General features: G+C 69.5%; 51 protein-coding genes and 1 riboswitch (1 of these 52 running past the window's edge). Of the genes, 23 read left to right on the top strand and 28 right to left on the bottom strand.

All coding sequences use genetic code 11. The features are described 5' to 3' along the window. Nucleotides 1-12: 12 nt before the first annotated feature. Nucleotides 13-390 carry a hypothetical protein gene (locus tag J2739_RS06015; RefSeq protein WP_309899533.1) on the bottom strand — a complete coding sequence of 126 codons (378 nt, stop codon included), beginning with the start codon at nt 388-390 and terminating at the stop codon, nt 13-15. Between the two features lie 170 nt (nt 391-560). Here J2739_RS06015 and ompR point away from each other — a divergent pair, with 170 nt between their 5' ends. Further along, entirely contained in the window at nt 561-1292 is a 732-nt protein-coding gene (ompR, locus tag J2739_RS06010; protein WP_028250078.1) for an osmolarity response regulator transcription factor OmpR, read from the top strand. A gap of 83 nt (nt 1293-1375) precedes the next feature. After that, entirely contained in the window at nt 1376-2797 is a 1422-nt protein-coding gene (locus J2739_RS06005) for a sensor histidine kinase (protein ID WP_309899963.1), read from the top strand. A 6-nt stretch (nt 2798-2803) separates the two neighbouring features. On the opposite strand, the gene ispF is transcribed toward J2739_RS06005, so the two are convergent. Both ispF and ispD read right to left on the bottom strand, forming a co-directional pair. Then, nucleotides 2804-3289: a 2-C-methyl-D-erythritol 2,4-cyclodiphosphate synthase gene (gene ispF / locus J2739_RS06000; RefSeq protein WP_309899531.1), complete on the bottom strand. Its 486-nt coding sequence runs from the start codon at nt 3287-3289 to the stop codon at nt 2804-2806. After that, on the bottom strand, nt 3286-4002 hold the full coding sequence (gene ispD / locus J2739_RS05995) for a 2-C-methyl-D-erythritol 4-phosphate cytidylyltransferase (RefSeq protein WP_309899530.1): 717 nt from the start codon (nt 4000-4002) through the stop codon (nt 3286-3288). Before ispD ends, ispF begins: the two co-directional genes overlap by 4 nt. Before the next feature lie 121 nt (nt 4003-4123). On the opposite strand from ispD, the gene mfd reads away from it, so the two are divergent. The 6 genes from mfd to J2739_RS05965 all read left to right on the top strand — a co-directional run bounded on the left by mfd (nt 4124) and on the right by J2739_RS05965 (nt 12540). Next, nucleotides 4124-7606 carry a transcription-repair coupling factor gene (mfd, locus tag J2739_RS05990; RefSeq protein WP_309899527.1) on the top strand — a complete coding sequence of 1161 codons (3483 nt, stop codon included), beginning with the start codon at nt 4124-4126 and terminating at the stop codon, nt 7604-7606. Nucleotides 7607-7668: 62 nt separating this feature from the next. Further along, nucleotides 7669-8382 (top strand): phosphoserine phosphatase SerB, encoded by a 714-nt coding sequence (gene serB, locus J2739_RS05985; protein ID WP_309899525.1) that lies wholly within the window; start codon nt 7669-7671, stop codon nt 8380-8382. 123 nt (nt 8383-8505) lie between these two features. Then, complete coding sequence (locus J2739_RS05980) at nt 8506-9477, top strand: tripartite tricarboxylate transporter substrate binding protein (protein WP_309899523.1); 972 nt, start codon at nt 8506-8508, stop codon at nt 9475-9477. Nucleotides 9478-9480: 3 nt separating this feature from the next. Further along, nucleotides 9481-9948, top strand: a complete 468-nt coding sequence (locus tag J2739_RS05975; protein ID WP_309899522.1) for a tripartite tricarboxylate transporter TctB family protein — start codon at nt 9481-9483, stop codon at nt 9946-9948. Between the two features lie 7 nt (nt 9949-9955). Beyond that, nucleotides 9956-11476, top strand: a complete 1521-nt coding sequence (locus tag J2739_RS05970; protein WP_405053841.1) for a tripartite tricarboxylate transporter permease — start codon at nt 9956-9958, stop codon at nt 11474-11476. Beyond that, entirely contained in the window at nt 11473-12540 is a 1068-nt protein-coding gene (locus tag J2739_RS05965) for an Ldh family oxidoreductase (RefSeq protein ID WP_309899517.1), read from the top strand. The genes J2739_RS05970 and J2739_RS05965 overlap by 4 nt, the downstream gene beginning before the upstream one ends. A gap of 16 nt (nt 12541-12556) precedes the next feature. Here the strand turns inward: J2739_RS05965 and J2739_RS05960 are convergent, their stop codons facing one another. Then, nucleotides 12557-13744 (bottom strand): aminotransferase-like domain-containing protein, encoded by a 1188-nt coding sequence (locus tag J2739_RS05960; RefSeq protein WP_309899515.1) that lies wholly within the window; start codon nt 13742-13744, stop codon nt 12557-12559. A 94-nt stretch (nt 13745-13838) separates the two neighbouring features. Here J2739_RS05960 and nth point away from each other — a divergent pair, with 94 nt between their 5' ends. Together nth and J2739_RS05950 are read left to right on the top strand one after the other, a co-directional pair. Beyond that, on the top strand, nt 13839-14477 hold the full coding sequence (nth, locus tag J2739_RS05955; protein ID WP_309899513.1) for an endonuclease III: 639 nt from the start codon (nt 13839-13841) through the stop codon (nt 14475-14477). A 104-nt stretch (nt 14478-14581) separates the two neighbouring features. Continuing rightward, nucleotides 14582-15064: an Ivy family c-type lysozyme inhibitor gene (locus J2739_RS05950; protein ID WP_309899511.1), complete on the top strand. Its 483-nt coding sequence runs from the start codon at nt 14582-14584 to the stop codon at nt 15062-15064. 7 nt (nt 15065-15071) lie between these two features. Here J2739_RS05950 and J2739_RS05945 read toward each other — a convergent pair whose 3' ends face one another. The 8 genes from J2739_RS05945 to J2739_RS05910 form a co-directional block, all read right to left on the bottom strand. After that, nucleotides 15072-15620 (bottom strand): histidine phosphatase family protein, encoded by a 549-nt coding sequence (locus tag J2739_RS05945; protein ID WP_309899509.1) that lies wholly within the window; start codon nt 15618-15620, stop codon nt 15072-15074. After that, nucleotides 15617-16411: an adenosylcobinamide-GDP ribazoletransferase gene (locus tag J2739_RS05940; protein WP_309899507.1), complete on the bottom strand. Its 795-nt coding sequence runs from the start codon at nt 16409-16411 to the stop codon at nt 15617-15619. Before J2739_RS05940 ends, J2739_RS05945 begins: the two co-directional genes overlap by 4 nt. Next, nucleotides 16411-17460 (bottom strand): nicotinate-nucleotide--dimethylbenzimidazole phosphoribosyltransferase, encoded by a 1050-nt coding sequence (gene cobT, locus J2739_RS05935; RefSeq protein ID WP_309899505.1) that lies wholly within the window; start codon nt 17458-17460, stop codon nt 16411-16413. The genes J2739_RS05940 and cobT overlap by 1 nt, the downstream gene beginning before the upstream one ends. After that, nucleotides 17457-18926: a cobyric acid synthase gene (locus J2739_RS05930; protein ID WP_309899503.1), complete on the bottom strand. Its 1470-nt coding sequence runs from the start codon at nt 18924-18926 to the stop codon at nt 17457-17459. Before J2739_RS05930 ends, cobT begins: the two co-directional genes overlap by 4 nt. A 53-nt stretch (nt 18927-18979) precedes the next feature. Beyond that, nucleotides 18980-20470: an efflux transporter outer membrane subunit gene (locus tag J2739_RS05925; RefSeq protein WP_309899500.1), complete on the bottom strand. Its 1491-nt coding sequence runs from the start codon at nt 20468-20470 to the stop codon at nt 18980-18982. Between the two features lie 40 nt (nt 20471-20510). After that, nucleotides 20511-23804, bottom strand: coding sequence for an efflux RND transporter permease subunit (locus tag J2739_RS05920; RefSeq protein ID WP_309899498.1), 3294 nt, complete (start codon nt 23802-23804; stop codon nt 20511-20513). 32 nt (nt 23805-23836) lie between these two features. Beyond that, the gene (locus tag J2739_RS05915; RefSeq protein WP_309899497.1) at nt 23837-25081 is read right to left on the bottom strand and encodes an efflux RND transporter periplasmic adaptor subunit; all 1245 of its coding nucleotides are present in this window, start codon (nt 25079-25081) and stop codon (nt 23837-23839) included. Nucleotides 25082-25231: 150 nt separating this feature from the next. After that, nucleotides 25232-26104 carry an alpha/beta hydrolase fold domain-containing protein gene (locus J2739_RS05910; RefSeq protein ID WP_309899495.1) on the bottom strand — a complete coding sequence of 291 codons (873 nt, stop codon included), beginning with the start codon at nt 26102-26104 and terminating at the stop codon, nt 25232-25234. 169 nt (nt 26105-26273) lie between these two features. Here J2739_RS05910 and J2739_RS05905 point away from each other — a divergent pair, with 169 nt between their 5' ends. Next, complete coding sequence (locus tag J2739_RS05905) at nt 26274-27188, top strand: LysR family transcriptional regulator (protein ID WP_309899493.1); 915 nt, start codon at nt 26274-26276, stop codon at nt 27186-27188. 6 nt (nt 27189-27194) lie between these two features. Here the strand turns inward: J2739_RS05905 and J2739_RS05900 are convergent, their stop codons facing one another. The 8 genes from J2739_RS05900 to J2739_RS05865 are packed head-to-tail and all read right to left on the bottom strand — an operon-like array spanning nt 27195 to nt 34942. Then, nucleotides 27195-28208 (bottom strand): aminotransferase class I/II-fold pyridoxal phosphate-dependent enzyme, encoded by a 1014-nt coding sequence (locus J2739_RS05900; RefSeq protein ID WP_309899491.1) that lies wholly within the window; start codon nt 28206-28208, stop codon nt 27195-27197. Continuing rightward, nucleotides 28205-29239, bottom strand: a complete 1035-nt coding sequence (gene cbiB, locus J2739_RS05895; RefSeq protein ID WP_309899489.1) for an adenosylcobinamide-phosphate synthase CbiB — start codon at nt 29237-29239, stop codon at nt 28205-28207. Before cbiB ends, J2739_RS05900 begins: the two co-directional genes overlap by 4 nt. A 1-nt stretch (nt 29240) precedes the next feature. After that, the gene (cobO, locus tag J2739_RS05890) at nt 29241-29810 is read right to left on the bottom strand and encodes a cob(I)yrinic acid a,c-diamide adenosyltransferase (protein WP_309899487.1); all 570 of its coding nucleotides are present in this window, start codon (nt 29808-29810) and stop codon (nt 29241-29243) included. Nucleotides 29811-29831: 21 nt separating this feature from the next. Then, nucleotides 29832-30605, bottom strand: coding sequence for an ABC transporter ATP-binding protein (locus J2739_RS05885; protein WP_309899485.1), 774 nt, complete (start codon nt 30603-30605; stop codon nt 29832-29834). Continuing rightward, a complete protein-coding gene (locus J2739_RS05880) occupies nt 30605-31609 on the bottom strand; it encodes a FecCD family ABC transporter permease (protein ID WP_309899483.1) in 1005 nt (334 codons plus the stop codon). The genes J2739_RS05885 and J2739_RS05880 overlap by 1 nt, the downstream gene beginning before the upstream one ends. Next, nucleotides 31606-32484: an ABC transporter substrate-binding protein gene (locus tag J2739_RS05875; protein WP_309899481.1), complete on the bottom strand. Its 879-nt coding sequence runs from the start codon at nt 32482-32484 to the stop codon at nt 31606-31608. The genes J2739_RS05880 and J2739_RS05875 overlap by 4 nt, the downstream gene beginning before the upstream one ends. After that, nucleotides 32481-33047: a bifunctional adenosylcobinamide kinase/adenosylcobinamide-phosphate guanylyltransferase gene (gene cobU, locus J2739_RS05870; protein ID WP_309899479.1), complete on the bottom strand. Its 567-nt coding sequence runs from the start codon at nt 33045-33047 to the stop codon at nt 32481-32483. The genes J2739_RS05875 and cobU overlap by 4 nt, the downstream gene beginning before the upstream one ends. Beyond that, the gene (locus tag J2739_RS05865; RefSeq protein ID WP_309899477.1) at nt 33047-34942 is read right to left on the bottom strand and encodes a TonB-dependent receptor domain-containing protein; all 1896 of its coding nucleotides are present in this window, start codon (nt 34940-34942) and stop codon (nt 33047-33049) included. Before J2739_RS05865 ends, cobU begins: the two co-directional genes overlap by 1 nt. A gap of 81 nt (nt 34943-35023) precedes the next feature. Next, a riboswitch (cobalamin riboswitch) is annotated at nt 35024-35259 on the bottom strand. Between the two features lie 39 nt (nt 35260-35298). Between J2739_RS05865 and J2739_RS05860 the strand changes: the two genes are divergently transcribed. From J2739_RS05860 to J2739_RS05845, 4 genes are all read left to right on the top strand, one after another. Then, nucleotides 35299-35526: a DUF904 domain-containing protein gene (locus tag J2739_RS05860; RefSeq protein ID WP_309899476.1), complete on the top strand. Its 228-nt coding sequence runs from the start codon at nt 35299-35301 to the stop codon at nt 35524-35526. Then, nucleotides 35523-35879, top strand: coding sequence for a cell division protein ZapA (locus tag J2739_RS05855; protein ID WP_309899474.1), 357 nt, complete (start codon nt 35523-35525; stop codon nt 35877-35879). The genes J2739_RS05860 and J2739_RS05855 overlap by 4 nt, the downstream gene beginning before the upstream one ends. A gap of 281 nt (nt 35880-36160) precedes the next feature. Then, on the top strand, nt 36161-36976 hold the full coding sequence (locus J2739_RS05850; protein WP_309899471.1) for a sulfite exporter TauE/SafE family protein: 816 nt from the start codon (nt 36161-36163) through the stop codon (nt 36974-36976). A 107-nt stretch (nt 36977-37083) separates the two neighbouring features. Continuing rightward, nucleotides 37084-37509 (top strand): universal stress protein, encoded by a 426-nt coding sequence (locus J2739_RS05845; RefSeq protein ID WP_309899469.1) that lies wholly within the window; start codon nt 37084-37086, stop codon nt 37507-37509. Between the two features lie 75 nt (nt 37510-37584). Here J2739_RS05845 and J2739_RS05840 read toward each other — a convergent pair whose 3' ends face one another. Continuing rightward, on the bottom strand, nt 37585-38541 hold the full coding sequence (locus J2739_RS05840; RefSeq protein ID WP_309899468.1) for an AraC-like ligand-binding domain-containing protein: 957 nt from the start codon (nt 38539-38541) through the stop codon (nt 37585-37587). 165 nt (nt 38542-38706) lie between these two features. Here J2739_RS05840 and J2739_RS05835 point away from each other — a divergent pair, with 165 nt between their 5' ends. Together J2739_RS05835 and J2739_RS05830 are read left to right on the top strand one after the other, a co-directional pair. Continuing rightward, nucleotides 38707-39756: a carbon-nitrogen hydrolase family protein gene (locus tag J2739_RS05835; RefSeq protein ID WP_309899466.1), complete on the top strand. Its 1050-nt coding sequence runs from the start codon at nt 38707-38709 to the stop codon at nt 39754-39756. An 11-nt stretch (nt 39757-39767) separates the two neighbouring features. Further along, entirely contained in the window at nt 39768-40826 is a 1059-nt protein-coding gene (locus tag J2739_RS05830) for a phenylacetaldoxime dehydratase family protein (RefSeq protein WP_309899464.1), read from the top strand. Here the strand turns inward: J2739_RS05830 and J2739_RS05825 are convergent. The 4 genes from J2739_RS05825 to J2739_RS05810 all read right to left on the bottom strand — a co-directional run bounded on the left by J2739_RS05825 (nt 40823) and on the right by J2739_RS05810 (nt 45702). After that, entirely contained in the window at nt 40823-42373 is a 1551-nt protein-coding gene (locus tag J2739_RS05825; RefSeq protein WP_309899462.1) for a malonate--CoA ligase, read from the bottom strand. The genes J2739_RS05830 and J2739_RS05825 overlap by 4 nt on opposite strands. A gap of 127 nt (nt 42374-42500) precedes the next feature. Further along, nucleotides 42501-43490: a Bug family tripartite tricarboxylate transporter substrate binding protein gene (locus J2739_RS05820; protein ID WP_309899460.1), complete on the bottom strand. Its 990-nt coding sequence runs from the start codon at nt 43488-43490 to the stop codon at nt 42501-42503. 74 nt (nt 43491-43564) lie between these two features. Then, entirely contained in the window at nt 43565-45037 is a 1473-nt protein-coding gene (locus tag J2739_RS05815; RefSeq protein ID WP_309899457.1) for a malonyl-CoA decarboxylase, read from the bottom strand. Continuing rightward, complete coding sequence (locus J2739_RS05810; protein WP_309899455.1) at nt 45034-45702, bottom strand: GntR family transcriptional regulator; 669 nt, start codon at nt 45700-45702, stop codon at nt 45034-45036. The genes J2739_RS05815 and J2739_RS05810 overlap by 4 nt, the downstream gene beginning before the upstream one ends. Before the next feature lie 172 nt (nt 45703-45874). Here J2739_RS05810 and J2739_RS05805 point away from each other — a divergent pair, with 172 nt between their 5' ends. After that, complete coding sequence (locus tag J2739_RS05805; RefSeq protein WP_309899453.1) at nt 45875-47461, top strand: leucine-rich repeat domain-containing protein; 1587 nt, start codon at nt 45875-45877, stop codon at nt 47459-47461. Between the two features lie 6 nt (nt 47462-47467). Here the strand turns inward: J2739_RS05805 and lgt are convergent, their stop codons facing one another. Then, on the bottom strand, nt 47468-48301 hold the full coding sequence (lgt, locus tag J2739_RS05800; RefSeq protein ID WP_309899452.1) for a prolipoprotein diacylglyceryl transferase: 834 nt from the start codon (nt 48299-48301) through the stop codon (nt 47468-47470). Between the two features lie 4 nt (nt 48302-48305). Beyond that, entirely contained in the window at nt 48306-49256 is a 951-nt protein-coding gene (locus J2739_RS05795; protein WP_309899450.1) for a LysR family transcriptional regulator, read from the bottom strand. 97 nt (nt 49257-49353) lie between these two features. Between J2739_RS05795 and ilvD the strand changes: the two genes are divergently transcribed. Both ilvD and J2739_RS05785 read left to right on the top strand, forming a co-directional pair. Continuing rightward, on the top strand, nt 49354-51048 hold the full coding sequence (ilvD, locus tag J2739_RS05790) for a dihydroxy-acid dehydratase (protein WP_309899448.1): 1695 nt from the start codon (nt 49354-49356) through the stop codon (nt 51046-51048). A gap of 255 nt (nt 51049-51303) precedes the next feature. Next, nucleotides 51304-52617 carry a purine-cytosine permease family protein gene (locus tag J2739_RS05785; RefSeq protein ID WP_405053832.1) on the top strand — a complete coding sequence of 438 codons (1314 nt, stop codon included), beginning with the start codon at nt 51304-51306 and terminating at the stop codon, nt 52615-52617. Here the strand turns inward: J2739_RS05785 and thiD are convergent. Then, on the bottom strand, nt 52562-53407 hold the full coding sequence (thiD, locus tag J2739_RS05780; RefSeq protein WP_309899444.1) for a bifunctional hydroxymethylpyrimidine kinase/phosphomethylpyrimidine kinase: 846 nt from the start codon (nt 53405-53407) through the stop codon (nt 52562-52564). The two genes, J2739_RS05785 and thiD, sit on opposite strands and share 56 nt — an antisense overlap. A 50-nt stretch (nt 53408-53457) precedes the next feature. Between thiD and J2739_RS05775 the strand changes: the two genes are divergently transcribed. The 3 genes in view from J2739_RS05775 to J2739_RS05765 are tightly spaced (at most 24 nt apart) and all read left to right on the top strand, a layout consistent with a single transcriptional unit that may run on beyond the window. Further along, entirely contained in the window at nt 53458-54564 is a 1107-nt protein-coding gene (locus J2739_RS05775) for an FAD-dependent oxidoreductase (protein WP_309899442.1), read from the top strand. After that, entirely contained in the window at nt 54561-54758 is a 198-nt protein-coding gene (thiS, locus tag J2739_RS05770; protein WP_309899440.1) for a sulfur carrier protein ThiS, read from the top strand. The genes J2739_RS05775 and thiS overlap by 4 nt, the downstream gene beginning before the upstream one ends. Before the next feature lie 24 nt (nt 54759-54782). Then, nucleotides 54783-55547, top strand: partial view of a thiazole synthase gene (locus J2739_RS05765; RefSeq protein ID WP_309899438.1) — the 5' portion only. The gene runs 60 nt beyond the window's last position; only the first 765 of its 825 coding nucleotides appear in the window; the start codon lies at nt 54783-54785; the stop codon falls past the right edge of the window.

The following is a 55547-nucleotide window of genomic DNA, read 5'->3' as shown; positions in this document are numbered from 1 at the left end:
GCAGGGCCGTGCTCACTGACGCTGGCTGCGCGGCGCCGTCAGCACATTGCCTTTTGGCGAAGGGCCCGGCACCAGACGCTCGGCCGGCTGCGATTCTGCCGAATGGATGAGCTCCGATCGGAGTTCCGGCACTGTGTCGGGCCGCGGCACCCACTGCTGGCGCACCTGCTGTCTCAGCTCGGCCAACTCGGCCGGCGTGAGCCTGCGGCCAGCCGCCGCCTCCTGGCGCCGCACCTCCTCGCGCTTGGCCGCCCGGTGGGCATCGACCGCATCGCGCACTTCGTTGCGCCGCTGGTCGCTCACCCGGACGAGGCCCGAAGGCTCTGCGGCGGCCGGCAGCGAGCCGCACAACGGCAGCACAAGGGAAGAGGCGAAAAAAAAGAATTTCATGGCGAGGCGTCGAGCTTCGAACGACTGTGCCATCGCTACCCATGGCTCTGGCGTCTGGAGGGCTAACGCCCGCAAGTTTTGTAACTTAGTGTCAAACCATTGTGAAAAGCGCCTCAATGGCCCGGCAACACCCTCAAAATTGGCGTTGTTACAAATTCGGCGTTGTAGAAATGAATCAAGCACCCGCGCGCACAGACAAGATCGTGATCGTCGACGATGACGCTCGCATCCGCGACCTGCTGCGCCGCTACCTGACCCAGGAAGGCTTCGAGGTCATCGTGGCGGAAGACGGCAAGGCCCTCAACCGCATCCTTTTGCGCGACACGGTCGATCTGATCGTGCTCGACCTGATGATGCCCGGCGAGGACGGCCTCTCGGTGTGTCGACGACTTCGCGCCGCCAACGACCGCACGCCCATCATCATGCTGACCGCCAAGGGCGAGGACGTCGACCGCATCGTCGGCCTCGAGGTCGGCGCCGACGACTACCTGGGCAAGCCCTTCAACCCGCGCGAGCTGCTGGCGCGCGTGCACGCCGTGCTGCGCCGCCGGCCGCCGCTGGAGGCGCCCGGAGCGCCCTCCACCGACAACGAGACGGTGAACTTCGGTCCCTTCAGCTTCGACCTGGGCTCGCGCACGCTCAAGAAGGACGGCGAAGAGCTCTCGCTCACCACCGGCGAGTTCGCGATGCTCAAGGCCCTGGTGCGGCACCCGCGCCAGCCGCTCTCGCGCGAGAAGCTGGCCCAGCTGGCGCGCGGCCGCGAGTTCGAGCCCTTCGACCGCAGCCTGGACGTGCAGATCTCGCGCCTGCGCAAGCTGGTCGAGTCCGATGCCGCGGCGCCCCGCTATATCCAGACGGTCTGGGGGGTGGGCTACGTGTTCGTGCCGGACGGCACCACTTGAGGCGCTGAGCTTTCGTGGCCGCCACTTTCGGCCCCAAGACGACAACGCCCGGCCCTTTGGGTGAAGACGGCCCCCAGGTCACCTTGCCGAGCCCGCTGGAGGGCCTCGGGCAGCCTCGGCGCAAGCCGCGCCTGCAACTCGGCCTGAGTCTCTTCTGGCGCACCTTCTTCCTGCTGGTTCTGCTGCTGGTCGGCTGCACGGTGGCTTGGCTGCAGACCTTCCGCGCCCTCGAGTACGAGCCGCGGGCCATCCAGACGGCGCACCAGATCGCCTCGCTGGTCAACCTCACGCGTGCGGCGCTGGTCTATTCCGACGCCATCACCCGCGTTTCGCTGATCAAGACCCTGGCCGACCAGGAAGGCGTGCGCATCCTGCCGCGCGAGCCCCACGACCGTTTTCTGCCCTACACCACCGGCGCCCTCGATGCGCGCGTGACCGAAGAGCTGATCGACCGCCTCGGCGAAGGCACCACCGTGGCCAGCCGCGTCAACGACGAGCCCGGCCTCTGGATCGGTTTCACGATCGAGAGCGATGCCTACTGGCTCCTGCTCGACCCCACGCGCTTCACGCGCTTCGGCGGCCGCACCTGGCTGATCTGGCTGGCGACCACCATGGCCCTCTCGCTGGCCGGCGCGGCGCTGATCACGCGCCTGATCAATCTGCCGCTCAAGCAGCTCTCGCGCGCCACCATGCAGGTACGCGAAGGCGAGTACGAGGCGCACCGCCTGGACGAGCGCGCCCGCACCAACGAGATCCGCGCGGTCAATGTCGGCTTCAACCGCATGGCCGACCAGCTCGCCAAGATCGAGCAGGACCGCGCCGTGATGCTGGCCGGCATCTCGCACGACCTGCGCACGCCGCTGGCGCGCCTGCGCCTGGAAACCGAGATGAGCGTGACCGACGAAGACGCGCGCGAGCACATGGCGGCCGACATCGCGCAGCTCGACGCCATCATCGACAAGTTCCTCGACTATGCGCGCCCGGACCACGTGGACTTCAAGCCCGTGCTCCTGCGCGACGTGATCGACGCCTGCACCTACGCCGTGCAGGACCACGAGGACATCAAGATCACGGTCGACGTGCCCGCCGACCTGCGCGTGATGGCCGACGAAGTCGAACTGCAGCGCGTGATCTCCAACCTCGTCGAGAACGCGCGGCGCTACGGCAAGACGCCCTCCACCGGCGTGGCCGACATCACGATCCAGGCGCAGGCCCATAACGACGCCGTGCTGATCAAGGTGCGCGACCACGGCGCCGGCGTGGCGCCCGCCCTGCTTTCGCAACTGAGCAAGCCTTTCTTCCGCGGCGACGTGGCGCGCACCTCGGCGGCCGGCGCGGGCCTGGGCCTGTCGATCGTGACCAAGAACATCGAGCGCATGGGCGGCACCTTCGCACTCACCAGCACCCCGGGCCGCGGGCTCGCGGCACATATCCGCATGCCGCGTGCGGCTTCGGTCAAGCCCGACGCCGCGCCGACGAGCAAAGCCCTGCCGGCGAGCAAATGAGCGCCGTCATCGGTACAGCAGCGCGACCGCGCGCGCTTCCATCGCGCGACCCTCGCCCACGGGGCCGAGCTTCTCGGCCGTCTTGGCCTTGACGTTCACCTGATCCGGCGCCAGCGCCAGCGCGGCCGCGATGCGCGCGCACATCGCGGGAATGTGCGGCGCCAGCCTGGGCGCCTGAGCGATCACGGTGCTGTCGATGTTGCCGATCTGCCAGCCCGCCGCGCGCACTCGCCGTGCCGCCTCGGTCAGCAGCACGGCCGAATCTGCACCGCGGAACTGCGCGTCGGTGTCGGGGAAGTGGCGGCCGATGTCGCCCAGCCCGGCCGCGCCCAGCAGGGCATCGGTGATGGCATGCAGCAGCACGTCGGCATCGGAATGACCGAGCAGGCCCGTGCCGTGCGGGACCTCGACGCCGCCCAGGATCAGCTTGCGGCCCGCGACCAGTTGGTGAACATCCCAACCCTCGCCGACGCGAATGTCGAATGCGGTCATGTCGATGCGCCGCGCCGGCTCTGCAAGAGCGCCTCGGCCAGCGCGAAGTCCTCCGGATAGGTGAGCTTGAAATTCTGCGCGCTCCCCGGCACCAGCAGGGGCGCGAGGCCGAGGCCTTCGATCGCGCTGGCTTCGTCGGTGACCGCGTCCCCGGCGCGCTCCAGTGCATCGAGCAGCATGCCGATGCGGAACATCTGCGGGGTCTGGGCCAGCCATTTGTCGGCACGGGTCAGCGTGCCCGCCACCCGTCCCTCGGGCGAGGCGACCTTCAGGGTGTCCGGCAGACGATGGGCCAGCAGGCCGCCGACCGCGTCGTGCTCGCACGCCGCGATCAGGGCCTCGATCTGCGTCGGCGTTACCAGGCAGCGCGCCGCGTCGTGCACCAGCACCCAGTCGTGCGGGCCGGCGCCGGCCGCTTGCTTGAGCGCCACCAGCCCGTTGCGCACGGTGGCCGCACGCGTCGCGCCGCCGACCTGCAGCAGGTGTTCGCCCTCGGCAGGAAAGCGCGGCAGGGCCGCCGCCACCTCGCGATCCTGTGGCGAGACCACCAGCGCAATGCCGGCGAAGCGGCTCGCCAGGGCGCGAAAGGCCTCCAGCGTGTGGCGCACCATCGGCCGGCCGGCCAGGCGCTGGTACTGCTTCGGGCCCGGGCCGCCGGCGCGGCTGCCGGAGCCCGCGCATGGAATCAGGACGAAAAGACGGGAAGGGGTCATGGAGTCCGGCTGCAGCCAACGGCGAAAAGGGCAGCCATTCTAGAGTTGCAGGGGCCACTAAAATCGGGCCTCACACCCCGCGCCGGCCGGCGCGGGGTGTTCTGCATTTCCCGGGCATCACATGGACCTCCCCCTTCTCACTGCAGGCAAGCGCTTCACCCTGCCGCGCCCTCCTCTTTCGGCCGATGCGCTGCTGCTGGCGCAGCTGGCCGAACGCGAGAAATCGGCCGGCCGCGCCAGCGCCGTCTTCACCGCCGACGCCAACGACGCGCGGCGGCTGATCGACGAGCTCGCCTTCTTCGCACCCGAGCTGCGCTGCGCCCTCTTCCCCGACTGGGAGACGCTGCCCTACGACAGCTTCTCGCCGCACCAGGACCTGATCAGCGAGCGCCTCGCCACGCTGTGGCGCATCAGCCAGAAAGAGGCCGACGTGGTGCTGGTGCCCGCCACCACGGCGCTCTACCGGCTGGCGCCGCCGGCCTTCCTGGCGGGCTACACCTTCCACTTCAAGACCAGGCAGAAGCTGCAGGAGTCCAAGCTCAAGGCCCAGCTCACGCTGGCGGGCTACAGCCACGTGACCCAGGTCGTGAGCCCCGGCGAGTACGCCGTGCGCGGCGGGCTGATCGACCTGTTCCCGATGGGCTCGGAGGTGCCCTTCCGCGTCGACCTGTTCGACGACGAGATCGACTCGATCCGCACCTTCGACCCCGACACCCAGCGCAGCCTCTACCCCGTGCCCGAGGTACGCCTGCTGCCCGGGCGCGAGTTCCCGATGGACGACGAGGCCCGCGCGCGCTTCCGCAGCCGCTGGCGCGAGCTGCTGGAGGGCGATCCCACGCGCAGCCGGCTCTACAAGGACATGGGCAACGGCGTCGCGACCGCGGGCATCGAGTACTACCTGCCGCTCTTCTTCGAGGAAACGGCCACCGTCTTCGACTACCTCGGGGCGGACACGACGGTGGTGCTGCATGGCGATCTCGAACCGGCTTTCCAGCATTTCTGGCAGGACACCGGCGAGCGCTTTCGGCTGGTGCGGGGCGATCCGGAGCGCCCGGCGCTGCCGCCGGAGGCACTGTTCCTGAACGCGGAGCAGTTCTATCAGCGGGCAAAGCCGCATGCCCAGCTGGCGATCCGAGGCGGGGACGAGGGCAGCCCCTACGCCGAATTCCAGCCGCTGCCTCCCTTCGCCGTGGTTCGCGGCGCGGACGATCCGCTGGTCAGGCTCAAGGCCCACATTGCCGGCACCCCGCACCGCGTCCTCTTCCTCGCCGAAAGCGACGGCCGCCGCGAGAGCCTGCTCGACTTCCTGCGCGCGAGCGGCGTGAATCCGCCCGCCTTCGACTCGCTGGCCGAGTTCGAGGCTTCGTCCGACGAGAAGACCGGCATCGCCACCGCCGCGCTCGTGGCCGGCTTCGCCTGGACCGAACAGGGCATCGATTTCATCACCGAGACCGAGCTCTTCGCGACCGCGCCCTCGGCCCGCCGGCGCAACCGCAAGCAGGAGCAGGTGAGCGACGTCGAGGCGCTGATCAAGGACCTGAGCGAACTCGCCGTCGGCGACCCGGTGGTCCATTCCGCGCACGGCATCGGGCGCTACCGCGGCCTGGTCCACATGGACCTGGGCCAGGGCACCGGCGCCGACGGCAAGCCGATGCTGCAGGAGATGCTGCACCTCGAATACGCCGACAAGGCCACGCTCTACGTGCCGGTCGCGCAGCTGCACCTGATCAGCCGCTACACCGGCGTCAGCGCCGACGAGGCGCCGCTGCACAAGCTCGGCTCGGGCCAGTGGGAGAAGGCCAAGCGCAAGGCCGCCGAGCAGGTGCGCGACTCGGCCGCCGAGCTGCTCAACATCTATGCCCGGCGTGCCGCCCGCGAGGGCCATGCCTTCCGCTTCTCGGCGGCCGACTACGAGGTCTTCTCCAACGACTTCGGCTTCGACGAGACCGCCGACCAGAAAGCCGCGATCCACGCCGTCATCCAGGACATGATCTCGCCGCAGCCGATGGACCGCCTGGTCTGCGGCGACGTCGGCTTCGGCAAGACCGAAGTCGCCCTGCGCGCCGCTTTCGTTGCGGTGACCGGCGGCAAGCAGGTGGCCTTCCTCGCGCCTACCACGCTGCTCGCCGAGCAGCACTACCAGACGCTGGTGGACCGCTTCGCCAAGTGGCCTATCAAGGTTGCGGAGATGAGCCGCTTCCGCTCCACCAAGGAGATCAATGCCGCGGCCAAGGGCCTGGCCGATGGCAGCGTGGACATCGTGGTCGGCACGCACAAGCTGCTTTCCAGCAGCGTGAAGTTCAAGAACCTCGGCCTGCTCATCATCGACGAGGAGCACCGCTTCGGCGTGCGCCACAAGGAAGCGATGAAGGCCCTGCGCGCCGAGGTGGACGTGCTCACGCTCACCGCCACGCCGATCCCGCGCACGCTGGGCATGGCGCTGGAAGGCCTGCGCGACCTCAGCGTGATCGCCACCGCGCCGCAGCGCCGCCTGGCAATCAAGACCTTCGTTCGCAACGAAGGCACCGGCGTGATCCGCGAGGCCGTGCTGCGCGAGCTCAAGCGCGGCGGGCAGGTCTACTTCCTGCACAACGAGGTCGAGACCATCGAGAACCGGCGCCAGAAGCTGGAGCAGATCCTGCCGGAGGCGCGCATCGCGGTCGCCCACGGCCAGATGCCCGAGCGCGAGCTGGAGCGCGTGATGCGCGACTTCGTCGCCCAGCGCTACAACCTCCTCCTGTGCTCGACCATCATCGAGACCGGCATCGACGTGCCGAGCGCCAACACCATCGTGATGAGCCGCGCCGACAAGTTCGGCCTGGCGCAGCTGCACCAGCTGCGCGGCCGTGTCGGGCGCAGCCACCACCAGGCCTATGCCTACCTGATGGTGCCGGACATCGAGGGCCTGACCAAGCAGGCCGCGCAGCGCCTCGACGCCATCCAGCAGATGGAGGAGCTCGGCTCCGGCTTCTACCTCGCGATGCACGATCTGGAGATCCGCGGCGCCGGCGAGGTGCTGGGCGAAAGCCAGAGCGGCAACATGATGGAGATCGGCTTCCAGCTCTACAACGAGATGCTGGCCGAAGCCGTGCGCTCGCTCAAGGCCGGCCAGGAGCCCGACCTGCTGGCCCCGCTGTCGGTCACCACCGAGATCAACCTGCACGCCCCCGCCCTGCTGCCCGAGGACTACTGCGGCGACGTGCACCTGCGCCTGTCCTTCTACAAGAAGCTCGCGACCGCGAAGACCTCCGACCAGATCGACACCCTGCTCGAAGAGATCGTCGACCGCTTCGGCAAGCTGCCGCCGCAGGCGCAGACGCTGATCGACGTGCACCGTCTGCGCGTGCTGGCGCGTCCTTACGGCGTGATCAAGGTCGATGCCGCGCCGGGGGCGATCCACATCAGCTTCAAGAAGGACCCGCCCGTGGATTCGATGGCCATCATCCAGCTGATCCAGAAGAACAGGCACATCAAGCTGGCCGGCAACGAGAAGCTGCGCATCGAACGCGAGCTCAAGGAGCCGAAGGAGCGGGCGCAGATGGTGCGCGATGTGCTCAGGAGCCTCGGGCAGCCGAAGGTTGCCGAGCCGAGCGCCACGGCATGAGTGCCGTCCTTCTCCTTCTATAGTTCGCGAAAATGTTCCATGTCGCCAACCGGTACGACTGAATGAAAGCAGCCCGAGAGATTTCGCCCGGCCTCGCCATCCAGCGCTTCACCCCGCCCCTGAAGCTCGCCGACTTCAAGCTGATCGCCTTCGACATGGACTCGACGCTGATCAACATCGAGTGCATCGACGAGATCGCCGACGCGGTCGGCAAGAAGGCCGAGGTCGCCGCCATCACCGAGGCGACGATGCGCGGCGAGATCAAGGATTTCAAGGAAAGCCTGCGGCGCCGCGTCGCCCTGCTGCAGGGCGTGCCGGTCTCGGCACTGCAGGAGGTCTACGACCAGCGCCTGCGCCTCAACCCCGGCGCCGAGGCGCTGGTGGCGGCCTGCAAGGCGGCGGGGCTCAAGGTGCTGCTGGTCTCCGGCGGCTTCACCTTCTTCGCCACCCGCGTGAAGGACCGGCTCGGCATCGACTTCGCGCGCTCCAACCTGCTCGACGAAGCCGACGGCAAGCTCACCGGCCGCGTGGCCCTGCAGTCCTGGGGCGACATCTGTGACGGCGCGGAGAAGCGCCGCACCCTGCTCGAAGTCGCCTCCCTGATCGGCATCTCCCCCGCCGAATGCATCGCGGTGGGCGACGGCGCCAACGACCTGCCGATGATGGGCGAGGCCGGCCTCTCGGTGGCCTACCACGCCAAGCCCAAGGTGCGCGAAGAGGCCATGGTGGCGATCAACGACGGCGGCCTCGACCGGCTGCTGGAAGTCCTGCGCTGAGGCATCGGGCGAAACCGGTTTCCTCCTAAGGCAAAAGGGGTCGGCGCGGTCCTAGGGTTATCTTCAGTTTCGCGGGCGGCGCCCGGGATGCTTGAATGCCCGGGCAACAACGAAGGAGACGAAATGAAGCGCCGTCAGTCTCTGGCCGCACTGGGTGCAGCCGCCATCGCCATGGTCCTTCCGGGGCTTGCCTATGCAGCCTACCCCGAGCGCCCCATCACCCTGATCGTCCCCTGGGGCGCCGGCGGCGGCACCGATGCCGTGGCCCGCATCATCGCGGCCGAGCTCGAGAAGGAGCTCAAGCAGCCGATCAACGTGGTGAACCGTACCGGCGGCAGCGGCGTGGTCGGGCACCAGGCCATCGCCTCCGCCGCGCCCGACGGCTACACGCTCGGCCTCATCACGGTCGAGATCGGCATGATGCGCCACGCCGGCCTGACGCAACTCTCGGGTGCCGACTACACGCCGCTGGCGCTGATGAACTTCGACGCCAACGCGATCTTCGTGCGCGAGGATTCGCCGATCAAAAACGCCAAGGAACTGCTCGACGCCGCCAGGGCCAACCCGGGCAAGCTGAAGGCCAGCGGCACCGGCCAGGGCGGCATCTGGCACCTGGGGCTCGCGCAATGGCTGGTCGACAACAAGCTGCCCGGCAATGCGATCGCCTGGGTGCCGAGCCAGGGCGCCGCGCCGGGGCTGCAGGACCTGATGGCCGGCGGCGTGGACGTGGTGTCCTGCTCCCTGCCCGAAGCGCGTTCGCTGATCGACGCCGGCAAGGTGCGCCCGCTGCTGTTGCTGGGCGCCAAGCCAGACCGCATCTTTCCGAAGGTGCCGCTCTACACCGACGCCACGGGCAAGACATGGAATGCCGGCGCCTGGCGCGGCGTCGCGGCGCCCAAAGGCTTGCCGAAGGAACAGGCCGACCTGCTCGCCGCCACGCTCAAGAAGATTTTCGATGGCAAGGCCTACCAGGACTTCCTGGCCTCGCGCGGTTTCGGCGCGATCTATGCCGACCGCGAGGAGTTCGGCAAGTTCATGGCCGAGAAGGACGCCGGCTTTGCCGTGGCGATGAAAGCGGTGGGCATCGCGAAGTAGCCGATGCGCATTCACGACAGCCTGATCGGCGCCGTCCTGCTGCTGCTTTCGATCGCGGTGCTCTGGCACATCCAGAGCTTCCCGCCGGCGGCCGGCCAGAACTTCGGGCCTGCGCTGTTTCCGGGGCTCGCCGCGGCGGGCCTCGCGCTGTGCTCGCTGGCGCTGATGTGGCAGGGCCTGCGCAGCGGCCAGCCCCTGCTCGTGCTCGGCGAGGGCCTGCGTTCCCCGCGGCGCCTCGCTGCCTTCACGATCGTCATTGCCAGCATGGCGTTCTACATCCTGATGGCCGACCGGCTCGGCTTCGTGCTGTGCAGCCTGCTGGTGCTGACGCTGCTGCAATGGGCCTGTGGGGTGCGCCTGCCGATCGCGCTGGCGGTGGCCGTGGCGGCCACGCTGGTCATCCATACCTGCTTCTACAAGCTGCTCAAGGTGCCGCTGCCCTGGGGCGTGCTGCAGCGCTTCGCGTGGTGAGGGCACGCTGATGGATTCCGTCCTCCTCGCCCTGCAGACCGTCGCCACGCCGACCGTGATGGTCGTGATGCTGCTGTCGGGCCTGTTCGGCATGTTCGTCGGTGCCATCCCCGGCCTCACCGCCACCATGGCGACCGCGCTGCTGGTGCCCATCACCTTCTTCCTGCCGCCGGTGCCGGCGGTCGCGTCCATCGTGACCGCCACCGCGATGGCGATCTTCGCGGGCGATATTCCGGGCGCCCTGCTGCGGATCCCGGGCACGCCGGCCTCCGCGGCCTACACCGACGAGTCCTATGCGATGACGCGCAACGGCCAGGGCGAGATGGCGCTGGGCATCGGCCTGGTGTTCTCCTGCATCGGCGGGCTGTTCGGCACGGCCGTGCTGATCCTGGCCGCGCCCGCGCTGGCCGAGGTGGCGATCAAGTTCAGCTCCTTCGAATACTTCTGGCTGGTGCTGCTGGGCCTGACCTGCGCGGTCTTCATCACCAGCGACACGCCGCTCAAGGGGCTGATCACGCTGTTCCTCGGCCTGCTGATGGGCTGCGTCGGCCTGGACAATCCGGCAGGCCATCCGCGCTTCACCTTCGGCAATGCGGATCTCCTGGGCGGGCTGACCCTGATCCCCGCGATGATCGGCATGTTCGCAATCTCCGAGATCCTGCGCTTCACGATCACGGCCGAGGAGCTCACGCGCTTCAAGAAGCAGATCGGCTCGGTCTTCGACGGCATGGGCGCCATGATGCGCAAGTACCCCCTGCAGACCCTGCGCGGCAGCGCGCTGGGCACCGCGGTCGGCATCCTGCCCGGCGCGGGCGCCGACATCGCGGCCTGGATGTCCTACGCGATGAGCAAGAAGCTCTCGAAGGAGCCGCAGAAGTTCGGCACCGGCCATCCCGAAGGCCTGGTCGAGGCGGGTGCCGCCAACAACAGCGCGCTCGCCGGCGCCTGGGTGCCGGCGCTGGTGTTCGGCATCCCGGGCGACTCCATCACGGCCATCGTGATCGGCGTGCTCTACATGAAGAACATGAACCCGGGGCCGATGATCTTCATGAACAACCCGCACAACGTCTATGCGGTGTTCATCGTCTTCATCCTCGCCAACCTGCTGATGCTGCCGCTCGGGTGGGCCTGCATCAAGGCCTCGGCACGCATCCTGCGCATGCCGCGCAACGTGCTGATGCCGATCATCCTGGTCTTCTGCCTGGTGGGCGCCTTCGCCATCAACAACGCGCTGTTCGACCTCTGGGTGCTGCTCGGCTTCGGCGTCGCGGCCTGGCTGCTGGAGGAGAACGGATTTCCGGTCGCGCCGGCCATCCTCGGCATGCTGCTGGGCAAGATGCTGGAGGAGAACTTCATCACCTCGATGATCAAGTCCGACGGCAGCTGGCTGGCCTTCGTCGAGCGGCCCATCGCCGCCGGACTGGCGGTGGCCACGCTGCTGGTCTGGTTCGGATCGGCTGCCATGGCCTGGCGGCGCCGGCATCGACACCTGGAGCCAATCCTGCCGCAGCACACTGAAAACGCATGAACGACTCCCCAGCTCCTCGCTACGACGCCGACGCCCTCACCCGCTACGCGGCGCAACTCCTGCAGCGCGCAGGCCTGGCCGAGCCCATGGCCCGCACCGTGGCCGACACGCTGGTGCAGGGCGACCTGCTGGGCCACGACACGCATGGCCTCGCGCTCCTGCCCGGCTACGTGAAGGAACTGGAATCCGGCCGCATGCGTCGCGAGGGCGCGCCGATCGTGGTCTCCGACCGCCCCGCGGCCGTGCTGTGGGACGGTCAGCGCCTGCCGGGGCCCTGGCTGGTGCACCAGGCCCTGGACCTGCTGCTGCCGCGGGCGCGCGAGCTCGGCACCGCGTCGCTGGTGATCCGCCGCAGCCACCACATCGCCTGCCTCGCGGCCTACCTGCTGCGCGCGCTGGACGAAGACATGCTGCTGTTGCTGGCCTGCTCCGATCCCAACACGGCCAGCGTTGCGCCCTTCGGCGGCACGCAGGCGGTGTTCACGCCCAATCCGCTGGCGCTGGGTTTTCCGCTCGGCCATGGCGGGGCGATGGTCGACATCTCGGCCTCCATCACCACCAATGGCATGAGCAACCGCAAGCACCAGGCCGGCGAGACCTTCGCGCACGAGGTGCTCATCGACGCAAAGGGCCGGCCGTCGAAAGATCCGGCCGTGCTCTTCGAGCAGCCGCCCGGCACGCTGCTGCCGGTGGGCGGCGCGACCCACGGCCACAAAGGCTACGGCCTGGCGTTGCTGGTGGAATCGCTGACCGCCGGGCTGGCCGGCCATGGCCGGGCCGATCCGCCCGAGGGCTGGGGCGCCACGGTCTACCTCACGCTGCACGACCTGGATGCCTTCGGCGGCAAGGCGGCCTTCTTGCGCCAGATGGACCATGTGGCGGCGCAGTGTCGCGCCAACGTACCCGTCGATGCGGCACACCCGGTGCGGCTGCCGGGCGAGCGCGGCTTGCACCGGCGCGCCGAGCAGCTCGCGGCCGGCGTGCGCCTGGCGCCTTCGATCGCGCCTTCACTCCAGGCGGCCGAACAGCGCTACGGCCTGACGCTGGCCGACGCGCTGCGCTGAGCCGGGCAGAAGCAGCTCAGAGCGCCGCGCCCAGGCGCGCGATGCCTTCCTCGATCTTCTCGACGTTGGCGGTCGCGAAGCTCAGCCTCAAGGTCGCCAGGTCGGGCTTCTCGGCGAAGAAGGGCGCGCCGGGCACGAAGGCCACGCCCTTCTCGATCGCGCGCTGGGCCAGCACATTGGCATCGGCCAGCTTGCCCTTCGCACCCGTCAGCCGGGCCCAGAAGAACAGCCCGCCGCCCGGCTGCGTGAACGAGATCGCATCGCCGAGCTCGCGCTTCAGCGCCGCACCCATGGCGGCCGCGCGCTCCGCATAGACCTTGCGCACATGCGCCAGCGTGTCGGGCATGCGCCCGCTCTTGAGGTACTGGGCGGCAGTGGCCTGCGCGAAGGTGCTGGTGTGGGCGTCGCTGAACTGCTTGCACATGGTGGCCTTGGCCAGCAGCTCGGGCGGCGCGATCATCCAGCCGATGCGCAGGCCCGGGCTCAGCACCTTGCTCAGACTGCCGCAGTGCACCACGCGCTCGCGGCTGCCGGGGACCTCCTTCGTGAGCGACAGGATCGAGGGCGGCGGCGCCTTGCCGAAGTAGAGATCGCCGTAGGGGTCATCCTCCACGATCACCGTGTCGTGCTTCACCGCCAGTTCGAGCACCTTCTTGCGGCGCTCCAGGCTGAGCATCGCGCCGCTCGGGTTGCCGAAGGTGGGGATCAGGTAGACGAACTTGGGCTTGTGCTCGACGATCAGCTGCTCCAGCCGGTCGACCTGCACGCCCTCGGCGTCGATGGGCGCGCTGATCAGCTGCGCGCCGTAGAGGCGAAAGCACTGGATGGTCGCGAGGAAGGTCGGTCCCTCGACGATCACCTTGTCGCCGGGCGAGATGAGGGTCTTGCCCAGCAGGTCCAGGGCCTGCTGGCTGCCGGTGGTCACGATGAGCCCGTCGGGTGCGACCTCCACGCCCTTGCCCTTCATGAAGGCCGAGAGCTGGGCGCGCAGCGGCTCGTAGCCTTCGGTGGCGCCGTATTGCAGCGCACCGCCGGGCTCCTCGGCCAGCGCCTTCGCGCTGGCCTCCTTCAGGCCCTCGACATCGAACATCGCGCTGTCCGGGAAGCCGCCCGCGAAGCTGATGATGCCGGGCTTGCCCAGCAGCTTGAAGAGTTCGCGGATGGCGGAGGTTTCGACGTTGTCGAGACGGGTGGCGAATTGCATGGGAACCTGCTGCGAATGACGGAAGGGCCGCCATTGTCGCAAGTTCGGCCGGGGCCGCGGCGCGGGCGCAACATGCCTACACTGCCGCCCAACGATGAAAAAGACTTCGATCGAACCCTTCTTCGCGACCCTGCAGGCGGCCAATCCCGAGCCGGAGACCGAGCTGGAATACAGCACCCCCTTCGAGCTGCTGGCCGCCGTGCTGCTGTCGGCCCAGGCCACCGACGTGGGCGTGAACAAGGCGACGCGCAAGCTGTTTCCGGTCGCGAACACGCCGCAGGCCATCCTCGACCTCGGGATCGAAGGGCTGGAGGGTTACATCAAGACCATCGGCCTGTACCGCAGCAAGGCCAGGCACTTGATGGAGGCCTGCCGCATGCTGATCGAGCGCCACGGCGGCGAGGTGCCGCGCACGCGTGCCGAGCTCGAAGCCCTGCCCGGCGTCGGCCGCAAGACCGCCAACGTGGTGCTCAACGTGGCGTTCGGCGAGGCCACCATGGCGGTGGACACGCACATCTTCCGCGTCGCCAACCGGACCGGCCTGGCGCCCGGCAAGACACCGCTGGAGGTCGAGCTCAAGCTGGAGAAGCGTGTGCCGCCGGCCTATCGGCTGCACGCGCATCACTGGCTGATCCTGCACGGGCGCTACGTCTGCGTGGCGCGCAAGCCCCTGTGCTGGAAGTGCGCGGTGGCGCCCTACTGCGACTACAAGCCGAAGACGCCGCCGCCCTGAGCGCCGAGCCCTTCGCAGGGCCGATCCGCGGCGAGGCGTTCGCCGGCGGGTCTCGGGCTTTTCCTCTTGCCGCGACCGGCGCACGGCGCCAGCATCGATTCGCCATGCGTAGCCTCCGCCGCCTTCTCCTGGTGGGTGCCTGGGGCGTGCTTGCGTCGACCGGCTGGGCGCGCGAGCCGTCCGAGCCCGCCGCGCCCGGGCACACCGGCAGCGACCAGGCCGAGCCCCAGCGCCCCGCAGCCCGCAAGGACCCCGCGGCCCTGATCGCCGACCAGCGCTTCCGCAGGAACTGGCGCCTCCTGCTCGGTGCGCACGCCAGCGAACCCTGGCTCGGCGAAATGAACGGACCCGCACGCGCACCGCGCTGGGTGAACACGAGCAGCGGCCGCTTCGTGCTGCATGCCTTCTGCCAGCCGCACGGCTGCCACGACAACAATGTCGTGCTGCTCTATAACCCCTACGACGGGCGCATCCACGGCCTGGTGCACCGGGCCGGAGGCGCCATGCTGATCGGCAATCCGCCCCCGGAGGTGGCGCTCGACCTGCAGCGGCTGTGGCTCAAGGAATGGCGGCCGCAGCCGCGCTAGCGCTTCTTCAAGCTTCGACCATCACCCACTCGCCGAACGCGATCGGCTGCGATGGCCATTGGTCGGCACGCTCCGCGCAGCGCAGGCCATCGCGCAGCAGCCACACGGCCCGGATCACGCCGGCATGCGTGATCCACAAGGCATCGCGCCCGGCCCGGCGCCACTCGTCGAAGGCTTCGCCCACCCGCCCCATGAACGCGCGCGTGCTCTCGCCGCTGCCGCCCGGGCGCGCGTCCGCGAAAGCACGTGTCCAGGCATCGATCTCGGCGCGATCGATGCGCTTCCAGGCGCGGCCTTCCCAGCTGCCGAAGTCCATCTCGGCGATGCGCGGATCGACGCGCAGCGTCAACTCGGGCCGCAACGAGACGATGGCCTGCGCCAGCACCGCGCAGCGTTGCAGCGGCGAGCAGACCAGCGCGACGTCTGCAGGCAGTGCCGGCGCGATGCGCTCGGCGATGGCGCGTGTCGCCTCCTCGGGCACGCCGACGTCGCTGCGGCCGTAGCAGGCGCCGGCCACCGCGGTGGTCTGGGCGTGACGCACCAGTCCCAGCTTCATGCCTGCCAGGCGAGCGCGAGGTAGATGGCGAGCTCGCACAGCTGCTGGGTGGCGCCCAGGCCGTCGCCGGTGAAGCCCTGGAGCCGGCGCGCGAACAGCGCGCCCATGTACGACGCCGCGAGGACGCAGCCCCCCAAGGCAGCCAGGGCCTGCGCGAGCGGCTGCGTGAACAGCAGCAGCAGGACGGCCGGCAGCGCATACAGCACGCCGACGAGCAAGGCCCCGCCGCCGATCGCATTGGCCAGCGGCTTGGACTTGCTCGCACCCTCGTCGCCGACATAGGGCAGCCATCGGATCAGGAACAGCGGCGCCAGCCGCGACAGCACATGCGCCGCCAGCAGCGCCGTGGCGACGTTCATCGCGCCCTGCCCCGCCAGTGTCGCCAGCAGCGCGATCTTCAGGCCCAGCGCCAGCACCAGCGCGAGCGCCCCGAAGGCGCCGATGCGCGAATCCTTCATGATCTGCAGCGCACGCGTGCGCTCCACCGAACCGCCGAGGCCATCGGCCACGTCGGCCAGGCCGTCCTCGTGGAAGGCGCCGGTCAGCAGCACCGTCGCGATCGTCGACAGCAGCGCCGCCGCCACCCCGCCGGCCATGCCGGGCAGGCCCGACTGCGCCAACACGAAGACCCCCGCCCCGACCGCGCCGACCAGCCATCCGACACCTGGAAAATGCGCCGCGCTGGCGCGCAGCATCGCGGGGCTGAAACCGACCCAGGCTGCCAGCCGCCCCGTGACCGGCACACGCGTGAAGAACTGCAGCGCCAGCAGGAAATGGCGCACGCCGTCCATCACGTCTCCCGCTGCGACACGCCGGCCGACTCGAAGCTGGCCATCTCGCGCAGGATGCGGCAGGCCGAATCGAGGAGCGGCCAGGCCAGCGCGGCGCCGGAGCCCTCGCCCAGGCGCAGGTCCAGCTTCAGCAAGGGTTCGAGGCCGAGCGCCTCCAGCAGCAGCCGGTGTCCCGGCTCGGCCGATTCGTGTGCCGCGACGCAGCGTTGCGCCACGTGCGGCCGCAGGGCTTGCGCCACCAGCACCGCCGCGCTGGCGATGAAGCCGTCGACCACGATCACGCGGCGCTCCTCGGCCGCCTGCAGCACGGCGCCGACCAGCGTGGCAATCTCGAAGCCACCAAAGGCCGCGAGGGCCGTCAGCGGCGTGCCTGCATCGGCATGCAGCGCCAGCACCTCGCGCAGCAGGCCGCGCTTGCGCGCCAGTCCTGCCGCATCGAGGCCCGTGCCGCTGCCGGTGCAGGCATCGATGTCCTGGCCTGCCAGCCGCGCCAGAAGCAGCGAGGCGGCCGAGGTATTGCCGATGCCCATTTCTCCCAGCAGGAGCGCGTTGCCCGGCAGCTCGCGCACCAGCGCCATGCCGTTCGCGATAGCCTCCCGGCATTGGGCGATGCTCATGGCCGGACCGGCCGAGGCGTCGGCAGTGCCGGGCGCGATCTTGAGGATGCGCAAGCCTTCGCGCGGCCCGGCGAGAGCGAAGTCATGCCGCACCCCGCAGTCCACCACCGTGAGCGCCAGCCCGTGCTGCCGCGCCAGCACGCTGACCGCCGCGCCGCCGTCCAGGAAGTTCTCCACCATCTGCCAGGTCACGTCGCTCGGATAGGCAGAGACGCCGCGCGCCGCGAGACCGTGGTCGCCGGCGCACACCAGCATCTGCGGCGCCGAGAAAGCGGGCGCTTCGCTGCCGAGGATCAGGCCCAGCCGCAGCCCCAATGCCTCGAGGCGCCCGAGCGCGCCGAGCGGCTTGGTCTTGTGGTCCAGCAGGTGTTGCAGCCGCGCTGCCAGCGCGGCATCGTCGATGGATTCGACGACGGGAAGTTCAAGTGTCATGCAATCAGGGAGCGCAGCGCGTCCGCTTCGAAGTGGAAATCGATGTGATCGGCCAGGCCGTCGAACACGGCCTCCAGCGTGCGCGCACGCGCGCCGAAGAGCGCCTGCAGCACGGCAGGGTTCTCGAACAGGCCGTGGAGATAAAGGCCCAGCACGTTGCCTTGGCCGTTCTGCCAGGCCAGGTCATGCGCCATGACGGGCTGCGCCCGATCGCCGACGGCAGCCATCGCGGGATGCGGCGCAGTCCGGCCGTGATGGATCTCGTAGCCGCGCACCGGCACCTCCGACAGCGCGGCCCAGGGCCCCTTCAGCGCACCGAAGCGCGCCTCGCGCCGGCGCACGGTCTTGTCTTCCTCGAACACGGTGACCAGCGGCAGCACACCGAGGCCGGGCCCGTTGCCGTCCACGCCATGCGGATCGATCAGCGCCTCGCCCAGCATCTGCAGGCCGCCGCAGATGCCCAGCACCGCACCGCCGCGCGCCGCGTGCTCCGCCACGGCGCGGTCCAGTCCCTGGGCACGCAGCCAGGCCAGGTCGCCGCTGGTGTTCTTGGAGCCGGGCAGCACGATCCAGTCGGCGTCGGCCAGCTCGGCCGGGCTGCGCGCCCAACGCAGGCGCAGGCCGGCCACGTTCTTGAGCGGCTGGAATTCGTCGAGGTTGCTGATGCGCGGATAGGCGACCACGGCCACCGTCAGGCGGACCTCGCCGCCGGCCGTGCTGCGCTCGTCGAACACGCCATCTTCCTCGGGCAGGCCGTGCTGCCACCACATGGGCAGCGTGGCGAGCGTGGGCACCCCGGTCAGCTCGCGCAGGCGCTCGGGCGCGGGCGCCAGCAGTGCGGCATCGCCGCGAAACTTGTTGAGCACGAAGCCGGCCAGCCGGGCACGGTCGGCCTCGGGCATCAGGGCCCAGGTGCCGTAGAGGTGGGCGAAGGCGCCGCCGCGATCGATGTCGGTCACCAGCAGGCAGCGCGCATCGGCATGCCGCGCCACGCGCAGGTTGACGATGTCGCTGTCCATCAGGTTGATCTCGGCCGGCGAGCCGGCGCCTTCGATCACGACGATGTCGTTGCCGGCCCGCAGTTCATCGAGGGCCTGCGCGATCTGCGGCCAGACCCGCTCGCTGCGCCCGCGCCAGGGCAAGCCCGTGAGCTCGGCATTCACCTGCCCCATCAGGATCACCTGGCTGTGCGTGTCGCGCTCGGGCTTGAGCAGCAGCGGGTTCATGCGCACATCCGGCACGGCGCGCGCCGCCAGCGCCTGGAAGTACTGGGCGCTGCCGATCTCGCCACCCGCCACCACGCGCGCGTTGTTGCTCATGTTCTGCGCCTTGAAGGGCGCGACCTTGAAGCCCTGGCGCGCATACCAGCGGCACAGCGCGGTGGCCAGCCAGCTCTTGCCGGCACCGCTGGTGGTGCCCAGCACCATGACGCAACGGGCCTTCTCGCGCCCGACCTTCTGATTCATGCGCGGATTGTCGTCGACGCCCGGGGCGTCGACGCGCAAACGGCGCCGAAGCCTCAGCGCCCCGCCACCTGCGCGCTCGCGCCGCCCGCAGGTGCGGCATCGGCCATCGCCGGATCGCTCCAACCGCCGCCCAGGGCCCTGATCAGCCCCACGGTGGACTGGTATTGCGCCGACCGCACTTGCAGCGCCTGGCGCCGGTTGCGCAGTTCGCTGCGGCGCGCGTCGAGCAGGTCGAGCTGGCTGATGTAGCCGTTGCGATAGCGCGTGTCGGACAGCTGCGTGGCCCGGCTCGCCGAGGCGACCGCCTTGGCCTGCACGTCCGACTGCGCCTCCAGGATGCGCAGCGATGACAGCTGGTCCTCCACGTCCTTGAAGGCCGTGAGCACCTGGTCGCGGTAGCTCGCGAGCGCGCCGTCCAATTGCGCGCTGGCGCCCTGCACGCCAGCTTCGCGCCGGCCGCCATCGAGCAGCGGCAGCGACAGCAGCGCGCCGATGCCCCAGGAACGCGCGGACCACTTGAAGAGATCGCCGAGGTCCGAAGAGGCATAGCCGGCGCCGCCGGTCAGCGCGATGTTCGGGAACCATGCGGCCTGGGCCACGCCCACGCGGGCCTGCGCCGCCAGCACGCTCCTCTGCGCGGCAGAGACATCGGGCCGGCGCGTCAGCACGGTGGCTGGCACGCCGGCCGGGATCGCGGGCAAGGCGGTGGCCCAGCTGTCGGGCTTCATCTCGAAGCTGGAGGCGGCCTCGCCGGTCAGCACCGCCAGCGCATGCTCGAGCTCGGCGCGGCGCCGGTCCAGCGTCAGCGCCTCGGATTCGGTGGAGGCCATCTCGGTCTCCACCCGCGCCACGTCGAGCTCGGCGATATCGCCTGCCCGGTGGCGCTGCTGCGTGAGCCGCAGCGTGTCGCGGTAGGCCTCGACGGTCTCGCGCACCAGTTGCCGCTCGTCGTCGAGCGCGCGCAGCGCCAGGTAGGTCTGCGCCGTCTCGGCCTGCACCAGCAGGCGCGTGCTCTGCAGCAGGCCGGCGCGCGATTCGGCATCGAGCCGGGCCGCATCGCTGGCCTTCGAGAGCCGCCCGAAGAGGTCGAGCTCGTACGAGAAGTCGAGGCCGGCCGTGATCAGCGTGGACGGCGTGGTGCTCTGGTTCCGGTCCAGCCCGCGCTGCCGGCTCGCGCCCGCGCCGAGGCCGAGCTGCGGCGCGCGGTCCGCGTCGGTGCTGCGCGCCAGTGCGCGGGCCTCGGCCAGCCGCGCTGCCGCGACCTGGATGCTGTTGTTGCTGGCATCGGCCCGCGCGACCAGGGCGTCGAGCACCGGGTCGTTGAAGGCGCGCCACCACTCGCCGCGCGGCTGCGCCTCGGCAGGCTTGGCGCGCGTCCATTGGCCTTCGGCCGGCGCGACGGCCTGTTCCTTGAACTGGGCCGGCGCCTGGAAGCTCGGCGCTTCCGGCGTCGCGGTCGCGCAGCCGGCCAGCACCAGGGCCGCCATGAGCGGCGCCAGCGCTGCGCGCCAGGGCCGGGTGAAGGTGCTTCGATCGAGTTTCATGATCTGCTTTCTCTTTCTTGTCGTGAGGCTCGTTGCGCCATCAGTCGTGCGTTCCGAGCGGTGCGGCGGGCTGCGGCCGCAGGCCACTGCCGCCGGCGCCGGAAGCGCTGTCGTGGGGCGCGCCATGCGGCGCCGCCGGATGCGCAGCCGACACGAAGCTGTTCTCCTGCGCCAGGTGCGGCACCTCGCCGTGCAGCTTGAGCGGCCGATTGCCGGTGAGCTTGCGCAGCGCGACGTAGAACACCGGCGTCAGGAACAGGCCGAAGGCGGTCACGCCGATCATCCCGGCGAACACCGCCACGCCCATCGCCGAGCGCATCTCGGAGCCCGCGCCCTTGGCCAGCACCAGCGGCAGCACCCCCATCACGAAGGCCAGCGAGGTCATCAGGATCGGGCGCAGCCGCAGCCGGCTGGCCTCGATCGCGGCCTGTATCGGTGTGCGCCCCGCGAACTCCAGCTCGCGTGCGAACTCCACGATCAGGATCGCGTTCTTCGCACTCAGCCCCACCAGCACGATCAGCCCGATCTGCGTGAACACGTTGTTGTCGCCGCCGGAAATCCACACACCGGTCATCGCGGCCAGCAGGCCCATGGGCACGATCAGGATGATCGACAGCGGCAGCGTCAGGCTCTCGTACTGCGCGGCCAGCACCAGGAACACCAGCAGGATCGCCAGCGGGAACACCAGCACCGCGGAGTTGCCGGCCAGGATCTCCTGGTAGGTCAGCTCGGTCCACTCGTAGCTCACGCCCTTGGGCAGGGTCTCGGCCGCGATGCGCTCGATCGTGTCCTGCGCCTGGCCCGAGGAGAAGCCGGGCGCGGGCCCGCCGTTGATGTCGGCCGAGAGGTAGCCGTTGTAGCGCATGGCGCGCTCGGGGCCGAAGCTCGAGTTGACCTTCATCAGCGCGGACAGCGGCACCATCTCGCCCGTGTTGGAGCGCACCTTGAGCAGCCCGACGTCCTCGGCGCGAGCACGGTACGGCGCATCCGCCTGGACGCGCACGGTGTAGGTGCGGCCGAACTTGTTGAAGTCGTTCGCATACAGGCTGCCGAGGTAGATCTGCATGGTGTCGAAGATGTCCTGCACCGGCACGCCCAACTGCCGCGCCTTGGTGCGGTCGATGTCGGCATAGAGCTGCGGCACGTTGACCTGCCAGCTGGTGAACATGCCGGTCAGCTCCGGCGCCTGCCGCGCCTTGGTCATGAAGGCCTTGACGGCCGCGTCCATCTGCTCGTAGCCCACGGAACCGCGGTCCTCCAGCTGCAGCTTGAAGCCGCCCGTGGTGCCCAGGCCCGCGACCGGCGGCGGCGGGAACATCACGATGAAGGCGTCCTGGATGCCGGCGAACTGCTGGTTGAGCTGGCCCGCCACCGCGCCGCCGCTCTGGTCGGCGCGCTGGCGCTCGGCGAAGGGCTTGAGCGTGGCGAACACGATGCCCGAGTTCGAGCTGTTGGTGAAGCCGTTGATCGACAGGCCGGGGAAGGCGACTGCGTCCTCGACATTGGGGTTCTTCCTGGTGATCTCGCCCATGCGCTGGATCACCTCTTCCGTGCGGTCCAGCGTGGCGCCGTCCGGCAGCTGCGCGAAGCCGATCAGGTACTGCTTGTCCTGCGCCGGCACGAAGCCGCTGGGCACCGCCTTGAAGAGGCCGAAGGTCACGCCGATCAGCGCCAGGTAGACCACCAGCATCAGCGTCTTGCGCGAGATCACGCCCTTGACGCCGCCGCTGTAGGCCTCGGCACCTCGGTGGAAGAGCTTGTTGAAGCCGCGGAACAGCCAGCCGAAGACGCGGTCCATGCCGCGCGTCAGCGCGTCCTTGGGTTCGTCGTGGCCCTTGAGCAGCAGCGCGGCGAGCGCGGGCGACAAGGTCAGCGAGTTGATCGCGGAGATCACCGTCGAGATCGCGATCGTGACCGCGAACTGCCGGTAGAACTGCCCCGTCAGGCCGCTGATGAAGGCGAGCGGCACGAACACCGCCACCAGCACCAGCGCGATCGCGATGATGGGGCCCGAGACCTCGCGCATGGCGCGGTACGTGGCCTCGCGCGGCGTGAGCCCGGCCTCGATGTTGCGCTCCACGTTCTCGACCACCACGATGGCGTCGTCCACCACGATGCCGATCGCCAGCACCAGGCCGAAGAGCGACAGTGCGTTGATGGAGAAGCCCAGCACATGCAGCACCGCGAACGTGCCGATCACCGACACGGGCACCGCCAGCAGCGGGATGATGGAGGCGCGCCAGGTCTGCAGGAACAGGATCACCACCAGCACCACCAGCAGGATGGCCTCGAGCAGCGTGTGCACCACCGATTCGATGGAGGCGCGCACGAACTGGGTGGGGTCGTAGGCAATGCGGTATTCCACGCCCTCGGGCATGTTCTTGTTGATCTCCGCCATCGTCTTGCGCACGTTGGCCGAGATGTCGAGCGCGTTGGAGTTCGGCGCCTGGAACACGCCGATGCCGACCGCCGCGTCGTTGTTGAGCAGCGAGCGCAGCGAGTAATCGGCCGAGCCGAGTTCGAGACGGCCGATGTCGCGCAGCCGCGTCACCTCGCCGCCGGCACCGGTCTTGACGATGATGTCGCCGAACTCCTCTTCGCTCTGCAGCCGACCCTGGGCGTTGATGGACAGCTGCATGTCGACGCCGGGCAGGCCCGGCGATGCGCCGACCACGCCGGCCGCCGCCTGCACGTTCTGGCCGCGGATCGCCGCCACCACGTCGCTGGCCGACAGGCCGCGCTGCGCCACCTTCTGCGGGTCGAGCCAGACGCGCATCGAGTAGTCGCCGCCGCCGAAGATCTGCACCTGGCCCACGCCTTCGATGCGCGCCAGCCGGTCCTTGACGTTGAGCACCGCGTAGTTGCGCAGGTAGGTCATGTCGTAGCGGTCGTTGGGCGACACGAGGTGCACCACCATCGTGAGGTCCGGCGCGCTCTTGACCGTGGTCACGCCCAGGCGCCGCACTTCCTCGGGCAGGCGCGGCTCGGCTTGCGAGACGCGGTTCTGCACCAGCTGCTGGGCCTTGTCGGGGTCGGTGCCGAGCTTGAAGGTCACCGTCAGCGTCATCACGCCGTCGGTGGTCGCCTGGCTGCCCATGTAGAGCATGCCCTCGACGCCGTTGATCTGCTCCTCGATCGGCGTGGCCACCGTCTCGGCGATCACCTTCGGGTTGGCGCCCGGGTACTGGGCGCGCACCACCACAGAGGGTGGCGCGACTTCGGGGTATTCCGAGATCGGCAGGCCGCGCAAGGCGATCAGGCCGGCGATCAGCATCAGCAGCGAGAGCACGCCCGCGAAGATCGGCCGATCGATGAAGAACTTCGATAAATTCATGATGATGTTTCCCTCGGGGATGCCACGGCCGCTCAGGACTTGGTGGCGGTGGCCACGCGCTGCTGCGCCTGCGCGTCGGCCTTGGCGTCCATGGTGACTGCCTGCGGCGCCACCAGGGCGCCCGGACGGATGTGCTGCAGGCCGTTGACGACCACGCGCTCGCCGGCCTTCAGGCCCTTGGTCACGACGCGCAGGCCGTTGACCGGCGCGCCCAGCGTGACCTCGCGCCACTCGGCCTTGTTGTCCTCGCCGACCACCATCACGAACTTCTTGTTCTGATCGGTGCCGACCGCGCGCTCACTCACCAGCAGCGCGGTGTCGCTGCGGGCCTGGCCCATGCGGATGCGCGCGAACTGGCCGGGGATCAGCGTGCCGTCCTTGTTGTCGAAGGCGGCGCGCACGCGCACCGTGCCGCTCTTGGCGTCGACCTGGTTGTCGATGAGCTGCAGCCGGCCTTCGTAAGGCGTGCCATCGAGGCCGGCGGTGCCCATCTGCACCGGGATGCCGTCCAGCTTGCCGCGCGCGCCGGCGCCGGGCGGCAGCTCCTTCAGGGCCTTGACCACCACCTGCTCGTCGGCGTCGAAGCTCGCGTAGATCGGACTGACCGACACCAGCGTCGTCAGGACCGGCGCCCCCGGCCCGGCGGCGACCAGGTTGCCCACGGTCACTTCCAGCTTGCCGATGCGGCCGGACACGGGCGCCTTCACCTGCGTGTAGCCGAGGTTCAGGCGCGCGCTCTGCAGTTGAGCCTGCGCGGCGCGCAGGTTGGCCTCGGCCTCGCGGCCGGCGTTGACGCGCTCGTCCAGCTCGCGCTGGGCGATGGCCTTGTCGTCCCACAGCCGGCGCGCGCGCTCCTGCTCGCTGCGCGTGAAGGCGGCACGCGCCTGCGCCGAGGCGACCTGCGCTTCGGCGCGCTCCACTTCGGCCGCGTAAGGCGCCGGGTCGATGGTGATCAGCAGATCGCCCTGCTTGACCAGCGCGCCTTCCCGGAAGTGCGCCGCCAGCACCGCGCCCGCAACCCGCGACCGGACATCGACCCGCTCGACCGCTTCGAGCCGGCCCGAGAACTCGTCCCAGGTGTTGACCTGGGTCGCGGCCACGACGGCCACCGACACCGGCGTGGCCCGCGGCGCGGCGACCGCGGGCGCATCGTTGGCCTCGGCCTTGAAGCTGGGCAGGCCCAGCAGGACTGCCGAGGCGATCGCCACCAGGGCGGTGATGCCGGTCACGGCGGGCCACAGGCGGCGGGCATTCGATGGCTTGTTGTTGCTTTGCATGATGAAGGTCCTCGTTGAATAACTTTGAAAAAACAACAGCCCGGCCCGCGGCCACGTGGCAGCAGGAAGGCGAAATCCGGCCCCGCCGGTCAGGCCGGCGGACCCAGGAAGGGGTTCAGAAAAAAGTCGACCGGCGCAGCCGGTTGGGGCCTAGGCCGGGGGAGGCACCGGCGGCACCGTGGAAGCGAAAAACGCGCGCAGATGCCTACCGACTGTCTCCGTGCACGCGCAATTCCCGAAGGCGGGGTCATACAACTCGTCCGGACACTTCGCGGCCGAGGGCAGGACTGCCTTGGTGACCGGGATGCCCGCCTCATGCAGCCGCCGCGCGAAGCTCAGGGCCTCGTCACGCATCGCATCGTCCTCGCCGACCAGCACCAGGGCCGGCGCCAGTTCGGCCAGCCTGAGCGATGCGCCCGGCACGGCGTAAGGGTGCGTCGCGTTCATCGGGCAGCTCAGGTACTCCTGCCAGCCCGACGCCCAGCGGCATCGGGCGACGTCGCCGGAGGCCTGGCGCAGCGACAGCGTGCCGGCGCAGGGGTCGAGCATCGGCGACAGCAGGATCTGCCCGGCCAGCGGCGGATGGGCGCGGTCGCGCGCCATCAGTGCCACCGCGGCCGCCAGGTTGCCGCCCGCCTCTTCGCCGGCCAGGTACAGGCGGGCACCCTTGCCGGCCAGCTTGACGCGCTGCTTGTAGAGCCACTCCAGCGCCGCGAAACCGACTTCGATGGGTTCGGGGAAAGGCGTCAGCGGATAGGCCACCGACACCACCACTGCGCCGGCCGCAGCCAGCAGCCGCGACACGTTGCGCCCGTCATCGAGGTTGCCGCTGACGAAGGTGCCGCCATGGAAGTGCAGCACCAGCGGCGCCGCCGTCCCCTTGGCCCGCTGGCCGTAGAGCCGCGCCTGCACCGGATCGCGCTGCGGCAGCGGGATGCTGACATCGGTCTCCGCACCCGGCGCAGCGGCGATCGCCGGGGCCTGGGCGGCTTCAGCGGAACGCGGAATGGGGCGGGATGACATGGGGAGCAGCCTCGGTGGGTGACGATGGGTTGAATATTAAGGGCCTCATCGGCGCCTGCAACAGGATCGACATCCTCACTCTGTTTCCAATCGACTAACAATCGGCTAAGACGGCGCATGTCAGAATCCGCCCCCGCCCGTTCACGCGGGTTTTTCCCTAGGAGCATCGATGGACCAGATCCAAGGCATGCGGATCTTTGTCCGCGTCGTGGAAGCCGGCACCTTCACCCGTGCCGCAGACTCGCTGGGCCTGCCCAAAGGCACGGTCACCAAGCAGATCCAGGCGCTGGAGTCTCGTCTGCATGTGAAGCTGCTGAACCGCACCACCCGGCGCGTGACGGTCACGCCCGACGGCGCCGCCTATTACGAGCGCACGGCGCGGCTGCTGAACGACTTCGACGATATCGAGGCCAGCATGACCAACGCGCAGGCCAACCCGACCGGGCGGCTGCGCATCGACGTCGGCTCGTCCACGGCGCGGATGATCATCCTGCCGGCGCTGGCCAGCTTCTGCGACCGCTACCCGGAGATCCAGGTGGACCTCGGCGTGAGCGACCGGCCGGTGGACCTGATCAGCGACAACGTGGACTGCGTGATCCGGGCCGGCGACCTGACCGACCAGTCGCTGGTGGCGCGGCGCATCGGCACCCTCGCCTTCGTGACCGTGGCTTCACCGGCCTACGTCAAGCGCTACGGCATGCCGCAGCATCCGAGCGACATCGAGAAGCGGCACCATGTCGTGAGCTATTTCGCGGCGGGCTCGCGCCGCATCTACCCGCACGAATTCCAGCAGGGCGACGAGCACATCGAGATCTCCGGGCCTTACCGCGTGTCGGTCAACGAGGCCAATGCGCACCTGGCGGCGGTGCTGGGAGGTTTCGGCATCTCGCAGTGCGTCACCTTCATGGCAGACCCGCACATCGCCAGCGGCGAGCTGATCGAGCTGCTGCCCGAATGGACACGGCCGCCGCTGCCGGTGCATGTGGTGTACCCGCCGAACCGGCACCTGAGCGCCAAGGTGCGGGTGTTCGTGGACTGGGCGGCCGATCTGTTCGCGAAGAATCCGAAGCTGCAGCGGCGCTGAGGCCGATCATGCCCGCGCGGCTTGCCAGGCGCGGACCAGCGCCGCCTGGCTGCCGGGCGGCAGCACCGCGAGGCGGACGTGGCCCGGCAAGCCGAAGGAAGAGGCATCGCGCAGCTGGATGCCGGCCTCGCGCAAGGCCGCCGCCCGTCGCGCATAAGGGACATCGGGGCGGGCGCAGAAGTAGTTGGCAACGCTCGGCAGAACGGACCAGCCGAGCGCGGCGCACAAGGCCTGCTGCTCGTGCTTCCAGCCGCGCAGGCATTCGCGGCTGGCGGCGAGCCAGTCTTGCGTTTCAAGCAGCGCCCACGCCTCGAGCAATGCAACGCCGTGTGCGCCGAGGGGCCAGGAAGGCGCAAGCCGGTTCAACGGCTCGACCCTGCCGGCCGCATCGCGGGGAGCGATCGCGTAGGCCGCGCGGACACCCGTCAGGCCCAGGGCCTTGTTCGGGGTCCACAGCTGCCAGACGCGGTCTTTCTGCGCCGCGCTCAAGTCCAGGCAGCCTTCGAGGCGCAGCGGCTCATAGGCCAGATCGAGCACGCAGACCCCCGGCGCCGCCGCATCCACCATTGCCGACAAGCCGGGTTGCGCCTGGCCCAGCGGGCTGGACGGATCGCAGCACCAGGCCAGCGCGCTGCCGGCCGGCGCCTCGGGCTCACGATGCAGCTCCAGGCCCCAGGCCGCTGCGGCGCGCGCGTAGTCGCCGTAGCTGTGCCGAGGCAGCCAGACCTTGCGCCCGCCCTGCTGCGCGACCGCGCCCGTGATGCGCGCGATGAACGCGCTGGCGCTCGCGGCGATCACGATGCGCTCGGCGGCGACGCCATGGAAGCGGCCCAGCGTCTCGCGCAGCGCGGTGTAGCGCGGGTCGGGATAGCGGCTCGGATCGGCTTGCGCCAGCGCTTGCAAGGCCATCGGACACGGACCGCAGGCGTTGGCATTGGTCGAGAAGTCGTGCAGTGCCGCGCCGCGGGCGTCGGGTCCGCCGTGCAGGGCTTCTTCGTCGTGGAAGGAGGAGGAGCTCATGCGCTGCGCCATGCTGCAAAGAGAAGGAGTGCGGTCGCCGCCAGGCCGACGGTCATCCAGGCGACCCGGCCGGCCAGCGCCACGGCGCGCCGTGTGTCGGCGGCCGCGGGCTCGCGGCCGGCCGGGTTCAGCACGTAGATGCCGGGCTTGGCGAGGCGTACGGCCAGCAGCAAGGCCATCGCGGCCATCGGCCAGCCACTGTTGGGGGAGGGGGTGAGGCGGGCTTGGCCGGGAAGGCATCGGAGCCCCCTCATCCCGGCTCCCTCCGATTCGCGCGAGAGGGCGCAAGACAGGGCGAGCAGCAGCGCCGTGATGCGTGCCGGCAGCCAGGAGAGCACGTCGTCGGCGCGCGCGGCCCACTTGCCGGCCCAGTCCCAGACGCGGCCCTGGCGCTCGCCCCGGTAGCCCCACATCGCGTCGGCCGTGTTGGCGAAGCGATAGAGCGCCGCGCCGGGCAGGCCCAGCAGCAGGAACCAGAACAGCGGCGCGACCACCGAGTCGTTGAGGTTCTCGGCCAGCGATTCGATCGCGCTCTCGCGCACCCGGGCTTCGTCCAGCGTCGTGACATCGCGGCTCACGAGATGCGCGAGCCGGCTGCGCCCATCGGCCAGCGAGGACGCCAGCGCAGCTTCGACCGCCAGCACCTCGTCGCGCAGCATGCGCCAGGCGAACAGGGGCTTGAGGGCGAGGCCGAGCAGCAGCGCCGCGGCCCACTCCGGCAGGCGAGCGGCGGCAGCACTCAGGGCTGCCGCCGCCAGCAGAACCACTGCGCCGCCGGCGCACCAGGCCAGCACGCCGGCAGCCAAGGGACCGGCCCGCGCGGATGGTGCGCCACCGATGCGCGGCGCGATCCACGGCCCGGTCAAGCCGAGGCAGCCGCCCATCCACACGACCGGGTGCCAGCGCGCCGGAGGCTCGCCGAGCACGCGGTCGATTCCCAGGGCGAGGACGAGGGCTGCCGCGTGGATCAGAGCGACGGTGCCCGCAGCCCAACCCTCCCCCAGGGCGGGAGGGAGCAGGAGCCAGGGCATCTCAATCCTCGATGCCGCGCTGCGCGGGGATGCCGGCCTTGAAGGCGTGCTTGACCATCTGCATCTCGGTCACGGTGTCGGCCAACTCGATGATTTCCGGCGGGCAGCGGCGGCCGGTCAGCACCACGTGCACCTCGCGCGGCCGCGTGCGCAGGGTCTCGAGGACGCCCTCGAGCGGCAGCCAGCCGTAGATCAGCGGATACGTGATCTCGTCGAGCACGACCAGGAAGTGCTCGCCCGACAGGATCGCCGCCCTCGCCTTCTCCCACCCCTCGCGCGCGAGCTGCGCCGAGCGCTCGAGGTCCTGGCTCTTCCAGCTGAAGCCGTCGCCCAGGCCCTCGATGGGGATGCCGATCTGCTCGAACATGCGGTGCTCGCCGAAGCGCGCGCTCGGCACCTTCATGAACTGGAAGATCTTCACCGCCTTGCCGCGGCCGTGTGCGCGCAGCGCCAGTCCGAACGCGGCCGTGCTCTTGCCCTTGCCGTCGCCGGTGTTGACGATCACCAGGCCGCGGCGTTCGCCCTCGGGCTTCTCGTAGGGCTTCTCGCTGGGTGGGGTTTCGATCTGCATGGCGCTCCTTGTCGATGTGTGTCAGTGCGGTATCGCGATCCATTGGCCGGCGACGCGGTGCACGACGACGCGGCCGTCGAACACCGACTCCAGCGCCTGGTGGGTCGCGGGGTCGTGGCAGCCGCCCTGGTGCAGCACGCGGCCGCCGGCCATCACCACCATCGCATCGGCGGCGAGCGCGACGTTGAGCTCGTGCAGCACGCTGATCAGCGTGCGGCCCTCGGCCACCAGGCGCCGTGCGACGGCGATCCAGTCGGCCTGATGCGGCGGATCGAGGTTGGCCAGGGGCTCGTCCATCAGGAACAGCCCGGCCTCGACGGCGAGCGCGCGCGCCAGCAGCACGCGCTGGCGCTCGCCGCCCGAGAGCTGGCCGAGCGGGCGGGCGCGCCACTCCCAGGCCTGCGTGCTGCGCAGCGCCCGCTCGACGGCGGCGCGATCGGCCTCGCTGGGCGCCGCCAGCCAGCGCTGGTGCGGCAGGCGGCCGAGCATGGCGACGTCGTACACCGTCAGGTCGTCGGCACTGCCCTCGCCCGGCCCGCCCTGGCCCAGCCAGGACAGCCGCCGCGCACGCGCCCGGCCCGACAGGGCCGAGAGCGGCTGGCCGTCCAGCCGCACCTCGCCGCGATGCGCCAGCAGCCCGGCCAGTGCCTTCAGCAGCGTGGACTTGCCGGCGCCGTTGGGCCCGACGATGCTGGTCCAGCGCCCCGCCGCCAGCGCGAGGTCGATGGCATGCAGCACCTCGACGCCGCCGAGGGTGGCGCTCAGCTGCCTGGCTTCGAGCACCGTCGCCTGCATCAGAAGCCTCCGCGCGCGCTGCGCCGGTGCATGAGCCACAGCAGGTAGCTGCCGCCGAGCACCGCCGTCAGCACGCCGACCGGCAGTTCCTGTGGCGCGATCAGCCAGCGCGCGAGCAGGTCCGCGGCCGTCAGCAGCAGGCCGCCCATGGCGCTGGACAGCACGAGCAGCCGCGCGTGCGTGGTCTTGACGGCGGAGCGCACCAGGTGCGGCGAGGCCAGGCCCACGAAAGCGATCAGCCCGGTCTGCGCCACTGCGGCGCCGGTGGCCAGCGCCAGCACCACGACCAGCGCCGCGCGCATCGCGGGCAGCGGCAGGCCCAGGCTGGCCGCCGTGGCCTCGCCGAGCGCGAGCCCGTCGAGCAGCGGCGCCAGCATCCAGCCCAGCAGCAGGCAGGCCGCGCCGAGCGCGCCCATCACGGCGCAGGCGCTCCATCCGACCAGGCCGGTGCTGCCGAGCATGAAGCCCGTGATCGCCTGCAGGATGTCGGCCGAGGCGATGGTGATCAGGTCCTTGGCGGCCCCCAGCACCACGCCGACGATCACGCCCGCCAGCAGCAGCCGCAGCGTCTGCTGCACGCCGCGCGCGAGCAGCAGCGTCAGCAGCACCGCCAGCACTGCGCCCATGAAGGCCGCACCGGTCAGGCCCAGGCGCACCACCCATTCGGTGCTGGTCGGCGAGACGCCGAACATCGCCAGGGCCAGGGCGACGCCCAGCGACGCGCCCGAGGCGCTGCCGAGCAGGTACGGGTCGGCCAGCGGATTGCGGAACAGGCCCTGCGCCACCGCGCCCGCCAGGCCCAGCAGCGCGCCCGCGAGCCAGGCGCCGAGGGTGCGCGGCAGTCGGATGTCCCAAACGATCTGCAGCGCGACCGGATCGTGGCGCGCAGCGAGGACGCTCTCGAAGCCGGTGCTGCCGATGCCCGCGCCAAGCGCCAGCAGCGCCGCGCCCGCAGCCAGCAGCACGAGGCCCAGCGCCAGCGCGCGATGGTGCTCGCCCCTCACCCGCCGGCGCCTCCACGCGCCTTCTGCCGGAGGCAATCCGCCATCAGGCGCGCGGCCTCGCCCATGCGTGGACCCGGGCGCACCAGCACATCGGACTCCTCGGCGGTGAAGCGGCAGATGCGCCCCTCGCGCACCGCGCGGATGCGGCCCCAGCCCGGCCGCTGCTCCAGTGCCTGCGCGCTGCGCGCGCCGACCATGATCAGATCCGGATCGGCGCGCACCACGTATTCCGGGTTGAGCTTGGGAAAGGGCCCGAGCGAGGCCGGCACGATGTTCTTCACGCCCAGCCGCGTGAGCGTTTCCCCGATGAAGGAGCTCTCGCCCGCCGCGTACGGCGCGTTGTTGACCTCGAAGTACACGCGCGTGCGCGCGGCCCCGGCCGGCAGCGACTGCGCCGCCGCCGCGACACTGGCATCGATGGCGCGCCACACCTGCTGCGCATCGCCGCTGCCCAGCACCTGGGCCACCGTGTCGAGCACGCGCCGCACGTCGGCATGGCTCTTGGGCTCGAGCACCAGCACCTTGAGCCCCAGCGCCTCGAGGCGCTCGGTGGCGCGCGAGGACTTGGCGAGCAGCACCACCTCGGGCTTGAGCGCGACGATGGCCTCGACGTTGGGATCGATGCCGCCGCCGAGCTGCGGCAGCGCGCGCACCGCCGCCGGCCAATTGGAATACCGGTCGACGCCGACCAGCCGATCGCAGCCGCCCAGCGTGCAGACCGACTCGGTGAGCGACGGCAGCAGGGTCACGATGCGCTGCGGCGGCCGCGGCAGTTCCACGCGCACGCCGCGCTCGTCGCTCACGACGAGGGCGTGCGCCGCCAGCGCCCACAAGGCCAGCCAGCCGGCGACCAGGCACCGCGCGAAGGTGTTCATCCGGGTTCTTTCAGGCGCAGCGGCAGGCCGGCCGCCATCAGCGTCACGCGATCGCAGGCACCCGCTACCGCCTGGTTGAGCCGGCCCAGCGCATCGACGAAGGCGCGCGCCTCGCGGCCCATCGGGATCACGCCCAGGCCGATCTCGTTGCTCACCAGCAGCACCGGCCCGCGTGCCCCGTGCAGGGCATGCAGCAGGCCGGCGTGCGCCGTCTCGGCAAGCGCGGGTGAAGCGCTGCCGGACTCGGCGGGCATCAGCAGGTTGGTCAGCCACAGCGTCAGGCAGTCGATCAGCACCAGCGTGCCCGGCTCACTGTGCCGGGCCAGGGCGGGCCCGAGCCGCACCGCCTCTTCGACCGTCACGAGCCCGGGCACGCGCTGGGCCCGGTCGGCACGGTGGCGCGCGATGCGTTCGCGCATCTCCTCGTCGTGCGCGGTCGCGGTCGCGATCAGCACGGCGCGGTGCGCCGGGTCGAGCGCCAGCCAGTCGGCCGCGCGCTGTTCGGCGCGGCGCGACTTGCCGCTGCGCTGACCGCCGAGGATCAGCTCACGCTCACGGGGCATCAGGCCTTCGGTTGCCACCGCAGCGTCAGGTAGACCGCGCGTCCGCGCTGGTTGTAGCCATAGACGGTCTCGTAGTTCGCGTCGTTGAGGTTCGTGATCCGGCCTTGCAGGGCCCAGTCCTTCGACACCTTGTATTCGCCATAGAGGTCCACGGTGGTGAAGCTGCCAAGCCGCATGGTATTGCGCGAGTCATCGAAGCGCTGCCCCACGTGCAGGGCCGAGGCCCCGAACTTCCAGAGGCCGATCGCGTAATCGACGCCGACCGAGGCCTGGTTCTTCGCGCGGCGCGGCAGCTGCTTGCCGGTGAGCTCGTTGCGCGGGTCGAGCGAATCGATGCTCGCGCGCAGGGCCCACGGCCCGAATTGGCCGTCGTAGCCCAGCGTCCAGCCCTCGATGCGCGCGCGCGGCACATTCTCCGGGCGCGTGGTGCTGGTGATGAAGCCGCGGATCTCGTTGTCGTAGCGCACCAGCTTCACGCTGTGGCCGTCCTGGCTCCAGGTGATGCCCACGTCCGTGTTCTTGCCCTCTTCCGGCTGCAGCGCGGGGTTGCCGAAGTTCGGGTAGTAGAGCTGGTTGAACGAGGGCGCGACGAAGCTGGTGCCATGCGACGCATGGATGCGCCAGTTCGGCGAGATGCGGTAGCCGTAGCCCGCGAACCAGGTGTTGTTGTCGCCGAACTGCGAGTTCCGGTCGTGCCGCGTGTTGAGCTGCCAGCTGTGATTGCCGGCATTGCCGTTGAGCCCGACGAAGGCCGAGTCGATGTCGCGATGGGTGACCGTGTAGGCCGTGTCGCTGTTCACCTCCTGCACGGTGCGCTCCAGGCCGGCGACCACGGTGCCGATCGGCGTGGCGATATCGTTCTGCCAGAGATATTGCTTCTGCGTGGTTTCGAACAGGCCCGGCAGGTTGAAGGGCTCGGCCACGATGTTGCGCGAGTAGTCGCGGCTCTGCGCATAACGCAGCTGGGTCTTCCAGGCCGAGGTCACCGCGCCGGTCGCACCGATGTAGGCGATCTGCGTGCGCACCCGGCTGCGGGTGTCCCAGTCGGGGCCGTCGTCGTAGTGGTTGATGCCCTCGGAATACAGCAGGCCGCCGTCGATCTTCCAGTCGGGATTGATCTGGAAGCCCAGCGAGGCATTGAGCGCGCTCTGCGAGAAGGGATCGCGGTCGGGGTTGAAGTTGCCGAAAGGCACCTTGCGGTTGGTCGAGGAGAAGCCCTTGTCGAGCGTGCGCTGCGCATCGAGCGAGTAGGTGAAGGGCCCCGACGCGCCGCTGAAGCCGCCCGTGATCTGCTTGTAGCCTTCGCTGCCGAGGGTGGTCGAGGCGCGCGGAACGAAAGCGTCTTCGCCCGCCTTGCCCTTGCGCGTGAAGATCTGCACCACGCCGCCGACGCCGTCGCTGCCGTACAGCGCCGAGGCCGGGCCCTTGACCACCTCGATGCGCTCGATCATGTCGACCGGAATGTTCTCCCACACCGGCGTGCCGAGCGTGGCCGAGCCGTAGCGCACGCCATCGATCAGCAGGATCGTGTGGCGCGCCTCCGCGCCGCGGATGAACACGCTGCTGGCCTTGCCGGCGCCGCCGTTGGCCGAGATCTGCACGCCGGCGACGCGCGCCAGGATCTCGGGCAGCGTTCGGCTGGCCTGCTGCTCGATCTGTGCGCGATCGATGACCACCGTGTCCGACAACAGCTCGTCCGCGCGGGTGGGCGTGCGCGTGGCGGTCACCACCGTTTCGGCCAACGCGGGCGAGGCTTGCGCCAGCGCAAGCGTCGGCGCGCAAGCGAGGCCGCCGAGCATGGCAGCGATCGAGAGGGACAGGAGGCTGGGCGCCGGGCAGGCACGCGGCAGGACGCGGGCCTCGGCGCGCGTGGAAGAAACGCAGGGATTCGTCATGGGAACACAGGAGATCATCAATGCCCGCCACCGGCTTCCCCGCCGGTGCTTGGACGTCATGGCCGCCGCTTGCTCGCGCACGCGGCAGCCGCCTCGTTGGCCGGTATCCGGGCTGGCAGCACGCCCCCGCCGCCTTCCCAGGCACCTGTTTCAGGGCGCCCAGTGGCTTCTTGACGAGGGTGGCACGAGAGTGCCGGCTGTTTGACCGTTGCGGGGGCAGCGCAGGCTGGCTGGACCCTGAAGGGCTTCGACTCCTGCTTCCCGTTGAACTGCGCCGCGTGAACCGCGGCGCGAGCACCAACGCCCGGGATTTTAGTTGTAAACCCAGAGGCCCCCGGAAACTACAATCGCCCCCCATGCCTGCACCGAGCCGTATTGAACAGATCGCCGAGCGCGTCGAACGTTTGCTCGTGCGCCACGAAGAAGTGCAGCGAACCAATGCGCTGCTGCAAGACCAGGTGAATGCGCTCACGCGCGAGCGCGATGCGCTCAAGTCGCGCCTGACCACGGCGCGCACCCGGCTCGATGCGCTGCTCGAACAGCTGCCGGCAGACCCCTCCCAAGACGCCCCCTCCCACCGATGAAACAAATCGAAGTCCAGATCATGGGCCAGAGTTACCTGCTCGGCTGCCCCGAAGGCGGGGAGCCGCAATTGCGCGAAGCGGTCGAGCGCGTCGATGCCGCGATGTGCAAGATCCGCGATGCGGGCAAGGTCAAGGCGCGCGACCGCATCGCGGTACTGGCTTCGCTGAACCTGGCCTTCGACCTGGCCCAGCGCGAGGCCTCGCTCGCAGCCATGGCGGCACCTGCTGCACCCGTGCCACCGGCGCCCGCCACGGCTGCGGGTCCAGGCACCAGCGACGCCGATGAGGCCCGCGCCTTGCAATTGATCCAGCGCCTCGACCAAGCCCTGGCCGGCGACGGACATTTGCTCTGAGGCGTGCCCACCGGCGCCGCCGCGGGCGTAAAATCCGCTTCGTCTGCGGTGTGCGTCGGGCTCTATATGTCCTTGTTCCAATGCTCTACGGAGCAGGGCTTGGTATATCGCTCGGTGGGTGTGATCATCTCGCGTCAGATGAACCCGAAGCCTTGCTGCCCTCGCCCACCTGAACCCCGGTTCAGGATGCGAGTCCGGCCCCACTCGCAGACACCTTTTCACGACGGCCACGGCCCCGCTCACGGGGCCGTGGTTTTTTTCTGAAGACCAAGACCTCTCCGATGACGATCGCCCCCCTGCTGGTTGCCCAACTCGCCGCACTCGGCGTCGGCACCGGCTTCCTCGCCGGCCTGCTGGGCATCGGCGGCGGCATGCTGATGGTGCCCTTCATCACCATCATCCTCGGGCACCGGGGCGTACCGGCCGACCTGGCGGTCAAGATGGCGATCGCAACCTCGATGGCCACCATCATCTTCACCTCGATCTCGAGCGTGCGCGCCCATCACAAGCGCGGCGCCGTGCGCTGGGACATCGCGCGGCGGCTCGCGCCAGGCATCGTGATCGGCAGCCTCGTGGGCAGCCTGGGCGTGTTCGCGCTGCTGAAGGGCCAGGCCCTGGCGGTCTTCTTCGCGCTCTTCGTCGGCTTCTCCGCCACCCAGATGTTCCTCGACCGCAAGCCCAAGCCCACACGCCAGATGCCGGGCACGGCCGGCCAGCTCGCGGCCGGCGGCGCCATCGGCTTCGTCTCGGGCCTGGTGGGGGCGGGCGGCGGCTTCATCAGCGTGCCGTTCATGACCTGGTGCAACATCGCCATCCACAACGCCGTGGCGACGAGCGCTGCCCTGGGCTTTCCGATCGCGGTCGCCAACGTGGCCGGCTACGTGGTGAGCGGCCAATCGGTCCAGGGCCTGCCGGACGGCTCGGTGGGCTACATCTGGCTGCCGGCGCTGGTCGTGATCGCGGTGTGCAGCTTCGTCGTCGCGCCGCTCGGCGCCAAGGCCGCGCACAGCCTGCCGGTGTCGAAGCTCAAGCGCGTGTTCGCGAGCATCCTGTACGTGCTGGCAGCCTACATGCTGTGGAAGGGCCTGCACGGCTGAGCGCAAGTGCCCCTGCATCCGCTCGGCTTCTCTGTACGCACGCGACCCCTGGCCGTATAACCTTGCTTGCGGCGCTTGGCCGCAGGTCAACCAACGAGGGGCAGCGCATGAAGATCCTGGTCGCCGTCGACGGCAGTTCCCACACCCAGAAGGCCCTCGACTACCTGGTCGCTCATCGCGCCATGTTCGTCGAAGGCAATGAGCTGGTGGTGGTGCACGTGTGCACCGGCGTGCCCGGCCACGTGGCGCGCCACCTGAGCCGCGATGTGGTGACGGACTACTACACCGAGGAGAACGCGAAGGTCCTCGGCCCCGTCAAGGCCTTCTTAGAGAAGCACGGCATCGCCAATTTCAGCATGCAGGCACGCCACGGCCACGCCCCCGAGGAAATCCTGAAGACCGCGACCGAATCCGGCGCCGAGCTGATCGTGATGGGCACGCACGGCCACGGCATCCTCGGCCGCGCCCTCATGGGTTCGGTGGCGACCAAGGTGCTGTCCGAGACGGACACCTCGGTGCTGCTGGTGCAGTAGCCGGCGCGCGATCGGGATCGGCCATCCGGACGGTTTTCGCGCCCCCTGCGTCCGGAGGTCCGTTCTCGGCAGCCCCTAGTGCCGCAACCGCCACTCGCGCGGCGAACATCCGAAGCGCTCGCGAAAGACGCGGCTGAAATGCGCCGCGTCACTGAAGCCGCGGCCGAAGGCGATCTCGCTGACCGTGCGGCCGGCCAGGCGCGGCTCCCGCAGGTCGCGGCTGCAGGCCTCCAGCCGGCGTTCCCAGATGTACTGCGCGGGCGTGAGCGGCTCGCTTGCGAACACGCGATGGATCTGGCTGGCCGACAGACCGAGCTGCGCTGCCAGGCTGCTGACCGACAGGGCGGGATCGGCCAGCTGTTCGTCGATGTGCCGCTTGATGCGCGCGAGGTGGAAGGCCGCGAGCTGGCTCAGCCCCGGCGAGCGCGCCGCGGGCAGCGTTTGCAGGCCCGCCACGAGAATGCTGAGCACGCCGTTGGCCACCGCCAGCGCCGACGCCGGCTGCAGCGCATCGATGTCCTCGCGCAGCGTGCGGATCATGCTGATCAGCAGATGCCCGGCGCCTTCTCGCCCTGACACCGTGGTGGCCGTCAGCGCCTCGGTGTCGCGCAGTTCGCTGCGCAGGCGCTCGCCCGGCAGCTTGAGCACGATCTGCTCGAAGTCGTCGTCGAACTGCAGGTGGTAGGGCCGCGTGCTGTCGTAGAGCGCGAAGTCGCCGACCGAGAGCACGGCATCCCGCCCATCCTGCCGCACCACGCCGCGGCCCGCCGTCTGGATGCCGACCAGGAAGTAGGCGTCGGTCGAACGCGCGATGTGGCCGGGCGTGCGCATCACGCTTTGCGCGCCCGAATTCACCACCGACACGTCGAGGCTGGGCAGCGCGTGGCGGCGGATGCTGCCGGCGAAGTCGCCGGCCGGGCCCTCGCGCACAGGATCGCAGCCGAGCTGCACGTAGACGTTGCAGATCATGTCGGTCCAGTAGGCCAGGCGCTGGTTGCGGGGAACGGCATCGGTGCTGAGCAGCTGGGTCATGGGTTTCCCCCCGAGGCGACGCGCAACGCAGAGACAAGAACGCCGCGAGATCGGGACAAGATGAATGGCGGGGTCGAACTTACGCTTCAAGCAACCCGCATGCCACCGCGCTAACCCGATGCGCGCTGGCGACGGTGCCCTTCCCTTCCATCTTCGGAGCCCGCCATGAGCAGCAAGACCCATCCCCGACTTCGCGTTGCCGCCGTCCAGGCCGCGCCCGTGTTCCTCGATCTCGACGGCACACTCGACAAGACCGTCGACCTGATCGCCCAGGCGGCCGCCCAGGGTGTCCGGCTGGTCGCCTTTCCGGAGACATGGGCGCCGGGCTACCCGTGGTGGATCTGGCTCGATTCGCCGGCATGGGGCATGCAGTTCGTGCAGCGCTACCACGACAACTCGCTGGTCGTCGGCTCGCCCGAATTCGACCGCGTGCGCGAGGCCGCGCGCAAGCACGGAATCTGGGTCTCGCTCGGCTACAGCGAGAAGGCCGCCGGCAGTCTGTACATCGCACAGGCGCTGATCGACGACCAGGGCCGCACGGTGCAGACGCGCCGCAAGCTCAAGCCCACGCACGTGGAGCGCACGGTGTTCGGCGAGGGCGACGGCTCGGACCTCGACGTGTGCCAGACGGCGATCGGCAACATCGGGTCGCTGTCCTGCTGGGAGCATTTGCAGCCGCTCAGCAAGTACGCCCTGTATGCGCAGAACGAGCAGATCCATTGCGCCGCCTGGCCCAGCTTCTCGCTTTACCGGGGCGCGGCCTACGCGCTCGGCCCCGAGGTCAACAACGCGGCCAGCCAGGTCTATGCCGCCGAAGGCCAATGCTTCGTGATCGCGCCCTGCGCCACCGTCTCCACGGCCATGAGCGAGATGCTGTGCACCGACACGGGCAAGCAGCAGATGCTGCGGGTCGGCGGCGGCTTCGCGCGCATCTACGGTCCCGACGGCGCACCGATGGGCACGCCGCTGGCGGAGGACCAAGAAGGACTGGTGGTGGCCGACATCGACCTCGGCATGATCTCGCTGGCCAAGGCCGCCGGCGATCCGAGCGGCCACTATGCGCGGCCGGACGTCACGCGGCTGCTGCTCAACAAGGCCCGGCGCGAGCCGGTGGTTCTGCAGCGGCAGCCGGACGCGGAGGCCGGCGCCTTCGAGGCGGTGCTGGCCAAGGGCGAGCCCGAGGCCGCCATCGCCCAGCAGCCGCTCGCCGCCTGAGAGCTCGCGCCATGGAATCCGCCATTGCCGAACACTTGAAGTGCCCGCGCACGCGGCATCGCCGCATCGAGGACGACTACGTGCCGCCCTACCCCGCGTGGTCGGCGCGCGCCGCCGCCGGCGCGGTGTCGCAGGTGGTCATGGGCTATTTCGGCGTGCAGTCGCGCGGCGCCGCGATGCAGGGCCGGGCCTGCGCCGCGCTGGCGGGCATCGTGCGCGGATTCAGCCGCCCCGACGGTCCCGGTCACCATGACATCGCGCACTTCGTCGACGCGGACGGCTTCGACAACATGATGGCCGTCGCGTATTGGAACGATCCCGCCCCGTTCGCGCGCTGGCGCGCCGCGCCCGAGATCGACGACTGGTGGCGATCCGACCAGCGGCTGGACGAAGGCCTGGGCTACTTCCGCGAGATCGTTTCGCCGCGGCTCGCCCATTACGAAACGCTCTTCAACACGCCCGATCGTTTCGAAGGCGTCGGCGTGGTGATGGGCAGCGCGAGCGGCGACATCCAGGAGCATGCCTACTGGGGATCGATGCGCGACCGCATCCCGCTGTCGCAGACCGACGCGATGGCGCCTTCGGGTGCACGCGCCATCATCGCGCAGGCTGCACAGCCGGGCCGGCGCGTGCGCGTGGCCGGACACGAGCATCTCGCGATGATCCGCTCCGGCCAGGAATGGGCCGACACGCGCGGCCAGGAGCGCACGCTCTACCTCGACGAGATGGAACCGGTGCTGCGCGAGGGGATGGATTTCCTGCGCGATCGCGGGCTGGGCATCGGCTGCTACAGCAACCGCTACATGCGCCACCTCGATGGGACGGGCGCCCCGCTCGAGAAGTCCTTCGGCCTGAGCTTCTGGCGCTCGCTCGCCGATCTCGAGCGCTGGGCCGAGTCGCATCCCACGCACGTGGCGATCTTCGGCGGCTTCATGCGCTACGTGCAGGCGCTGAACTTCCAGCTGCAGCTGCGCGTGTACCACGAGGTCTCGGTGCTGAAGACCGACGAGCAAAGCTACGAGTACGTCAACTGCCACCCGCGCACTGGACTGCTGAACGGCCTGGCCTAGCGCTTCCTGCCCGCTTTGAACAGCGACTTGTGCTGCTCCCGCAGCAGCGCCTTCTGCACCTTGCCCATGGCGTTGCGCGGCAGCTCGGGCACGACGAAGCAGCGCTTGGGGACCTTGAAGTTGGCGAGCCTGCCCTTGAGTTCGGCGACGATGGCTTCGCCGTCCAGCGCCGCCCCGGGCTTCGGCGTCACGATCGCGACGCCCACCTCGCCGAAGTCGGGGTGCGGCACGCCGATCAGCGCGCTTTCGGCGACGCCGGCCAGCTCGTTGATGTAGCCCTCGATCTCGGCCGGGTAGACGTTGTAGCCGCCGCTGATGATGAGGTCCTTGCTGCGGCCCACGATGGTGACGTAGCCCAGGCCGTCGACCTGCCCGACATCGCCCGTCTTGAAGTAGCCGTCGTCGGTGAACTCCTCCCTGGTCTTTTCGGGCATGCGCCAATAGCCTGCGAACACATTGGGGCCGGCCACCTCGATGTGTCCGATCTCGCCGGCGACGCATGGCTCGCCGGCGTCGTTGCGCACACGCAATTGCACGCCCGGCAGCGGGAAGCCCACGGTCCCGCCACGCCGCTCGCCCTGCACCGAACTGTAGGGGTTGGAGGTGAGCATCACGGTCTCGCTCATGCCGTAGCGCTCGAGGATGGTGTGGCCGGTGCGCTCGCGCCAGGCCTCGAAGGTCTCGAGCAAAAGCGGCGCGGAGCCGGAGATGAAGAGGCGCATGCCGTTGCAGATCTCGCGCGTCAGCGTCGGCTCGGCCAGCAGGCGCGTGTAGAGCGTGGGCACGCCCATGAACACCGTCGCGTCGGGCAGACGGGCCACCACGCGCTTCGGGTCGAAGCGGCTGAGCCAGATCATCCGGCTGCCGCTGATCAGCGCACCGTGGATGGCGACGAAGAGCCCGTGCACGTGGAAGATGGGCAGCGCATGGATCAGCACGTCGGCGCCAGGGCGCCAGCCCCAGTAGTCCTTCAGCACCTCGGCATTGGACTGCAGGTTGCGGTGCGTGAGCATCGCGCCCTTGCTGCGCCCGGTGGTGCCGCTGGTGTAAAGGATCGCGGCCAGGTCGTCGGGCTTCTTCTGCGCCACCTTGTGCTGATCGCTGCACTGCGCCGCGACCTCGAGCAGCGTGCCCTTGCGGTCGTCGTCGAGCGTGAAGACGTGCTGCGTGCCGGCGGCGATGGCCAGGGGCGCGACCCAGTCCGCATTGGCGCTGCTGCACACCACCACGGCGGGCTCGGCATTGCCGATGAAGTATTCGATCTCGCCCGCTCGGTAGGCCGTATTGAGCGGCAGGAACACATAGCCGGCGCGCAAGGTCGCGAGGTAAAGCATCATGGCCTCGACCGACTTCTCGACCTGCACCGCGATGCGATCGCCCGCCTTCAGCCCCAGCGCATCGAACAGGTTGGCGATCATCGCGCTGGCACGGTCCAGGTCTCGCCAGGAGTAGTACAGGCCGTCGTCGGTCTCGACCGCGATGGCATCGAGGTCCGAGGGGAAGGCAGCGCGCAGCGCGGCGAAGAGGTTGGCGTTCGGGTCGGTCATGGCGTCGGAGTTTCGGAAGACGGGCGGGCGCTTGGCCGGGAAGGCGGCGATGCCCTCGCGGTGCTCGGGCGAGTCGGCATCATCGCGTTCTCGCGGAAATCGCGCAGGGAGGCTTCGTCCGCGTGCGTCATTCGATCTTCGCGCCCGAAGCCTTGACCACGCCGGCCCAGCGCTTGATCTCGGAACTCACGAAGCTGCCGTAGGCCTTGCCGACGAGGTTGGGAATCTCGGCGCCGTTGGTGGCCCAGATCGTCTTGAGTTCCTCGGTGGCCAGCGCCTTGCGCATGTCCTCCACGACTTTCGCCTGCACGTCGGCCGGCGTGCCCTTGGGCGCCCACAGCCCGTACCAGGTGGTGACGGTGTAGTCCGGCAGGCCGACCTCGGATGCGCTCGGCACGTCGGGGAAGGCGGGGTTGCGCTTGCCGCCCGCCATCATCAGCGCCTTGATGCGCCCCGCCTTGATGTGCTGCGCCGAAGAGCCCAGGCCGTCGAACATGCAGTCCACGTTGCCGGCGATCAGGTCCTGCAGCGCCGGCCCCGCGCCGCGGTAGGGGATGTGGGTGATGAAGGTGTTGGTCTGCAGCTTGAAGAGCTCGCCGGCCAGATGGTGCGAGGTGCCTGCACCGGCCGAGGCGTAGTTGAGCTTGCCGGGGTTCTTCTTGGCATCGGCGACGAAGTCCTTCAGCGTGGTGGCCGTCACGCGCCTGGGGTTGACCACCAGCACCTGCGGCACGCTGGCCAGGAGCATCAGCGGCACGAAGTCCTTCTCGAGGTCGTAGTCCAGCTTGGGGTAGACCGAGGGGGCGATCGCGTGGTGCACCGCGCCCATGAACAGGGTGTAGCCGTCGGGCTGCGCGCGCGCCGCGATGGTCGCGCCCAGGGTGCCGCCGGCACCGCCGCGGTTGTCGATCACCAGGGACTGCCCGGCGATCTTCGAGAACTGCGCCGCGAGCGGGCGTGCGAAGGCATCGGTGCCACCGCCGGCAGGGAACGGCACGATCAGCGTCACGGGCTTGGCCGGCCAGGCCGATTGCCCGTACGCGGCCCCGCCGAGCATGGCAGCGGCGCCGGCCGCGGCCAGGCGCAGGACGTCGCGCCGTTGAAAGCTTGAGCTCATTGCTGTGTCTCCTGATTTTGAAACGACTACGAATGCGCCGGGGCCCACGGCGCCGCACACGGCCCCTCCAGGGATCAACCCTTGAGAAAGAGATCGTCCAGTTCCCCCGACACCGCCACCTTGCCCTGCGCGAGCAGGGCGCGGTGCTTGTCCAGCCGCTTGAGATCGTAGAGGTAATTCACCATGATTCCGTACGACTGCTTGTGCCCCTTGGGCGACGGGTCGCCGGCCCAGTTGAGGCGCTCCACGCGCGCGCCGTTGCCCAGGTGGAAGCGCGCCACCGGATCGACCGGCTTGCCCTCCGCGGTGGCGCGCCCGAGATACTCGGCGGCGGCGTTCATCAGCAGCTGACGCACCGGCGAGCGGGCATCGAGCGCACCCGCCTCCTCCGCCGCCGCGAGCACGCGCTCGGCCGTCGGCGGCAGCGAGCCGATCGCGCGGCCCAGCTCGGTCTGGCGCTTCTCGTCCAGGCGCGCGAGCAGCGAACCGACGTTCTTCGCGAGCCAGCCGCGAAAGCCGGGGATCGGCGACAGCGTGGCGAAGTGCTTGAGGCGCGGCAGTTCCTGCTGCAGCGTCTCGACCACGCGCTTGATCAGCGAATCGCCGAAGCTCACGCCGCGCAGCCCGTCCTGCGTATTGCTGATCGAATAGAAGATGGCCGTCGTGGCGCGGTCGGCCCTGACCGGCGCCGCCGCCTCGTCGAGCAGCGGCACGATGCCCTCGCTGATGCGGTCCACCAGCGCCACCTCGACGAAGATCAGCGGCGTGTTCGGCAGCCGCGGATGGAAGAAGCCGTAGCAGCGGCGGTCGCTGTCGAGCCGGTTCTTGACGTCGGCCCAGCTCTTGATGTCGTGCACCGCCTCGTACTGAATCAGCTTCTCGATCAGCGACGCCGGCGAGTCCCAGCTGATGCGGCGCAGGTCCAGGAAGGCGACGTCGAACCAGGTGGAGAACAGGTGCTCGAGCTCGGCGTCGAGCGGCAGCAGGCGGCGGTCGCCCTTGAGGTGCGGCAGCAGCTGCGCGCGCAGGTCGACCAGGAAGCGCATGCCCTCGGGTTCGATGGCAAAGCGCTGGAGCAGGCGCAGGCGCGGCGAGACCAGGGCGCGGCGCAGGTGCACCTCGGCCTGTGCCTCCTCGGACGTACCCATCGCGGCCTGGTGGCTGTCGCGCGCATGGCTGACCTTCTTCACGTCGGGCGCGAAGCGCTCGCTCATCAGCAGCCAGACGTCGCGCCGCTCGTCGAGCTCGCGCCCGGCATACCACTGCACCACCGCGTGGGCGCGGCGGCCGGCCTCGACCTCGCTGATGCGCGGGTCCGTCACCGCTTCGAGTTCGGCCAGCGCGCGACGCAGCGCGCGCGGCGCCAGCGCCTCGCCGTTGCGGCGCAGCGTGGCCTCCAGCCGCTCGGTCAGCGGGCGCGGACCGGCGCCGTCGGCCCTGGGCACGGGTTTCGTCTTGGCGCCGGCGTCCTTCTTGACTTCGGCATCGAGGCCGGGGCGCAGGCGCGATACCTTGCGCGTGATCCAGTCGGAGGCATGGGTGATCATGAAATCAGCTTCGCTTTCTGTTGGGCAGCGACGGCCCGGAGGGCTTCGCGCTGGCGGTTCAGGTGGGTACGCATCGCAGCCTCCGCGCCGTCGCTGTCGCGCGCCTTGAGCGCGGCGAAGACGGCCAGGTGTTCGGAGAGGCTTTGCTCCAGCCTACCCGGTGCGTGCAATTGCTGCAGACGCGCGAGCTTGAGGATCTTGCGCAGGTCGCCGATCACCTGCGCGAGCCAGCGGTTGTCGGCCAGCATGATGATGGCTTCGTGGATGGCGTAGTTGGTGGCGTAGTACTCGTTGATGCGCTTGGCGCGCGCATGGCGGGCCAGCTTGTCGTGCAGGGCCTCCAGCGCATCCAGCTCGGCATCGCTGGCTTTGCGCGCCGCTTCCCAGGCGCAGCGGCCTTCGAGCAGCGCGATGACCGGGAAGATCTCGTCGAGGTCCTTCTGCGTGACCTCGGCCACGAAGCAGCCGCGCCGCGGCTCGTGGCGCAAGAGGCCCTCGGCGGTCAGCACCTTGAGGGCCTCGCGCAGCGGCGTGCGCGAGATCGACAACCGCTCGCAAAGCGCGGCCTCGTCGATGAAGCTGCCGGGCGCGAGCGTGCCGGAGAAGATCTCCTCGCGCAGCGTGGCAGCGACTTCGTCGTGCAGGGAGTTGTGGACGATGCCCATGGGGCCGTTGTAGCAGGCGGCCGCGCGCATCATTATTGGTAATTACGCGTAATTATGTGTGCCGCGTCCAGCAATGCCCGGCACTCCGCGCCTGGAACCATCCGCAAGCCACGGCCACTCAGTGCGGTCCCCTGCATTCGCAGCAGGCTCCAGACCTACCAGGCGCTCAGTCATGACCAGCCCCGCATCCAACCGATACAGCCCCTCCCGCCGACACTATCACCAGGCTTTACCCACCAGCGACTGGCGAGAGGAGCTGTGCGAGCTCAGAACCGCCGCCCGGAAGAGATCTGCCTTGTTCAATCAAATGATCGCCAGGTTCGCACTCGACTCCGCCGCCGTCCCGACAGAGGATGAGTTGAACAGTCTCATCTGCGAATGCATGCGCCATGGGGAGACCAAAGCGCTCAACGCCATCCTGGCGCAGGAATCCCCGCGGACGCTGTGCATCCTGGAGCGCGCCGATGCATCCGCGTGGCAGACCTTGCATGACGCCCTGCCCGCTCCCTCGGAAATCATCGAGCTGGTCTTGTCGGGCCAGGTATTCGGCCCTCAGACAAGCCATCTGTTCGGCGAATGCCTGGACCGGATGCCCCACCTGGAATCCCTGCGCCTGACGAACTGCACCTTGAGCGAGGTCATCCAGTACTGGCCGGCCCTGACCCGCCTGCAGCATCTGCACTTCGAGGCGATGCAGAAGCCATACAACCTATTGATGCACATTCTCGAGACTTCGTCTTTGACCACCTTCCATCTGAGCGATTGCAAGGATTCCGGTCTGGACGGGGAGCTGCACGGCAACCTTGCAAGGAGCCTCGCGCGTCAAACGACGCTTCGCGAGCTGACACTCAAGGACCTACGAGCCGACTGGTTTCACGGCAATCTTGCGCTGGGCTCCTACGCCACCTCTTTGAAGAACCAGACCAAGCTTGAAAGGCTGGATCTTTCCTTCAATCGCCTGAGTCCGAAAATCTGCGTCGAACTGCGCGACGCCCTCGAGGGCAAAGTGACGTTGACCAGCCTGACGCTCGCAGGCTGTTGGCCAGGCCAGCACGAGGAAGCCTTGGACTGGACGGGGCTCGCAAAGCTCGTCACCCTTGAAAGCCTTGTCAGCCTCGATCTTTCAGGCAACGTCTTAGCTCACTCGATGTCGCCTGTGATGATGGCGGTTGCCTCCCATCCACGGCTGCAGCATTTCGATCTCGAGGATGTCAAAGCGGATCGCCAACTCGTTTGCAAGGTGTTGCCCATCGTTCTGGAAGCCAACCAGAAGCTCATCTCTTTGAAACTCCCGGATTGGCCGGACAGCGACTTCGAGACGTTGGCCATTGCCATGGATAAGAACTGCACGCTGCGCTGCCTGTCCATCCCGGCCTTGGAACAGGAGCGGGAGAGCCTCCTGGAAACGCCGGAGATCTTCGATCGGAAGTACCCGAACTATGTGGCTCTTATGGACCGCGTCGCACGGAACTGGCGGAAATGGGATGAGGAAAGATTCGCGCTCATCGAAGGCGGCATGAGGGTGCTTCTGGGCAACCTGGGCGGTGTCGGATTGAACCGTGTCCCCTACGACATCGCCCGCTATGCCGCGGACGTCGCCGTCTCGAGGAATGGCGCGCAGGACGCCGTCGTCTTGCACCGCCTCAACAGGAGCGCCGATCAGGAAGGATCGGCAGCGCTGGCGCGCCTTGAAAGGGAGAGGGAAACCCGTGCCAAACCCCTGGCGGCACAGGAGCGTGTTCAAGACAACAAGAGCTGAGGCCGATCAACTCGCCCGCCGCGCTCCATACGCGGGCCGCGCCACCGGCGCGCTGGCATAGAGCCAGGCCCCGAACAGGATCATCGGCACGCACAGCCACTGCCCCATGCTCATGTTGAGCGCGAGCAGCCCGAGGAAGTCGTCGGGCTCGCGGAAGAACTCCGCGGTGAAGCGCATCACCCCGTAGCCGATCAGGAAGACGGCCGAGACGCGGCGCTCGCGCCGCTCCTTGCGCGCATAGAGCCAGAGGATGGCGAACAGCAGCAGCCCTTCCAGCAGGAACTGGTAGACCTGCGACGGATGCCTCGGCAGCATCGAGCCGCTCTGCGGGAACACCATGCCCCAGGGCAGGTCGGGGCTGCTGAAGCGCCCCCACAGCTCGCCGTTGATGAAGTTGCCGACGCGGCCCGCAGCCAGGCCCGTGGGCACGCAGGGCGCAACGAAATCCATCACCTGCCAGAACGGCCGCGCGCGCGATCGCGCGAACCAGGCCATCGCCGCGATCACGCCAAGCAGGCCGCCGTGGAAGCTCATGCCGCCTTGCCACACGAAGAAGATCTCCAGCGGGTGCGTGAGGTAGAACCCAGGCTTGTAGAACAGGCAGTAGCCCAGCCGGCCGCCGACGATCACGCCCATCACGCCGAGGAAGAGGATGTCCTCCAGGTCCTTGCGCGTCCAGGCCCCGGGCCCGGTGATGGAACGGAAGGGCTCGTGCCGCAGCCGGCGCGTGCCGAGAAAGTAGAACAGCCCGAAGGCGGCCAGGTAGGTCAGGCCATACCAGTGGATGGCGATCGGCCCGAGCTGCAAGGCCACGGGGTTGATCTGGGGGTACATGAGCATCGGGCTATTGTGCCGCGCGGTCGTGGCGCAATTGCGCGTCGATGAACTGCACGAAGCGCCCGAGCGCAGGATTGGCGCCGCTGGCGGGCCAGACCAGGCTGGTCTCGCAGGCCGGCAGCACGGGCGGCCGGCGCCGCGCCGCCGGTGCGAACTCGGCCGCTGCGCGGTAGACCACGCCGGCACGGCGAAACTGCGTCACGCTCTCCGGCACCCAGGCGAGGCCCAGGCCGCCCCAGACCAGGTTGACGATGGTCTGCATCTGGATGGCCTCCTGCGCCACCTGGGGCGCGCGGCCGGCCGCGTGGTAGAGGCCGAAGATCGCGTCGTGCAGGGACGGCACGATGCGGCGCGGGAAGATCACCAGCGGCTCGGCCAGCGCCTCCGCCAGCGGCAGCCTGGCGCGGCGCGCCAGCGGATGCCGCGACGGCAGCGCGAGCACCAGCGGCTCCTCCGACACCGCCAGCCGCTCCAGGCCCGGCGGCGCGAAGCCGGGCGAATGCAGCATCAGCCCGGCATCGATCTCGTCGCGCGCAAAGCCCTCCAACTGCACGTCGCCGGTCGCCTCGACCAGCTCCAGCGCGACCTCCGGGCATTGCAGTCTGAACTCGCGCACCCAGGCCGGCAGGCGCTCGAAGCCGATGGTCGAGACGAAGGCCAGCCGCACCCGGCCCAGCTCGCCGGCCGCCGCCGCGCGGGCGCGCCCGGGCAGCGCCTGTGCGCGCGCCAGCAGCTCGCGCACCTCGGGCAGCAGCGCCTCGCCGGCCGGCGTGAGCGCGACGCGGCGGCGCGTGCGGTCGAACAGCACGACGCCCAGCGTCTTCTCGAGCTGCGCGATCGCCTGCGTGACCGGCGGCTGGGTCATGTGCAGGCGCTGCGCCGCGCGGCCGAAGTGCAGCTCCTCGGCGACGGCGAGGAACTGGCGCCAGGCGCGCAGCTCGATGGAGGCTTCTCTCATACACCGAGCATATCAATCGGCATCAAAAATCGGATTGGAAGCAATCAGTCAATCGTCCGATACTTGTGCTCCCCGATTCCCCACGAGCAGAGACACGATGGACACCAAAGCAATCCAGATCAACCGCCGCAGCGCCAACATCGTCGAAGGCAAGTCGCGCGCGCCCAACCGCTCGATGTTCTATGCGATGGGCTACCAGGAGGGCGACTTCAAGAAGCCCATGGTCGGCGTGGCCAACGGCCACAGCACCATCACGCCTTGCAACTCCGGCCTGCAGAAACTGGCCGACGCCGCCATCGCCGGCATCGAGGAAGCGGGCGGCAACGCCCAGGTCTTCGGCACGCCCACCATCTCGGACGGCATGGCCATGGGCACCGAGGGCATGAAGTACTCGCTGGTGAGCCGCGAGGTGATCTCCGACTGCATCGAGACCTGCGTCGGCGGCCAGTGGATGGACGGCGTGCTCGTGGTCGGCGGCTGCGACAAGAACATGCCAGGCGGCCTCATGGGCATGCTGCGTGCCAACGTGCCGGCCATCTACGTCTACGGCGGCACCATCCTGCCCGGGCGCTACAAGGGGCAGGACCTCAACATCGTGAGCGTGTTCGAGGCCGTGGGCCAGAACGCGGCCGGCAATCTCAGCGACGAAGACCTGAAGGAGATCGAGCAGCGCGCCATCCCCGGCACCGGTTCCTGCGGCGGCATGTACACCGCCAACACCATGAGCTCGGCCTTCGAGGCGCTGGGCATCTCGCTGCCCTACTCCTCCACCATGGCCAATCCGCACGACGAGAAGGCCAATTCCGCCAAGGAATCGGCCAAGGTGCTGATCGAGGCGATCAGGAAGGACATCAAGCCGCGCGATATCGTCACCAAGAAGGCGATCGAGAACGCGGTGGCCGTGATCATGGCCACCGGCGGCTCGACCAACGCGGTGCTGCACTTCCTCGCCATCGCACACGCGGCCGGCGTGGAATGGTCCATCGACGATTTCGAGCGCATGCGCAAGAAGGTGCCGGTGATCTGCGACCTGAAGCCCAGCGGCAAGTACCTCGCGGTCGACCTGCACCAGGCCGGCGGCATCCCCCAGGTCATGAAGATCCTGCTGAACGCCGGCCTCCTGCACGGCGACTGCATCACCATCACCGGCCAGACCATCGCCGAGGTGCTGAAAGACGTGCCGGACCAGCCGCGCGCGGACCAGGACGTGATCCGCACGATCGCGAACCCGATGTACGCCGAGGGCCACCTCGCCATCCTCAAGGGCAACCTGTCGCCCGAGGGCGCGGTCGCGAAAATCACCGGCCTGAAGAACCCCGTCATCACCGGCCCGGCCCGCGTCTTCGACGACGAGCAGTCGGCGCTGCAGGCGATCCTCGACGGCAAGATCGTGGCCGGCGACGTGATGGTGCTGCGCTACCTCGGCCCCAAGGGCGGCCCCGGCATGCCGGAGATGCTGGCCCCCACCGGCGCGCTGATCGGCGCCGGCCTGGGCGAAAGCGTGGGCCTGATCACCGACGGCCGCTTCTCGGGCGGCACGTGGGGCATGGTGGTCGGCCACGTGGCGCCCGAAGCCGCGGCCGGCGGCACCATCGCCTTCGTCAAGGAGGGTGACTCCATCACCATCGACGCGCACCAGCTGAAGCTGGAGCTCAACGTGCCCGAGGCCGAGATCGCCAAGCGCCGCGAGGGCTGGAAGGCGCCGGCGCCGCGCTACACGCGCGGGGTCCAGGCCAAGTTCGCCTTCAATGCCTCGAGCGCGAGCTCGGGGGCGGTGCTCGACAAGTTCTGAGCCGGCGCCCGTGACGACGGGCCTACAATGGCCCTGCTTCGCCAGACCGACTGAAGCAAACGCTAGGGGTGCCAGCCCGCGGCCCAAGGTCGCACAGGCCGGCTGAGAGAGTCCCTTTGAACCTGACTGAGGTAATCCTCGCGCAGGGAAGCTGGTCCGGCGGCCGCCGCGTCTTCGCCCCTTGTCGCGCGGTGGTCGTGTCGCCGTGGCCTCGCCCACCTGCCAAACACTTTGCAACGGAGCAAATGGATGGCAATGACTTCCGCAACGAATGAAGCGCTCACGCCGCTCGCCGAAAGCGGGCGCGTGTTCCGCTGGCATGACCATCTGTCGCTGTGGTTCAGCCTCGGCGTCGGCTTGCTGGTCATGCAGATCGGCGCTTACCTCGTGCCGGCAGTCGGCACGCGCGACGCGCTGCTCGCGATCGTGCTGGGCTCCTGCATCGGCGCCGGCCTGCTGGCCTGGACCGCGCGCCTGGGCTGCGAAAGCGGCCTCGCCAGCGCCGGCCTCATGCATGCGACCTACGGCAGCGCCTTCGCGCGGCTGCCGGTGGTGCTCAATATCGTGCAGCTGATCGGCTGGACCACCTTCGAGCTGGTGATCATGCGCGAGGGCACGCAGGCCATCGGCAAGCAGGCCCTCGGGGGGGCGCTCGAGAGCGGCCTCGGCGGCGTGCTGACCACGCTGCTGTGGGGCGCAGTGCTGCTGGCGCTGCTGGCGGGCTCCATGGTCACGCTGGTGCGGCGCTTCGTCAGCCGCTTCGGGCTGCCGCTGGTGCTGCTGTCGCTGCTGTGGCTCAGCTGGCAGTTCGCAGTCCAGCTGCAGGCCAAAGGGCTGGAGGCCTTCTGGTCGCGCCCGGGCGACGGCAGCATGGGCCTGTTCGGCGCGCTCGACCTGGTGATCGCGATGCCCGTCTCCTGGCTGCCGCTGGTGGCCGACTACGCGCGCCACGGCCGACGCAGCGGCGGCGGGCTGGGCGGCGCTTTCTCGGGCACCTGGCTGGGCTATGCGCTGGCGAACATCTGGTGCTATGGCCTGGGCGTGATGGTGGCGAGCGCGGCCGAGCCGGGCAGCAACCTGGTCACAGCCCTGCTGCTGGCGCAGGGCGGCCTGGTGGCGCTGGGCCTGATCCTGATCGACGAGCTCGACAACGCCTATGGCGACGTCTACTCGGGCTCGGTCTCGGCCCACAGCCTGCAGCCGCGCTGGAGCGTGAAGCGTTGGGGCCTCCTGCTCGCGGTGCTGTGCATCGGCTTCGCGCTGGTGCTGCCGATGCACACGCTGGAGCCCTTCCTGCTGCTGCTGAGCTCGGTCTTCGTGCCCCTCTACGGCGTGATCCTCGGGCGCCTGGGCACGGGCGAAGCACCGGCGTCGGCGGGCACGCGCCGCGTGGACCTGGGCGCCGCGCTGATCTGGATCGCGGGCATCGCGCTCTACCACGGCTGCGCCCGATGGGCGCCTCAGCTCGGTGCGGCCGTGCCCGCGCTGGCTTTCACCTTCGTGCTGGCCTGGTTCACGCGCCGGGCAGCGGCAGGCGGACCGTCGGCACTGGTGCAAAGCCGTGGTTGAGGGGTCCATGGCCCGCACCGACCTGCACATCCGCACCGGCTGCCATCGCGGCCACCACGTAGCCGCGCGCGCGCTCGACCGCCTCCGGCAGCGCATAGCCGAGCGCCAGGTGCGCCGCGATGGCCGAGGACAAGGTGCAGCCGGTGCCATGCAGGTTGCGGCTCGCGATGCGCTCGGACGCCAGGCGCAGCCGTTCGCCGTCGGCCTCGGCCAGCAGGTCCACCACATCTTTGCCCGGCAAATGGCCGCCCTTGAGCAGCACGGCGCGCGCGCCCAGCGCGAGCAGTTCGCTCGCGGCCCCGTCGAGCGCGTCGACGCCGTCGACGGCGTGGCCGACCAGCAGCGCCGCCTCGTCCAGGTTGGGCGTGACCACGGTCGCACGCGGGAACAGCTCTCGCACCAGCACCTGCACCGTCTCGGCGGCCATCAGGCGGTCGCCGCTGGTGGCCACCATCACCGGGTCGAGCACCACCTTGTCCAGCTTGTAGTGGTCGATCGCCCAGGCCACCACCTCCACCACCTCGGGGGCATGCAGCATGCCGAGCTTGACCGCGTCGACGCCGATGTCTTCCACCACCGCCCGGATCTGGGCCTTGAGGAACTCCGGCGGCACGCCGTGGATGCCGGAGACGCCCACCGTGTTCTGCGCCGTCAGCGCGGTGATGGCCGTCATGCCGTAGCAGCCCAGGGCCGAGAAGGTCTTGAGGTCGGCCTGGATGCCGGCGCCGCCCCCGCTGTCGGAACCGGCGATCGAGAGCACGCGCGCATAGCGGTAAGTTGCTGGGGTCATGCCGAAAATTATGGTCCACGCCACCACGGGCACTACAGGAGAACGAATCGATGACCGCGCGCAGAACCCTTCCTTTCGACTCGGCGACGATCCTCGGCGCCGGGCTGATGGGCCGCCTGCTGGCGCTGGCGCTGGCGCGCGCCGGCTGCCGCGTCGAGCTCTTCGATGCCGGCGGGCCCGATGCCGACGGATCGGCCGCGCGCGTCGCGGCCGCGATGCTGGCACCGCTGGCGGAATCGGCCGTGGCACCGCCGACGGTGGTGCGCATGGGGCACTACGGGCTCACGCGCTGGCCGGAATTGCTGGGCGAGCTGGCGCAGCCCGTGTTCTTCCAGCGCGAAGGCACGCTGGTGCTGTGGCATCGCCAGGATGCGGCCGAGGCCGCGCGGCTCGCACGCATGATGACCCGCACCGGTGAGCTCGTGCCCGAGCTGGCGCCGATGAAGACGCTGGACGCTGCCGGCATCGCCGCGCTGGAGCCCGCGCTGGGCCGTCGCTTCGCGCAGGGCCTCCTGTTGCCGGAGGAAGCCCAGCTCGACAACCGCGAGCTGCTCGCGTCCCTGCTCGCCACGCTGGCAGCCCTGCCGAACGTCGAGCTGCATTGGCACACGCCGCGCAGCCTCGACGATTTCCAGCCGGCCGAGGGCGAACGCGTGATCGACTGCCGCGGCCTGGGCGCCCGGCCGCAGTGGAGCGCGCTGCGCGGCGTGCGCGGCGAGGTGATCCGCGTGCATGCGCCCGAGGTGGCGCTGACGCGGCCAATGCGCGTGGTGCATCCGCGCTACCCGCTGTATGTCGCGCCCAAGCCGAACCGGGTGTACGTGATCGGCGCCACCGAGATCGAGTCCGAGGACATGTCGCCGGCCAGCGTGCGCTCCACGCTGGAGCTGCTGAGCGCGGCCTACGCGGTGCACAGCGGCTTCGCCGAAGCGCGCATTCTCGAGGTCGCGACGCAGTGCCGCCCAACCTTGCCCGACAACCTGCCGGCATTTCGGCAGCCGCGCGCCCGCGTGATGCAGATCAACGGCCTCTACCGCCATGGCTTCATGATCGCGCCGGTCATGCTCGACGTGGCGCTGGAGCTGCTGCGCGAAGGCCGCTCGCCCTTGGCCGAACGCTTTGCGCTGGCGCCCAGCCTGGAGGAGATGGCACCATGAACGTCCTGATCAACGACAACGCCAAGACGCTGCCCGACAACGCCACGCTGGCCGACGCCATCGCGCTGATCGAGGCGAAGCCCCCTTTTGCCGCTGCAGTGAATCGCCAGTTCGTGCCGCGCTCGAACTACGCATCGCATGTACTGCATCCCGACGACAGCATCGAAGTGATCCGCCCGGTGACGGGCGGCTGAACCGGAGACACACCCATCATGGACATGAACACGAACACGAACACGAACGCCGCCGATCCCCTGGTGCTCTACGGCCAGGCCTTCCAGAGCCGCATGCTGCTCGGCACTTCGCGCTATCCCTCGCCCGACGTGCTCGAAGCCGCGGTGAGGCGCGCCCGCCCCGCGATGCTCACCGCCTCGCTGCGCCGCCAGGCCCCGACGGCCGGCAATGGCGACGGCAACGGCTTCTGGGACCTGCTGCGGCGCCTGGACGTGCCGGTGCTGCCCAACACGGCCGGCTGCCACAGCGTGCAGGAGGCGATCGCCACCGCGCAGATGGCGCGCGAGGTGTTCGACACGCCCTGGATCAAGCTCGAGCTGATCGGCGACGACTACACGCTGCAGCCCGACACCCTCAGCCTGGTCGAGACGGCCGCGCAGCTGATCCGCGACGGCTTCCATGTGCTGCCCTACTGCACCGAGGACCTGGTGGTGTGCCAGCGCCTCGTGGATGTCGGCTGCCAGGCCGTGATGCCCTGGGCCGCGCCCATCGGCACCGGCCGCGGGCCGGTCAATCCCTATGCGATGCAGGTGCTGCGCGAGCGGCTCGCGGTGCCGCTGCTGGTCGATGCCGGCCTGGGGCTGCCCTCGCACGCCTGCCAGGTGATGGAATGGGGCTACGACGGCGTGCTGCTCAACACCGCCGTGGCGCTCGCGCAGGACCCGGTCGCGATGGCCGGTGCCTTTGCCGACGCGGTGCAGGCCGGCCGCAGCGCGCGGCTGGCGGGCGCGATGACCGCACAGGATTCC

Origin of the sequence: Variovorax soli (assembly GCF_031454625.1) — a bacterium.
GTDB classification, from domain to species: domain Bacteria; phylum Pseudomonadota; class Gammaproteobacteria; order Burkholderiales; family Burkholderiaceae_C; genus Variovorax; species Variovorax soli_A.
The sequence above is the reverse complement of the archived record's forward strand: the minus strand, read 5'-3'. Positions and strand labels throughout refer to the sequence as shown.

Excerpts from the sequence above, each read along its gene's own strand:
- J2739_RS05950 (WP_309899511.1), top strand. The coding sequence starts at position 14,582 with ATGCGTAGCCTCCGCCGCCTTCTCCTGGTGGGTGCCTGGGGCGTGCTT.
- J2739_RS05840 (WP_309899468.1), bottom strand. The coding sequence starts at position 38,541 with ATGACCCAGCTGCTCAGCACCGATGCCGTTCCCCGCAACCAGCGCCTG.
- J2739_RS05860 (WP_309899476.1), top strand. The coding sequence starts at position 35,299 with ATGCCTGCACCGAGCCGTATTGAACAGATCGCCGAGCGCGTCGAACGT.
- J2739_RS05965 (WP_309899517.1), top strand. The coding sequence starts at position 11,473 with ATGAACGACTCCCCAGCTCCTCGCTACGACGCCGACGCCCTCACCCGC.
- J2739_RS05910 (WP_309899495.1), bottom strand. The coding sequence starts at position 26,104 with ATGTCATCCCGCCCCATTCCGCGTTCCGCTGAAGCCGCCCAGGCCCCG.
- cobT (WP_309899505.1), bottom strand. The coding sequence starts at position 17,460 with ATGACACTTGAACTTCCCGTCGTCGAATCCATCGACGATGCCGCGCTG.
- J2739_RS05855 (WP_309899474.1), top strand. The coding sequence starts at position 35,523 with ATGAAACAAATCGAAGTCCAGATCATGGGCCAGAGTTACCTGCTCGGC.
- J2739_RS05825 (WP_309899462.1), bottom strand. The coding sequence starts at position 42,373 with ATGACCGACCCGAACGCCAACCTCTTCGCCGCGCTGCGCGCTGCCTTC.
- J2739_RS05920 (WP_309899498.1), bottom strand. The coding sequence starts at position 23,804 with ATGAATTTATCGAAGTTCTTCATCGATCGGCCGATCTTCGCGGGCGTG.
- ilvD (WP_309899448.1), top strand. The coding sequence starts at position 49,354 with ATGGACACCAAAGCAATCCAGATCAACCGCCGCAGCGCCAACATCGTC.
- J2739_RS05885 (WP_309899485.1), bottom strand. The coding sequence starts at position 30,605 with ATGCAGGCGACGGTGCTCGAAGCCAGGCAGCTGAGCGCCACCCTCGGC.
- J2739_RS05830 (WP_309899464.1), top strand. The coding sequence starts at position 39,768 with ATGGAATCCGCCATTGCCGAACACTTGAAGTGCCCGCGCACGCGGCAT.
- cobO (WP_309899487.1), bottom strand. The coding sequence starts at position 29,810 with ATGCAGATCGAAACCCCACCCAGCGAGAAGCCCTACGAGAAGCCCGAG.
- lgt (WP_309899452.1), bottom strand. The coding sequence starts at position 48,301 with ATGCTCATGTACCCCCAGATCAACCCCGTGGCCTTGCAGCTCGGGCCG.
- J2739_RS05815 (WP_309899457.1), bottom strand. The coding sequence starts at position 45,037 with ATGATCACCCATGCCTCCGACTGGATCACGCGCAAGGTATCGCGCCTG.
- nth (WP_309899513.1), top strand. The coding sequence starts at position 13,839 with ATGAAAAAGACTTCGATCGAACCCTTCTTCGCGACCCTGCAGGCGGCC.
- J2739_RS05795 (WP_309899450.1), bottom strand. The coding sequence starts at position 49,256 with ATGAGAGAAGCCTCCATCGAGCTGCGCGCCTGGCGCCAGTTCCTCGCC.
- ispF (WP_309899531.1), bottom strand. The coding sequence starts at position 3,289 with ATGACCGCATTCGACATTCGCGTCGGCGAGGGTTGGGATGTTCACCAA.
- serB (WP_309899525.1), top strand. The coding sequence starts at position 7,669 with ATGAAAGCAGCCCGAGAGATTTCGCCCGGCCTCGCCATCCAGCGCTTC.
- cbiB (WP_309899489.1), bottom strand. The coding sequence starts at position 29,239 with ATGCCCTGGCTCCTGCTCCCTCCCGCCCTGGGGGAGGGTTGGGCTGCG.
- J2739_RS05775 (WP_309899442.1), top strand. The coding sequence starts at position 53,458 with ATGACCGCGCGCAGAACCCTTCCTTTCGACTCGGCGACGATCCTCGGC.
- J2739_RS05845 (WP_309899469.1), top strand. The coding sequence starts at position 37,084 with ATGAAGATCCTGGTCGCCGTCGACGGCAGTTCCCACACCCAGAAGGCC.
- J2739_RS05810 (WP_309899455.1), bottom strand. The coding sequence starts at position 45,702 with ATGGGCATCGTCCACAACTCCCTGCACGACGAAGTCGCTGCCACGCTG.
- J2739_RS05945 (WP_309899509.1), bottom strand. The coding sequence starts at position 15,620 with ATGAAGCTGGGACTGGTGCGTCACGCCCAGACCACCGCGGTGGCCGGC.
- J2739_RS05925 (WP_309899500.1), bottom strand. The coding sequence starts at position 20,470 with ATGAAACTCGATCGAAGCACCTTCACCCGGCCCTGGCGCGCAGCGCTG.
- J2739_RS05820 (WP_309899460.1), bottom strand. The coding sequence starts at position 43,490 with ATGAGCTCAAGCTTTCAACGGCGCGACGTCCTGCGCCTGGCCGCGGCC.
- J2739_RS05905 (WP_309899493.1), top strand. The coding sequence starts at position 26,274 with ATGGACCAGATCCAAGGCATGCGGATCTTTGTCCGCGTCGTGGAAGCC.
- ispD (WP_309899530.1), bottom strand. The coding sequence starts at position 4,002 with ATGACCCCTTCCCGTCTTTTCGTCCTGATTCCATGCGCGGGCTCCGGC.
- J2739_RS05900 (WP_309899491.1), bottom strand. The coding sequence starts at position 28,208 with ATGAGCTCCTCCTCCTTCCACGACGAAGAAGCCCTGCACGGCGGACCC.
- ompR (WP_028250078.1), top strand. The coding sequence starts at position 561 with ATGAATCAAGCACCCGCGCGCACAGACAAGATCGTGATCGTCGACGAT.
- J2739_RS05980 (WP_309899523.1), top strand. The coding sequence starts at position 8,506 with ATGAAGCGCCGTCAGTCTCTGGCCGCACTGGGTGCAGCCGCCATCGCC.
- J2739_RS05785 (WP_405053832.1), top strand. The coding sequence starts at position 51,304 with ATGACTTCCGCAACGAATGAAGCGCTCACGCCGCTCGCCGAAAGCGGG.
- cobU (WP_309899479.1), bottom strand. The coding sequence starts at position 33,047 with ATGCCCCGTGAGCGTGAGCTGATCCTCGGCGGTCAGCGCAGCGGCAAG.
- thiS (WP_309899440.1), top strand. The coding sequence starts at position 54,561 with ATGAACGTCCTGATCAACGACAACGCCAAGACGCTGCCCGACAACGCC.
- J2739_RS05805 (WP_309899453.1), top strand. The coding sequence starts at position 45,875 with ATGACCAGCCCCGCATCCAACCGATACAGCCCCTCCCGCCGACACTAT.
- J2739_RS05960 (WP_309899515.1), bottom strand. The coding sequence starts at position 13,744 with ATGCAATTCGCCACCCGTCTCGACAACGTCGAAACCTCCGCCATCCGC.
- J2739_RS05930 (WP_309899503.1), bottom strand. The coding sequence starts at position 18,926 with ATGAATCAGAAGGTCGGGCGCGAGAAGGCCCGTTGCGTCATGGTGCTG.
- thiD (WP_309899444.1), bottom strand. The coding sequence starts at position 53,407 with ATGACCCCAGCAACTTACCGCTATGCGCGCGTGCTCTCGATCGCCGGT.
- J2739_RS05940 (WP_309899507.1), bottom strand. The coding sequence starts at position 16,411 with ATGGACGGCGTGCGCCATTTCCTGCTGGCGCTGCAGTTCTTCACGCGT.
- J2739_RS05875 (WP_309899481.1), bottom strand. The coding sequence starts at position 32,484 with ATGAACACCTTCGCGCGGTGCCTGGTCGCCGGCTGGCTGGCCTTGTGG.
- J2739_RS05975 (WP_309899522.1), top strand. The coding sequence starts at position 9,481 with ATGCGCATTCACGACAGCCTGATCGGCGCCGTCCTGCTGCTGCTTTCG.
- J2739_RS05865 (WP_309899477.1), bottom strand. The coding sequence starts at position 34,942 with ATGACGAATCCCTGCGTTTCTTCCACGCGCGCCGAGGCCCGCGTCCTG.
- J2739_RS06015 (WP_309899533.1), bottom strand. The coding sequence starts at position 390 with ATGAAATTCTTTTTTTTCGCCTCTTCCCTTGTGCTGCCGTTGTGCGGC.
- J2739_RS05835 (WP_309899466.1), top strand. The coding sequence starts at position 38,707 with ATGAGCAGCAAGACCCATCCCCGACTTCGCGTTGCCGCCGTCCAGGCC.
- mfd (WP_309899527.1), top strand. The coding sequence starts at position 4,124 with ATGGACCTCCCCCTTCTCACTGCAGGCAAGCGCTTCACCCTGCCGCGC.
- J2739_RS05850 (WP_309899471.1), top strand. The coding sequence starts at position 36,161 with ATGACGATCGCCCCCCTGCTGGTTGCCCAACTCGCCGCACTCGGCGTC.
- J2739_RS05915 (WP_309899497.1), bottom strand. The coding sequence starts at position 25,081 with ATGCAAAGCAACAACAAGCCATCGAATGCCCGCCGCCTGTGGCCCGCC.